The organism is Ruegeria sp. CE9 (genome assembly GCF_056537425.1).
Map to the genome: position 1 here is coordinate 57,672 of NZ_JBQFRO010000007.1, position 57,671 is coordinate 115,342.

At 55.9% G+C, this 57,671-nt stretch carries 47 protein-coding genes, 3 pseudogenes and 1 riboswitch (2 of these 51 cut by a window edge); of the genes and pseudogenes, 19 read left to right on the forward strand and 31 right to left on the reverse strand.

Annotated features, from left to right (window positions below; translation table 11 throughout):
* The 4 genes in view from ACR0B3_RS14425 to ACR0B3_RS14440 are tightly spaced (at most 54 nt apart) and all read right to left on the reverse strand, a layout consistent with a single transcriptional unit that may run on beyond the window.
* Positions 1-645, reverse strand: partial view of an amino acid ABC transporter permease gene (locus ACR0B3_RS14425; protein ID WP_480809694.1) — the 5' portion only. Its footprint begins 237 nt before the window's first position; 645 of the gene's 882 nt are visible here — the first part of the coding sequence; its start codon is at positions 643-645; its stop codon lies beyond the left edge, outside the window.
* A 54-nt stretch (positions 646-699) separates the two neighbouring features.
* Positions 700-1,533 (reverse strand): transporter substrate-binding domain-containing protein, encoded by an 834-nt coding sequence (locus ACR0B3_RS14430; RefSeq protein WP_170685465.1) that lies wholly within the window; start codon positions 1,531-1,533, stop codon positions 700-702.
* A 36-nt stretch (positions 1,534-1,569) separates the two neighbouring features.
* Positions 1,570-2,412 (reverse strand): amino acid ABC transporter permease, encoded by an 843-nt coding sequence (locus ACR0B3_RS14435; RefSeq protein ID WP_480809695.1) that lies wholly within the window; start codon positions 2,410-2,412, stop codon positions 1,570-1,572.
* A 1-nt stretch (position 2,413) separates the two neighbouring features.
* Positions 2,414-3,160, reverse strand: coding sequence for an amino acid ABC transporter ATP-binding protein (locus ACR0B3_RS14440; RefSeq protein ID WP_480684071.1), 747 nt, complete (start codon positions 3,158-3,160; stop codon positions 2,414-2,416).
* A 283-nt stretch (positions 3,161-3,443) separates the two neighbouring features.
* Here ACR0B3_RS14440 and ACR0B3_RS14445 point away from each other — a divergent pair, with 283 nt between their 5' ends.
* From ACR0B3_RS14445 to ACR0B3_RS14455, 3 genes are read left to right on the forward strand one after another with little or no spacing between them, the layout of a single operon-like run.
* Positions 3,444-4,022, forward strand: a complete 579-nt coding sequence (locus tag ACR0B3_RS14445; protein WP_480809696.1) for a carboxymuconolactone decarboxylase family protein — start codon at positions 3,444-3,446, stop codon at positions 4,020-4,022.
* Between the two features lie 11 nt (positions 4,023-4,033).
* Positions 4,034-4,621 carry a helix-turn-helix transcriptional regulator gene (locus ACR0B3_RS14450; RefSeq protein WP_170685462.1) on the forward strand — a complete coding sequence of 196 codons (588 nt, stop codon included), beginning with the start codon at positions 4,034-4,036 and terminating at the stop codon, positions 4,619-4,621.
* A gap of 12 nt (positions 4,622-4,633) precedes the next feature.
* On the forward strand, positions 4,634-6,022 hold the full coding sequence (locus tag ACR0B3_RS14455; protein WP_480809697.1) for an MATE family efflux transporter: 1,389 nt from the start codon (positions 4,634-4,636) through the stop codon (positions 6,020-6,022).
* Here ACR0B3_RS14455 and ACR0B3_RS14460 read toward each other — a convergent pair.
* From ACR0B3_RS14460 to ACR0B3_RS14475, 4 genes are read right to left on the reverse strand one after another with little or no spacing between them, the layout of a single operon-like run.
* Entirely contained in the window at positions 5,997-7,241 is a 1,245-nt protein-coding gene (locus ACR0B3_RS14460) for an NAD(P)/FAD-dependent oxidoreductase (RefSeq protein ID WP_480809698.1), read from the reverse strand. The two genes, ACR0B3_RS14455 and ACR0B3_RS14460, sit on opposite strands and share 26 nt — an antisense overlap.
* 11 nt (positions 7,242-7,252) lie before the next feature.
* Positions 7,253-8,266: an Ldh family oxidoreductase gene (locus ACR0B3_RS14465; protein ID WP_480809699.1), complete on the reverse strand. Its 1,014-nt coding sequence runs from the start codon at positions 8,264-8,266 to the stop codon at positions 7,253-7,255.
* Positions 8,267-8,326: 60 nt separating this feature from the next.
* Positions 8,327-9,847 carry a trimethylamine methyltransferase family protein gene (locus tag ACR0B3_RS14470; protein WP_480809700.1) on the reverse strand — a complete coding sequence of 507 codons (1,521 nt, stop codon included), beginning with the start codon at positions 9,845-9,847 and terminating at the stop codon, positions 8,327-8,329.
* 15 nt (positions 9,848-9,862) lie between these two features.
* On the reverse strand, positions 9,863-12,316 hold the full coding sequence (locus tag ACR0B3_RS14475; RefSeq protein WP_480809701.1) for a GcvT family protein: 2,454 nt from the start codon (positions 12,314-12,316) through the stop codon (positions 9,863-9,865).
* Positions 12,317-12,572: 256 nt separating this feature from the next.
* On the opposite strand from ACR0B3_RS14475, the gene ACR0B3_RS14480 reads away from it, so the two are divergent.
* On the forward strand, positions 12,573-13,466 hold the full coding sequence (locus tag ACR0B3_RS14480; protein ID WP_480809702.1) for a LysR substrate-binding domain-containing protein: 894 nt from the start codon (positions 12,573-12,575) through the stop codon (positions 13,464-13,466).
* Between the two features lie 39 nt (positions 13,467-13,505).
* On the opposite strand, the gene ACR0B3_RS14485 is transcribed toward ACR0B3_RS14480, so the two are convergent.
* The 4 genes from ACR0B3_RS14485 to ACR0B3_RS14500 are packed head-to-tail and all read right to left on the reverse strand — an operon-like array spanning position 13,506 to position 16,611.
* Positions 13,506-14,519, reverse strand: coding sequence for a FecCD family ABC transporter permease (locus ACR0B3_RS14485; protein WP_480809703.1), 1,014 nt, complete (start codon positions 14,517-14,519; stop codon positions 13,506-13,508).
* A gap of 1 nt (position 14,520) precedes the next feature.
* Positions 14,521-15,468, reverse strand: coding sequence for an ABC transporter substrate-binding protein (locus ACR0B3_RS14490; protein WP_480809704.1), 948 nt, complete (start codon positions 15,466-15,468; stop codon positions 14,521-14,523).
* Between the two features lie 16 nt (positions 15,469-15,484).
* Entirely contained in the window at positions 15,485-16,270 is a 786-nt protein-coding gene (locus ACR0B3_RS14495; protein ID WP_480809705.1) for an ABC transporter ATP-binding protein, read from the reverse strand.
* Positions 16,267-16,611, reverse strand: a complete 345-nt coding sequence (locus tag ACR0B3_RS14500) for a DUF1636 family protein (RefSeq protein WP_480809706.1) — start codon at positions 16,609-16,611, stop codon at positions 16,267-16,269. The genes ACR0B3_RS14495 and ACR0B3_RS14500 overlap by 4 nt, the downstream gene beginning before the upstream one ends.
* A 239-nt stretch (positions 16,612-16,850) precedes the next feature.
* Positions 16,851-17,058: riboswitch (cobalamin riboswitch) on the reverse strand.
* Positions 17,059-17,443: 385 nt separating this feature from the next.
* Between ACR0B3_RS14500 and ACR0B3_RS14505 the strand changes: the two genes are divergently transcribed.
* Together ACR0B3_RS14505 and ACR0B3_RS14510 are read left to right on the forward strand one after the other, a co-directional pair.
* Positions 17,444-18,511 (forward strand): catalase family protein, encoded by a 1,068-nt coding sequence (locus tag ACR0B3_RS14505; protein ID WP_480809707.1) that lies wholly within the window; start codon positions 17,444-17,446, stop codon positions 18,509-18,511.
* 18 nt (positions 18,512-18,529) lie between these two features.
* Positions 18,530-20,182, forward strand: coding sequence for a peroxidase family protein (locus ACR0B3_RS14510; RefSeq protein ID WP_480809708.1), 1,653 nt, complete (start codon positions 18,530-18,532; stop codon positions 20,180-20,182).
* Positions 20,183-20,190: 8 nt separating this feature from the next.
* Here ACR0B3_RS14510 and ACR0B3_RS14515 read toward each other — a convergent pair whose 3' ends face one another.
* The gene (locus ACR0B3_RS14515; RefSeq protein WP_480809709.1) at positions 20,191-23,190 is read right to left on the reverse strand and encodes an ATP-binding protein; all 3,000 of its coding nucleotides are present in this window, start codon (positions 23,188-23,190) and stop codon (positions 20,191-20,193) included.
* Positions 23,191-23,713: 523 nt separating this feature from the next.
* On the opposite strand from ACR0B3_RS14515, the gene ACR0B3_RS14520 reads away from it, so the two are divergent.
* On the forward strand, positions 23,714-25,045 hold the full coding sequence (locus tag ACR0B3_RS14520) for a UDP-glucose dehydrogenase family protein (RefSeq protein WP_480809710.1): 1,332 nt from the start codon (positions 23,714-23,716) through the stop codon (positions 25,043-25,045).
* A gap of 659 nt (positions 25,046-25,704) precedes the next feature.
* Here the strand turns inward: ACR0B3_RS14520 and ACR0B3_RS14525 are convergent.
* The 6 genes and pseudogenes from ACR0B3_RS14525 to ACR0B3_RS14550 all read right to left on the reverse strand — a co-directional run bounded on the left by ACR0B3_RS14525 (position 25,705) and on the right by ACR0B3_RS14550 (position 31,967).
* Positions 25,705-26,172, reverse strand: a complete 468-nt coding sequence (locus ACR0B3_RS14525) for an alpha/beta fold hydrolase (RefSeq protein ID WP_480809711.1) — start codon at positions 26,170-26,172, stop codon at positions 25,705-25,707.
* Positions 26,173-26,302: 130 nt separating this feature from the next.
* A pseudogene (locus tag ACR0B3_RS14530) lies at positions 26,303-26,659 on the reverse strand (DDE-type integrase/transposase/recombinase); the annotation flags it as partial.
* 219 nt (positions 26,660-26,878) lie between these two features.
* Positions 26,879-27,823, reverse strand: coding sequence for an ABC transporter substrate-binding protein (locus tag ACR0B3_RS14535; protein WP_170534597.1), 945 nt, complete (start codon positions 27,821-27,823; stop codon positions 26,879-26,881).
* Positions 27,824-27,862: 39 nt separating this feature from the next.
* Positions 27,863-28,870, reverse strand: a complete 1,008-nt coding sequence (locus ACR0B3_RS14540; protein ID WP_170423121.1) for an ABC transporter permease — start codon at positions 28,868-28,870, stop codon at positions 27,863-27,865.
* Positions 28,867-30,393, reverse strand: coding sequence for a sugar ABC transporter ATP-binding protein (locus tag ACR0B3_RS14545; RefSeq protein WP_480809712.1), 1,527 nt, complete (start codon positions 30,391-30,393; stop codon positions 28,867-28,869). The genes ACR0B3_RS14540 and ACR0B3_RS14545 overlap by 4 nt, the downstream gene beginning before the upstream one ends.
* Positions 30,394-30,434: 41 nt before the next feature.
* A complete protein-coding gene (locus ACR0B3_RS14550; RefSeq protein ID WP_480809713.1) occupies positions 30,435-31,967 on the reverse strand; it encodes a UxaA family hydrolase in 1,533 nt (510 codons plus the stop codon).
* A 105-nt stretch (positions 31,968-32,072) separates the two neighbouring features.
* Between ACR0B3_RS14550 and ACR0B3_RS14555 the strand changes: the two genes are divergently transcribed.
* The 9 genes and pseudogenes from ACR0B3_RS14555 to ACR0B3_RS14595 all read left to right on the forward strand — a co-directional run.
* Positions 32,073-32,810, forward strand: a complete 738-nt coding sequence (locus tag ACR0B3_RS14555; RefSeq protein WP_480809714.1) for a GntR family transcriptional regulator — start codon at positions 32,073-32,075, stop codon at positions 32,808-32,810.
* Positions 32,807-33,859, forward strand: a complete 1,053-nt coding sequence (locus tag ACR0B3_RS14560; protein WP_480809715.1) for an aldo/keto reductase — start codon at positions 32,807-32,809, stop codon at positions 33,857-33,859. Before ACR0B3_RS14555 ends, ACR0B3_RS14560 begins: the two co-directional genes overlap by 4 nt.
* Positions 33,849-34,277, forward strand: a complete 429-nt coding sequence (locus tag ACR0B3_RS14565; RefSeq protein ID WP_480809716.1) for an RbsD/FucU family protein — start codon at positions 33,849-33,851, stop codon at positions 34,275-34,277. The genes ACR0B3_RS14560 and ACR0B3_RS14565 overlap by 11 nt, the downstream gene beginning before the upstream one ends.
* The gene (locus ACR0B3_RS14570; protein WP_480809717.1) at positions 34,274-35,104 is read left to right on the forward strand and encodes an amidohydrolase family protein; all 831 of its coding nucleotides are present in this window, start codon (positions 34,274-34,276) and stop codon (positions 35,102-35,104) included. The genes ACR0B3_RS14565 and ACR0B3_RS14570 overlap by 4 nt, the downstream gene beginning before the upstream one ends.
* A 1-nt stretch (position 35,105) precedes the next feature.
* Complete coding sequence (locus ACR0B3_RS14575) at positions 35,106-36,218, forward strand: fumarylacetoacetate hydrolase family protein (RefSeq protein ID WP_480809718.1); 1,113 nt, start codon at positions 35,106-35,108, stop codon at positions 36,216-36,218.
* 12 nt (positions 36,219-36,230) lie between these two features.
* Complete coding sequence (locus ACR0B3_RS14580; RefSeq protein WP_480809719.1) at positions 36,231-37,733, forward strand: aldehyde dehydrogenase (NADP(+)); 1,503 nt, start codon at positions 36,231-36,233, stop codon at positions 37,731-37,733.
* A gap of 8 nt (positions 37,734-37,741) precedes the next feature.
* Positions 37,742-38,497, forward strand: coding sequence for an SDR family oxidoreductase (locus ACR0B3_RS14585; protein ID WP_480809720.1), 756 nt, complete (start codon positions 37,742-37,744; stop codon positions 38,495-38,497).
* 17 nt (positions 38,498-38,514) lie between these two features.
* Complete coding sequence (locus ACR0B3_RS14590) at positions 38,515-39,357, forward strand: fumarylacetoacetate hydrolase family protein (RefSeq protein WP_480809721.1); 843 nt, start codon at positions 38,515-38,517, stop codon at positions 39,355-39,357.
* 141 nt (positions 39,358-39,498) lie between these two features.
* Positions 39,499-39,777, forward strand: a pseudogene (locus tag ACR0B3_RS14595) (DDE-type integrase/transposase/recombinase); the annotation flags it as partial.
* A 159-nt stretch (positions 39,778-39,936) separates the two neighbouring features.
* Here ACR0B3_RS14595 and ACR0B3_RS14600 read toward each other — a convergent pair.
* Positions 39,937-41,607 carry a winged helix-turn-helix domain-containing tetratricopeptide repeat protein gene (locus tag ACR0B3_RS14600; protein ID WP_480809722.1) on the reverse strand — a complete coding sequence of 557 codons (1,671 nt, stop codon included), beginning with the start codon at positions 41,605-41,607 and terminating at the stop codon, positions 39,937-39,939.
* Positions 41,608-41,700: 93 nt separating this feature from the next.
* On the opposite strand from ACR0B3_RS14600, the gene ACR0B3_RS14605 reads away from it, so the two are divergent.
* Positions 41,701-42,174 (forward strand): SRPBCC family protein, encoded by a 474-nt coding sequence (locus tag ACR0B3_RS14605; protein ID WP_480809723.1) that lies wholly within the window; start codon positions 41,701-41,703, stop codon positions 42,172-42,174.
* A 342-nt stretch (positions 42,175-42,516) separates the two neighbouring features.
* Here ACR0B3_RS14605 and ACR0B3_RS14610 read toward each other — a convergent pair whose 3' ends face one another.
* On the reverse strand, positions 42,517-44,226 hold the full coding sequence (locus tag ACR0B3_RS14610) for an adenylate/guanylate cyclase domain-containing protein (protein ID WP_480809724.1): 1,710 nt from the start codon (positions 44,224-44,226) through the stop codon (positions 42,517-42,519).
* A gap of 225 nt (positions 44,227-44,451) precedes the next feature.
* Between ACR0B3_RS14610 and ACR0B3_RS14615 the strand changes: the two genes are divergently transcribed.
* Entirely contained in the window at positions 44,452-45,726 is a 1,275-nt protein-coding gene (locus ACR0B3_RS14615) for an adenylate/guanylate cyclase domain-containing protein (protein WP_480809725.1), read from the forward strand.
* A gap of 493 nt (positions 45,727-46,219) precedes the next feature.
* On the opposite strand, the gene ACR0B3_RS14620 is transcribed toward ACR0B3_RS14615, so the two are convergent.
* From ACR0B3_RS14620 to ACR0B3_RS14665, 10 genes and pseudogenes are all read right to left on the reverse strand, one after another.
* Positions 46,220-46,672: an SRPBCC family protein gene (locus ACR0B3_RS14620; protein WP_480579758.1), complete on the reverse strand. Its 453-nt coding sequence runs from the start codon at positions 46,670-46,672 to the stop codon at positions 46,220-46,222.
* A gap of 106 nt (positions 46,673-46,778) precedes the next feature.
* Complete coding sequence (locus ACR0B3_RS14625) at positions 46,779-47,591, reverse strand: XdhC family protein (protein ID WP_480809726.1); 813 nt, start codon at positions 47,589-47,591, stop codon at positions 46,779-46,781.
* A 12-nt stretch (positions 47,592-47,603) separates the two neighbouring features.
* Entirely contained in the window at positions 47,604-48,791 is a 1,188-nt protein-coding gene (locus tag ACR0B3_RS14630; RefSeq protein WP_480809727.1) for a vWA domain-containing protein, read from the reverse strand.
* On the reverse strand, positions 48,791-49,657 hold the full coding sequence (locus ACR0B3_RS14635) for an AAA family ATPase (protein ID WP_480809728.1): 867 nt from the start codon (positions 49,655-49,657) through the stop codon (positions 48,791-48,793). The genes ACR0B3_RS14630 and ACR0B3_RS14635 overlap by 1 nt, the downstream gene beginning before the upstream one ends.
* Before the next feature lie 53 nt (positions 49,658-49,710).
* Entirely contained in the window at positions 49,711-52,128 is a 2,418-nt protein-coding gene (locus ACR0B3_RS14640; protein WP_480809729.1) for an aerobic carbon-monoxide dehydrogenase large subunit, read from the reverse strand.
* Positions 52,125-52,619 carry a (2Fe-2S)-binding protein gene (locus ACR0B3_RS14645; protein ID WP_480809730.1) on the reverse strand — a complete coding sequence of 165 codons (495 nt, stop codon included), beginning with the start codon at positions 52,617-52,619 and terminating at the stop codon, positions 52,125-52,127. Before ACR0B3_RS14645 ends, ACR0B3_RS14640 begins: the two co-directional genes overlap by 4 nt.
* Before the next feature lie 14 nt (positions 52,620-52,633).
* Positions 52,634-53,467 carry an FAD binding domain-containing protein gene (locus tag ACR0B3_RS14650; RefSeq protein ID WP_480809731.1) on the reverse strand — a complete coding sequence of 278 codons (834 nt, stop codon included), beginning with the start codon at positions 53,465-53,467 and terminating at the stop codon, positions 52,634-52,636.
* Between the two features lie 139 nt (positions 53,468-53,606).
* On the reverse strand, positions 53,607-54,689 hold the full coding sequence (locus tag ACR0B3_RS14655; protein ID WP_480809732.1) for an MHYT domain-containing protein: 1,083 nt from the start codon (positions 54,687-54,689) through the stop codon (positions 53,607-53,609).
* Between the two features lie 325 nt (positions 54,690-55,014).
* A pseudogene (locus ACR0B3_RS14660) lies at positions 55,015-55,675 on the reverse strand (IS6 family transposase).
* A gap of 283 nt (positions 55,676-55,958) precedes the next feature.
* On the reverse strand, positions 55,959-56,405 hold the full coding sequence (locus ACR0B3_RS14665; RefSeq protein WP_170683586.1) for an Lrp/AsnC family transcriptional regulator: 447 nt from the start codon (positions 56,403-56,405) through the stop codon (positions 55,959-55,961).
* A gap of 517 nt (positions 56,406-56,922) precedes the next feature.
* Between ACR0B3_RS14665 and ACR0B3_RS14670 the strand changes: the two genes are divergently transcribed.
* Positions 56,923-57,671 carry the 5' portion of an aromatic ring-hydroxylating oxygenase subunit alpha gene (locus tag ACR0B3_RS14670; RefSeq protein WP_480809733.1) on the forward strand. Its footprint extends 343 nt past the window's final position, so only the first 749 of its 1,092 coding nucleotides appear in the window; the start codon lies at positions 56,923-56,925; its stop codon lies beyond the right edge, outside the window.

A 57,671-nucleotide genomic window follows, 5' to 3' on the forward strand; every position in this document is an offset into this window, starting at 1 on the left:
CGGGAGCACGACATAGCGCAATTCCTGTATGCGGCTCATCCCGATTGAGCGTGCAGCTTCGCGCTGACCTTTCGGGATCGACTGGATACCTGCACGGACAATTTCGCCGACAAACGCGCTCTCAAACAGCGCCAAAACGATGACACCGGAAACAAGCGATGGAAAGCGGCGCATCTCACCGAAGAAGAAGGTCCAGATTTGGTTGTCTTCCTGCCGCGCGATGCCGCGTGCCCAGCGTTCCAGGTTCAGCGCGTCGATCAGTTGTTGGGACAGGAAGAAGAAGAAAATAAAGACGACGACGACAGGGGGTACATTGCGCAGAAACTCAAGATAGGTGCGCGCTAGCATGCGTATCGTCAGATTGGCCGAACAGCGCGCAACTCCCAGAATTGTGCCTAGAATGAGGGCGAGAATACCGGAATAAATGCTGATACGAACGGTGGCCGCCAGGCCTTGCAGAAGCAGATTGGCAAAATATTCTTCGCGCCCGGAATGCCAGCCAACGATGTAGCTGGGGATCAGTTCCCAACGCCATTTATAGTTCAGCGTGCCTTCGATCGACAGCCAGATATACCCGAAAAAGGCAATCAGAACTGCAGCGATCAGATAATCAGGCCATCTGAGTTTTTTGAAAAAATCTTGCACCAAGGCGCTCCGCATCAGGACCGGGGGCGGGTCGGCCGCCCCCAGCGAGATTTGTTATTGGGCAACCTGATCGGCCCACTCTTCCGTGGCGAACCAATAGTTGTGACGCTCTTCCAGCCAGCCAGACCGCCATTGCTGGGCAATCCAGTTGTTGAAGAAGTTCATCGCGTCAGGATCACCCTTGCGCATCCCAAACGCTTCGCCACGCGGGTCGAACAGTTCTCCTTCCAGCACAACCAGCGTTTCAGGATTGCGCCCTGCCTCGCGGTTTGGGGTTGGTTGCGATGCCATGGTGGCATGGGCGTTGCCATTAAGCACTTCTTGGGTCGATGCTCCGTCCTCATCAAACAGCAGCAGGTTAGCTTCGGGGAATGCCTTGGCGATCACGGTTGCGGGTGTCGCACCCCTACGCGCCGTGAAGGTAACATCGGGTGAGTTCAGATCTTCACGCGACATACCTGCTGTCAGTTCTTTGTTCGCCAAAATAGCTAGGCCCGAAAACGCATAAGGATCGGTAAAGTTGATCGTCAGGTTCCGTTGCGCAGTCACTGACATACCCGAGATGATCACATCGAAATTGCCCGATACAAGCGCCGGGATAATGCCATCCCACGCGGTTGGTACAAATTCAACCTCAACACCCATGTCTTCAGCCAGTTTGCGCCCGACATCCAATTCAAAGCCGATCAGATCGCCGTTTTTGTCACGCATCGACCATGGCACGAACAGCGACAGGCCAATCCGGATCACCCCATCCTGCTTGATCGTTTCAATTACACTTTCGCTGGACAGTTCCTGGGTTGCGCTTTGCGCCCAGCTTGAGGTCGCCATACCTGTTGCCACGACCGCGCCCAGGGCAGCCCCGAGCATTCTGCGAGAAAGCTTCATCTTGGTTCTCCTTGTTGTCCGGTTAAAATCTTGTGGTTATTGGTCGACGGCATATTTCTTCTCCAGATAGCTCACGCCGATCGACAGGATCAGGGTCACCACCAGATAAACCAGTGCGATGGTGAACCAGATTTCAAAACTCATGTAAGTATCGGATATGATGTTGCGCCCAAAGGTGGTCAGCTCGGCCACGGCGATCACGCTGACGATGGCAGACGATTTGATCAGGTGAACGACCTCACCTGTCATCGGTGGCAACATAAATCGTATGGATTGCGGAAGGATGATGTACCGGTAAGTCTGATAGGGGGACATCCCGATGGATTTGGCGGCCTCCCATTGGCCTGTTGGGACCGCATTGATCCCGGCCCTCAGGATTTCGGATATCAGGGCCGAGTGAAACACCGCCAAAGTCAGGATACTGGCGGTATATCGATCAAATCCAAAGATTGGCCCAAGCACATAGTAGAAGAGATACAGCAAAACCAGCAGGGGTATGTTGCGGATCAACTCAAGAAACGCTACGGCGACGGCCGACCCGATCACCAAGCCAGACATGCGCAGCAAAGCCACGAGCAGCCCGATAGCCGTGGCCAGCAAGAACGAGATGACGGACAGTTTGATCGTGGCAACCAACCCGATGGGAATCTCGCCCCATTCGAATCCGATCTCGGTATTGCGGTACAGGAACTGCGGCACCCGGTACCATTGCCAGTTATATCCCATCCCCTGAGCGCCAACATATGATCCATAAGCAATCAGCCCGACGACGACGACATAGATCACGACTGAAACAAACACCGAGCCGAAGAACCGCTTGTAGAATGGCGGCTTCGGCAGGGGCTGTCCCTTTCCCCGTGTTATGCCCAGATCGGTCACGTCAATGCTCCAATATCTGGTTCAGGAACAGGCGGCAGCGTTCGCTGGACGGGTTGGTAAAGAATTGTTCAGGCGGTGAGATTTCGACGATCTGCCCCGCTTCCATAAAAACCATTGTGTCAGCGACCTTACGGGCAAATCCCATCTCATGGGTGACGACAACCATGGTCATGCCGGTATCGGCCAGCTCAACCATCACATCCAGCACTTCATTAATCATCTCGGGATCAAGTGCAGAGGTCGGCTCGTCAAACAGCATGATCCGGGTTTCCATGCATAAGGACCGCGCGATGGCGACGCGCTGTTGCTGTCCGCCAGACAGTTGCGCCGGATATTTATCGGCCTGCTCGGGTATGTGAACTCGATCAAGGTAATTGCGCGCTGTTTCCTCGGCCTGAGTTTTGGAAATCTTGCGCACCTTCATTGGCCCGATCATCAGGTTTTCAAGCACGGTCAAATGCGGAAATAGGTTGAACTGCTGAAAGACCATTCCGACTTCTTGCCGAAGTTCACGGATTTCTTTCGCATCTTTGTAGACTTCGATCCCATCAATCACGAGGCGCCCGGAATTGTGCCATTCCAACCCGTTGAAACAGCGGATCAGAGTGGATTTTCCCGACCCCGACGGGCCGCAGATCACAACTTTTTCACCCTGGTGAACGGTCAGATCGATGTTTTTGAGCGCATGGAATGTACCGTAGTACTTATCCAGATTGGTCACTTCGATCATGGGGGCGGGCTGCGTCATGCTAAACCTGTCGATTTTCGGATTAGACGCAAATTCTGTCCAAGCGTGCGGACACAATGCAATCGCGCTAAAGGCTGCGTATCAGCGCCATGCGCGATTGGGCCTACCCCGGTCGGCTGAGAATTAAGCAGAGTGGAGTGAACTGGCAAAGCTTCAGACTCCTCAAATCTGTTGCGCCTTGTTCAATATGGTTGCTTAATGTGCAATATTCGTCAATAAAAAACTCAACGGGCCGCTTCAGGCTGCTGAAAATTTGAACAAACCATTGTGGGAGGTGACCAGAATGTCCGCCTGGATTCGGATGATTTCTGACGAAGATGCTGACGAACACCTGAGTGCTACTCTGGATCTGGCGCGTACTCCGCATGGAACCGTAGACAATGTGATGCGCGTTCATTCTCTGCGTCCTAACACCATGAAAGGCCACGTTATTTTATATCGAGCCTGCCTGCATGATGACGCAAATTCAGTGCCCATGTGGTTTCAGGAAGTCATCAGCTCTTATGTTTCGACGCTAAATAACTGCCCTTATTCCTATGCAAATCATTGGGCCAATGCCCGCCATTTGATCGGAGACGAACCACGCGCCGATGCAATTGAGACGGCGCTGAAAGCGCATCGACCCCAGGACGCGTTTGAAGGGGCACAATTGGCTGCATTGATCTACGCGGACAAGCTAACCCGCTCGCCTGGCACGATGACAGAATCTGATGTTGCGGCTTTAAAAGAGTCTGGCTGGGAGGATGGCGAGATACTCGAGATCAATCAGATCGTGGGGTATTTCAACTACGCCAACCGATTGTTGAACGGTTTGGGTGTCACAACGGAAGGAGACGTCGTAGGTTATTACGCCGAAGATTAACGGAATGTATCATGCAGGATGACACACCGGGAAGACAGATTGACCGTGCCATCGGCGCCTCGCTGAGAGAATTGCGCCAAAGCCGAAAGCAATCCGCCCGTCGGCTGGCCGAGCAGTCGGGTATTTCAGCAGCCATGGTCAGCCGCATCGAGAATGGGTTGGTTTCGCCTTCGATTGATACACTTGCCGCTCTGGCTGAGGCGCTTGAAGTGCCGATCGTTTCCTTGTTTCGCGAAGCGCGAACGGATCACACCGACTATACGCTGGTGCGCCACGGGCAAGGGTTGAAGTCCACCCGTCTGGCGGGCGGTCATTCGCATGAATACGTCAACCTTGCATTGCACTCCCGCAAAGACCTGCGATTTCAGGCCCGCCGCGTTACGTTGTTGCGGGATGAAGGGCGGCCGCCCACCTATGTCGGGCACGGAGTTGTTTTCGTGCAAGTACTTGAAGGGCAGGCCATTTATCGCTATGGCGAGGCTCGTTTCACACTATCCGCCGGCGACAGCATCAGTGTTGATGCGGAACTAAATCATGGCTTCGAAGAAGTGTTAACCCCCGAGTTCGTCTTTCTGACCGTTCAAGCCGAGCGCCCTTAGTAATTAAGCAAAATGGCCGACCCTACCGATATTGATCTGACACGCGGTCCGATCTCAACCCATTTTCGAACCTTGGCGATCCCGGCAGCAATCGGGATGCTGTTCAACACGCTCTACAACGTCGTAGATATGTTCTTCGCCGGGCTGCTCTCAACCAGTGCTCAGGCCGGATTGGCATTGGGATTTCAAGCCTTCTTTATCGCGATCTCGGTTGGGGTCGGTCTAGGCTCAGCGATGAGCGCCCTCGTCGGCAACGCATTGGGCGCCGGGGATAACCGCGCGGCGCGAAGGTTTGCAGCGCAAGGGATAATCTATGGGCTGATTGCGGCACTTGTTCTGGCTATTGCGGGTCTCTGGTACGGGCCCGCGCTGATAAATCTGGTTTCGGAACCGGGGCCTTACCGCGATGCGGGCTTGCGCTATTTTCATTGGCTGTTGCTCGCCTTGCCCGGGTTCCTTTTGGCCTTTGGCTGCAATGGTATCCTGCAGGCACATGGGGATGCGGTTTCGATGCAACGCGCGCTTATCGTTGCGTTCTTCGCCAATATCGGTCTGAACCCCCTGTTGATCTATGGCATCCCCGGCCTGATTCCCGGAATTGGGTTCGACGGGCTCGCGGTGTCGACCGTCATCAGCCAGACCGGCGTGATGGCTTTCATGATACGTCAGGTACTCAGACGCCGCAGAATGAGGCGTATGCGGGCAAGAAACTTCATCCCGCGTCTGAAAACGTTCAAGGAAATCTCAGTCCAGGTTCTTCCTACAGCGACATCATTCATCGTGATGCTCCTGTCCGGTTTCGTCATGCAATTCGCATTAAAGATCTTCGGCGAACACGCAATCGCAGGCTTCGGAGTTGCAATTCGGCTTGAACAAATTCTGTTGCTGCCTGTGCTGGGCGTCACCGGTGCCCTGCTACCCATTGCATCCCAGAATTTCGGAGCCCGTGATTATGACAGGGTGCGCGAGGCTTTGTTTTATTGCTGGAAGGTCGGTTTCATTATGACCGCGATAGCGATCCCGATTTTGTGGATATGTGGTCGAGCGTTGCTTGGCTTCTTTACCGATGACCCCGAAGTTATCCGCGTAGGGTTAAGCTATTTGCGCGTCGACAGCCTAATCCTCCCATTTTATATGATGCTGTTTTCCATCAATTCGCTGCTGCAGGCGTTGAAACGACCCATCTGGACAGTTTGGATCAGCCTTTACCGTCAGGGGTTTGGCGTCGCATTCTTTGTGTGGGTCTTCGTTGGTCTAATCGGATTCAACGAAATCGGCGTATGGTTTGGAACCGCCTGTGCCGTGATCACCGGCTGGATGATCGGGCTGCTGGTGGCATCCTATGTCTCCCAAACAGAGTTGGGAGGGCTCTGGCTCAGGTCGAGAAACGGTCTGGGCTAAAGGCTTGAATATCGATATCCAGCGTTCTGCCCGCAATCACATCCGCAACCAGCCGTGCCGTTGTTGCACCTAAAGTCAAACCAAGCTGACCATGCCCCGTCGCGAATGTGACATTGGCCAGACGACTGCTGCGGCCAATGATCGGGCGCGTGTCGGGCGTAAAGGGGCGTCGACCCATGCGGCGCTCGGCTTTTTCAGTCTTCAACCCGGGTAGAACGCGGTGCGCACGTTTGACCAGAACGTCCGCGCGATTCCAGTTGGGCTTTGCATTCAGGTCCGCAAATTCTGCAGTCCCGGCCACCGCCAGCGCATCCTGATAGGGTGTGACCCCAAACCCGCCCTTTGCATAAAACACCGTATGACGCAGATCGACACCACTGTCCTGTAGTACAGTGGAATATCCGATAACCCCTTCCATATGCAGAGGAACATCTAGCTTCTTGGCCAGTGTTCGCGAATAAGAACCTGCCGCTATGACAAATTCATCCGCGCTGAGCACCTGCACATCACTGAGGCGCAGGCTTTGGACAGTACGGCCATCTCGCACAAAATCGACCGCTGCACCGGTGACAATCGTCCCACCCCGGCTGACAAAACTCTGCGTCAGAGTTTCAACCAAGTGCTTTGGGTCCGTCACAAAGCTCCAGTCCCGCAGCAAAGCGGCATGTTTGAAATCGGCTGCAATTGCAGGGTCAATTTCATGCGCGTCATGGCCAGACACTTGATCAATCGTGCACCCAAACTCACGTGCCAGATCAAAAGCTGCTCGCATGGTTTCAAAGTCATTATCGTCATCAAAGAGCTTGATCACCGGCCGCTCGACCAAAAGGTCAGGGTGACCAATATCAGCAATCTGTGATTTGAAATCGTCGGTGGCCGCAAAAGTGAGCCGCGCCAGATCAGCGGTGATCGCCCGCATCTTGGTAGATCGCGCATTCGCTGTGAACCGCGCAAACCATGGCAACAGCTTCAGGGCAGATGCTGGGCGCAAAGCCAATGGCGCTTCGGAATCCAGCAACCATCCGGGCACCTTCAAAAGCATACCGGGTTGCGACAATGGCACGATCTCGCCCACTGCAATACAGCCACAGGAAGCCCAGCTTGCGCCTTCGCCTATTGGCCCCGGCTCAACGACTGAGACATCATGCCCCTGAGACTGCAGTGACAGGGCACAGGATATTCCAACAATGCCGCCACCGATCACGGCCACTTGAGACATTCGCGCAGCCCCTACTGCAGTTCGCGCAATTGCGCCATCAAGTCAGTGGTGACGCGAACGCCATCTGCTTCGGCTACTGCGCGGTTTTTCAATCGGCCATCGCCGGGAACGCGTGCGTCACCGTTGCCTTCAATCTCGGCGCAGATACGTTGGACATAATCTCCGAACGCAGCATGGCCAAAACGTGCTGGATCGATCGCGATCAGTGTATTGCCGCCCTTGATGTTCAACGCTCCGTGCGCTTCGCGGTTTTCATTATCGACCGACAAGGTTCCACCGGCCAGCGCCGCCCCCAAAACTTCGATCAGGAAAGCAATCGCAGCGCCCTTATGTTCGCCGAACGGCAGTAAACTGCGGGTCTCCAAAATCGCGTTTGGATCGCGGGTCGGCTGACCCTTGGGGTCAAGGCCCGCAGGACGCGGCAGATCGTGCCCCTCAGCGGCAGCCATGCGAATATCCATCAACGCAACCATTGCCGAGGCCTGATCCCAGACAACCGGTTCACCCCCCGGGCGCGGGCAGGCGAAAGACATTGGGTTTGTACCGAAAACCGGGCGAATGCCGCCTTGTGGCACCACCATGGAAAGCGAGTTTACAACGCCCAGCGCGACCAGCCCTGCTTCGGCCAAGGGGCCGGTATCGAACCGCAGTGCCCCCAGATGATGGCAATTAGAGCAGGTGAACGCGGCGATCCCGTTCTCGCGGGCCATCGCGATCAGTTCGTCGCGCGCTTTAGCGGCAACGATCTGGTAATAGCCGTTATCGCCATCCCCTCGCAGAACGCCCGGTGCGATCCGTTCAACACTGGGAATGGCGGTAGGATTGGCATAGCCAGAGGAAAAACTTTGCGCATAGACAGGCAACATCCGCAGCCCATGACTGCGTGGCCCATCACGCTCGGACATGCGCACAATCTCGGCCAATATGGTGCTGCCATGGTCATCCATTCCAGCAGTTATAAGGACGGATTTGGCCAATTCCCTGACTTCGTCGAGTGAGAGAGTAGTCGTCGAGTTATCGGTCACGAGATTGATCCTGTCCTTGGGATGTAAAACGGGCACTTGAGCGCCCGCTTGCTGATATGTTCAGGCGCTGTATTCCACCCATTTCTTGGCAACGAATTCGTCCAGCGCGCGCCGTTTATCATCCGGCATTGGCGGCTGAACATAGGTGTTTAGCATGCGTATCGCCTCTTCCGTGCCGACGGTTTCTGCGGTTTTCGACCCTTCCGCCTCCCACTGTTCAAAACTGTCATTGTTTTGCAAGTGGTTCATGTGCATGGGGTTTTCACGCGTGTGATCCGTGCCCAGGAAATGACCTCCGGGACCGATCTGATCGATGTCACCCAACAAAGCATTCAGATTTTCATCTTGTAGGCCACTAAAGAACTTATGAAAATTCTCTAGCTGCATCGCGTCCTGCACCCATTTCGAGTAGCTGACCCCAAGCGCGCCCTCAAGGAAACCCGCCGAATGGACAATGTAGTTGGCCCCGCCAAGCAACACGGGCCACATGGAATTGGCTGTATCAAAAGCGGCCTGCATGTCGGGCGTTTTTGATCCCGTCCACATTGTACAGGTACGCCAGGGCACACCATAGAACCGCGCCATCTGACCAACCAGCAGGTTCATCAATCCGGGCTCTGGGGACCCCATCATCGGTGCACCTGTCTTCATCGACACACCCATGATTGCCACGCCCAGAACCATCGGGGCACCACGCCGAATGATTTGGCTGTAGGCCATTCCAGCCAGCGATTCTGCGATCAGCAACGCGACGCCCCCTTGTGGACTGGCAGGAGTGCTGGCCCCGGCCAGAACAAAGGGCGATAGCAAACACGGCTGGTTGGCCGCAGCGTAAACGCGAAGGCTCTGCAGCATGGTCTCATCCCAGACCAGAGGCGTGTTGCAGTTCAGCAGGGCGGCCATCACGACGTTTTCATCCACGAAATCCGCGCCAAACACGATGCGCGCCATCTCAACCGAGTCGCGTGCCGCCTGCTCGGACAGGACCGAGCCCTTGATCGGCTTATCCGTCAACGTCAGCGCGGCGTGAACCAGCTCCAGATGTCGTTGTGGAACCGGAACATCCTGAGGCTCGACAGGCAGAATGCCGGGCACCATCATCGACTGGCTCATCTGGCTGAGCTTGAAGAAGTTTTGAGCATCTTCAAGCATCGAAGGTCGGCGCACACCGTCCAGCCCATAGACAAACGGCGCGCCATAGGCATTTGCGAATACCGAATACTGATTGCCAACGCGCAATGAGCGATCAGGGTTGCGTGCGGCATAGCTCCATTCCACTGGAACCGCCGATATCAAATCCATTAGCATCTCGCGCCCGATACGGACCCGTTCACCCTGCACATCAGCGCCGTATTTCTTCCAATCCGCCAGCGCAACCGGATCGCGGAACTCAATACCCGTAGTCTCAAGTATCGTCATTGCCGCATTGTGGATTTTCTCAACCCCTTCTGGGCCAAGCAGATCAATCGGGCCGACCTTGCGATTCAGCGTCGACAGATAGACCGGGGGCGGATTGGTGCGGGCCTGAACCCGCGCTGCGCGTCCACCACCTCGGCCTGAGCGTGCTCTTACTTGTGCCATCTCATATCCTCCAGATCAGGCGCGCGCACGGGCGCTGGTTGGATCAACGGCGCAGGTATCGATCACTTCGGCGTCGCGCATTTCATTGTGGACCAGCACCTGCATCTTCGTACCGGGCGCTGTCATGTCTTGCGGCACCAGAGCCATCGCAATGTCGTGGTTGCAGTAATACGAGAAACCGCCCGAAGTGACGCGACCAATCAGTTTGCCGTCGGCATATACGCCCTCGTCAAACATCACCGATGTATCGCAGAACGGCAGTTTCAGGGTGACCAACTGGCTGTAAGTACCTTCTTCCTTCTGTTTCAGAAGCGCGGCTTTCCCGATGAACTCGCGCTCGGCAACCTGCCCGCCTGTTCTTTCCGTCAGAGCGACGAAACGGCCCAGATCGGCCTCGTAAGGGGTCAGATCTTTGCAGATCTCGCGGTTGATGGCGCGATAGGATTTTTCAAGGCGCATCGACTCCAACGCCTCAAGGCCAAACGGATTGACGCCCGCTTTCAGCAGCAAATCGACAAGGTGTCGGTTGTAGCCGACCGGGTGGTGAAGTTCCCATCCCAGTTCGCCCGTATAAGACACGCGCAACAGGTGAACGCCTTTAGCATAGCCAACCTCACCCATCTGCGCCGACAGCCACGGGAAAGCTTCGTTCGACAGGTCATTATCTGTGAGCGGTTGCAGAATCTCGCGCGCTTTTGGCCCGGCCAAAGCGATCACGCCCAATTGCTCCGAGATATCTACGAGAACAACCGAGCCATCCTTCGGCAGCACGCGCTGCAACTGATCCCAGTTATAGGCGCGCCAGTTCGGCGTCGAGATCAAATAGAAATCATCCTCGGCGTAGCGCACGATGGTGTATTCCGCATCCATGCCACCCTTTTCGTTCAGCATCAGCGACAGGGTCATACGACCGATCTTGGGCAGTTTGTTCGCCATCAGACCATCCAACCACGCAGCTGCGCCCGGACCACGCACGGTGAACTTGGTCATCGGAGACATTTCGATGAACCCAGCCTCTTCTCGGGTGGTCTTCACCTCTTCCTGCACCCGCTCCATATGATTGGTGCGGCGGAAGCTATGCTCGGGGATCGCTTCTTCGGGTGATTTGGCGAACCAGCGCGGGAATTCGTAGCCATTGAAGCTGGTCCAGACTGCTCCTTGTGCGGTCAGCAGATCATAGGATCCGACGGTCTTCATCGGACGTGCATCTGGGAAGTCCTCACCCGGCACATGCGCGTTCATATGGGTGCCCCAGGTCTCGCGCACCTTGTCCATCGTCCAGCGTTTGGACGCATAATCCGAGAACCGGCGCGGATCGAGTTCTGACATATCCATGCCTGGATCGCCGTCGACGATCCACTTGGCCAGGCGGTTACCTACGGTACCACCCCAGAGGATTCCACCGGGCATGCCCTCGGCAAGCCACAGATTGTCGTGCCCCGGTGCGGGACCAGCCAAGGGCAACTCATCCGGTGTCATTTGGAACGGGCCGCGCGTGTTGGCCTTGATGCCAACCTCACCCAAAGTTGGCACCCGCTCAATGGCACGCTCCCATTGGGTTTCGACGGCATCAAAGTCCTCGGGCAACAGATCGGCGCCAAACTCGGGCGGAACACGATCTTCGGCAAACAACTTCAGGTCTTTGGTGAATTCATACGGACCAAACTGGATGCCACCCACATCTTCGCGCAGATAGGCGCCGTAATCTTCGTCCCGCAGGATCGGGAATTCGGGCAGGCCCTGCGCCCGGCGCTCTTTCAACAGCGGTACCGTCTCGGTCGTCCAGTATTGGTGAACGATTGGAATACAGGGCAAATCCAGGCCCACACGACGCGCGTTTTCGCGGGCATAGTTGCCGGTGGCAAAGATCAAGTGCTCACACGTGATCTCACCCTGATTGGTTGTGACTTTCCAGTGGCCATTGTCCAGCTTTTCATAAGCCTGCGCTTCAGTGTTCTGGTAGACCGTGGCCCCAGCATCCCGCGCTAGCTTGGCCAGAGCCATGGTGATGTCGGCGGGGTTCACATAACCGTCTTCGGTGTGAAGAATGCCGCCCCGGATATCCGAGCTTTGGTTCAGGAGCGGATGAACCTCGGCAATCTCCTCCGGCGTCAGCAATTTGCACGGTACACCGGCCGCCTCCGCAATCGAGATATACGACTGGAACTCGTCCCAGCGTTTTTCAGTATTAGCCACACGCAGTTGGCCAACCTTGCGCAGCCCAACCGAACTGCCCATTTTTTCCTCGACCTCAGTGTAGATGCGAATGGTCTCCATCGTCATCTTTGACACATTGTGCGAGCGCACAAACGTGACCAGCAACCCGGCCGCATGCCAGGTGGAACCCGATGTCAGCGTCGTGCGCTCCAGCATAACGGCATCAGTACATCCGTGTTCGGTCAACCCGTACAGAATTGACGCCCCAACGCATCCACCTCCGACAACCACGACCTTTGCATGTGATTGCATGCTGTTACTCCTTCAATTAGTGCCACGGCCATCCCGGGATCGTACCGCGTGACGACTGAACTAGATGGTAATCAAGGCGTACGACGGCCTCTGGCTCGCATCTGAATCACACCCCGAACGGTTGGGGTGAATTTTCATTGTGGACCACTGTTGAGCAATTGCAAAAAGATTCATGATGCATAAGATGAACTAAGCCAAATTACCGCTGATCGCATGTGATTTATCAGTCTTTCAAATTACCACAGGTCAAATCATCTTGCCCAACCGCCCATATGATCTTCCGCCTCTCAGTTCACTGATCAGCTTTGAAACTGCTGCGCGGCATGTGAGTTTCAAAACGGCTGCTGAAGAGCTTAATGTCACTCCTGCCGCGATCAGCCATCAGGTCAAAGCGCTGGAAAACGATCTGCAATGCGCATTGTTCCTGCGCCATCATCGCGGCGTGGAACTGACTGAAAGCGGGGCCTATCTACTGGTTGCCCTTCAACGTGGCCTGGAAGGTATCAGCGAAGCGCTTGGCCAGTTGCGCCGCCAGTATGACCACAAAAGTGTGACGATACGTTCGTCCACGGCGGTCAGTTCGCTTTGGCTTACGCCTCGCCTTGCGCAATTCTGGAAGAAACATGGGCATGTATCGGTGACACAGGTTGTGACCGATCTTGGGGTCGATGGCACAAAATGTGATCTGAGCATCCACTTCGGTGATTCAAGTCGCGACACGGGTGTCATCAAGACCCTGTTTCACGACAATATCATGGCCTTGTGCAGCCCGCGGTTCGCGCAACAAAACCCCATCGAGCGTATCGAAGAGATCGCCCAAGTGCCTCTCATCCATCTCGATGCGCCGGATACAGGTTGGACCGATTGGCGTGCCTGGACCCAAAAACTGGGATACCAAGGCCCGCTGAATTCAGCGCACCGGGTCAACAACTATACGATTGCACTTCAGGCGGCTCAGGACGATATGGGCGTGGTTCTGGGGTGGGAGGGATTGACTTCTGATCTGGTCGCATCCGGCAAACTGGTGAAGTTTCTACCGCAGACGATCTCATCACAGCTGGACTTTTATGTGAAATTGCACAACACATCTTCCGACCGCGCCAAGCTTGTGTTCAAATGGCTTGGCGAGGCCGCTGACGGGAAGGTTTGAATATGACTTCGATCTGTTCCCAGAAGTAGTTCGTGGGCCTTATCGCTGGTTCCTTGCCGTTCTGAACAATAGCAGGAAAACAAACACCGATCCGATCGAGGTTGTAACAATTCCCACAGGCAATTCCTGCGGTGCGAGCAACAGTCGGCTGAGGATGTCCGAACCAGTTAACAAGGCTGCGCCGACGATTGCAGCGGTTGGCAACAGGTGCTTGTGCAGAGGCCCAGCAATCCCTCGGGCAATATGCGGCACCATCAGTCCGACAAAACCAATAACCCCAGCGACAGAGACAAACACAGCAGTTGCCAGAGCAGCAGTGAAGAACATGCTGAACCGAAGCCCTTGAACCGGCACACCCAGTGTCGCGGCGGTCAGATCCCCGGTCAGCAGCGCGTCCAACCAGCGGCTGCGATACAGTGAGTAGCTCAGGATAAGCAACAGGCCGACACAAACCAGTGGGAAAGTCTCCCATCTGGCAAGGCCCAGGCCGCCCAGCATCCAGAAGATGACTGAATGGGCGGCGCGGCTGTCACCAGCGAAAATCAGATAATTGGTGATGGCTGAGAACAAGAATGAGACGGCCAACCCGGCAAGGATCAGCTTTTCCGGCGCGCTGGTGCGCAGACCGTGGACCAGCGCTAGCACGATACCGGATGCCACAAGCCCGCCACAGAAGGCAGCTAACGGAAGGGTCCAGAAGCCCAGCACATCTCCGGTTACGGTAATTACAAAAACCGCCCCGGCCGCCGCGCCCGAAGACAGGCCAAACAGGAAGGGATCGGCAAGGTCATTTCGGGTGGTCGTTTGCAAAACCACACCAACAATGCCCAACCCGGCCCCGATCACAGCAGCAAACAACGCACGGGGCAAGCGCAGGTCGAAGACGATCCGATGCAGCGGCGACATCTCACCATCCTCCAGCCCGGTGCCGCGCAGAATTGCGGTCAGGGTGTCGGACAATGGAATCGAGGTCGTGCCGTAGATCGTGGAAATCAGTAAAAGGGCGGCCAGAACGACCGCCCCCAGCAACAACGTCAGGCCCAGTCGGCCCATGTCAACTCTGACCCGGATGCATCGCGTGTGCCATTTTCGAGATCGCCTCGATATTTGCCGGTCCCGGGGTCAGCTCTTCGTAGCGCAAACCGATCCAGCGCTCGTTCTTGACCGCGTCGGTCTGCGACATGACCGGATGTTCCTGCAGGAATTTGAACGTATCTTCGGCACCATTACCGGTCTGATAATCCAACAGCACCAAGAATTCCGGATTCGACGCGGCAACCGCCTCCCATGAGGTGCGGCCCCAGCTTGTGTCCATATCATGGGTGACGTTTTCGCCACCAGCAGCTGAGATCATCGCATCGGGAATCGCGAATTTGCCAGCTGTGAAAGGCGCATCCGCCGGGCCATCCAGCAAGAAAACGCGCGGCTTGGGCAGATCAGCGGTTTTGGCTTCGATCGCTGCCAGCTGCTCTTTCCAGTCCGCAACCAGCGCCTCGGCCTTGTCCTCGATATGCATGACCTTGCCCAAACGCAGAACATCGTTAAACAGCAGGTCCATGCTGGCTTGTGGCCGGTCCTTATCCAGATGCACGCAGCTTTCGGTCAGGATCATGGTCTTGATCCCGAACGGCGCCAGGGTGTCAGGCGTTACATCGCCTCCGGGCTTCATCCCATAGTACCAGCCGGCAAAGAACAGGTCAGGCTCAGCCGCCACAAGGTTTTCGACAGTCGGGTATTTCGGTGCAAGCTCGGGGATGTCGCCGCGCAGCGCATCGAAATCGGGGCTGGTCTTGTACCATCCGGTGATGCCGGTCAGGCCAACGATCTTGTCCTGCAAACCCAAAGCAAAGGCCATGTCGGTCATGTTCATGTCATGGACGACCAGTCGCTCGGGCTGGGTTTCAAAGACCAGAGGCTCACCGCAATTGTCGACAGTGACCTCGTGCGCAGCAGCGCCGCTTGCCATGGCAGTGGCCAATGCCACGGACCAGATTTGTTTCATGAGAATTCTCCTAAGTCTATGTGGATATAGTTGTTTTTCGGATATCAAGGGCCGGGATCACGCGGCCTTCGTGATGAAAGCAGAGGAAATCGACGCCAAAGGTTTCGCGCACCCGTTCTGGCGTCAGCACCTCTTCCACCGATCCGAATCCAATCATGCGGGTCGATTTCATCAGCGCCACGTGGGTGGCAAATTCGGGGATCATGACCAGATCATGCACGATCATCACCACGGTGATCCCAAGCTCAGCGACCAGAGATAGCATGCGCCCCTTCGCGTCGGGATCCAAATGATTGGTCGGTTCATCAAGAAACAGCAAGGATGGATTCTGCGCCAGAGCACGCGCGATATGCGCGCGCTGACGTTCACCCCCTGACAGCTGTGCCATTCGCTTACCCGACAAGCTGGCAAGACCGGTCAGATCAAGAATCCGATCCAATTCTTTGGCATGTGCTTCGGCTGAGCGATCAGCACGAATGGGTATCTGCCCCAACGCAACGTAGTCCCGCAATCCCAAACGCCCGTCAGGCAATTCCTGCTGGCCCACCACCGCGATCATGCGCGCACGCTCTTTGGCCGAAAGCTGTTTCAGACTCCGCCCCTTGATGCGAACATCGCCAAGGGCCAGCGGTTCGGCACCGCAAAGCAAATTCAGAAGGGTCGTCTTACCTGCGCCATTCGGTCCGGCGATGGCCAGGATCGATCCTTCGACCAATTCAAAGGAAACGCCCTGCAGCAGGATATCCCCGTTAAGCGCATAATACTCGAGGTTCTCGGCAACCAGAAAGCTTTGCTCCGTCATGGCGCAACCCTCGGTATGCGCGAGAGCGTCTTCTTGAACAATGCCCTCGGACGATCCGTGGCATTTGTCCATCCATCCGCGCACAGCTGGTACTGTTCTGCGAATTCCACAATCGCGTCCAGATCGTTGCCTGTTGCTATGTCGCCAAACAGATATTGAGCCTTGCCAAGTGCCTGAAATCCGATTGTCGCAGGTCGGTCACATCCAGCCATGCAATCGACAGTGCGAATTGCAAAGCCATCCGGCAGCCTGTCCGACAGCGTGTTAACTACGTGATCCGTGAAAATGGAATCCCGGCAGCCCGCGCATACAAGAACGAAATGATCGCAGTGTTTGGTCATCACGCGCCTCGCCTACTGTAACATCAAAATGAATGCAATGTTATTACATTGCATATCGTATGCCGTAATCTGCGCGCGATGCGCCGCGACCCTTCTTCTATTGCAATCGGGATTAATAATATCAGCAATCATTCGAATGCCCCACTCGACCTGTTTCCAGCCGCGTGCGGAAGCTGCCAACGATGTAAACACGTTTTAGACGTGCCATTAAGCCTCCTTCCAGGACACCCCGCCCCGGTTTGGTTGAACATTTGATGGCAGGTCTCCTGACTTGCGGGTCCTAGCTCAGCCAACCTTCCCGATCCTTTGGATCAGTGGCTGTTTGGCCTTGCTCGCCGCTTACAGTTGCGGGGGCAGTTACGGAATTGGCGCCTGTCGGCAAACCTCACCGTATTCCCTTTTCATCCCTTGGGCGCACCATTGGGAACCATCTCTTGATTGACTGCCTGAGATCATGAGACACGTCAATGATAAAGTCGAAAGTTGAGGCTTCAGGAAAATTACGGTCGCGTCATCTTTGTCCTTGAGGGCCAAACCAACATACTTGGATGCTGACCGAAAGTGGCATGTAGCGTCTCAGATCAATCCGTTTGGTACCACCGTCCGGAAAAACACCTCTTAATAGGCAAGACCAGCAGTATGCATTCCTAGCCGCTAAAGCGTGAATTTGCTCGATGCCAGATCAATGGGTAGTCGAATTTATCGTTTCCGCAGGCACACATGGTTGGAAAAATCTGAATCTGCGTTAAGCTGTTCGGATTTAGAGGAATGGTTTTGCCGGCACCTTACGCGTGATTGATCATTGCCTGGGCTTATCCAAGGAGAGGGTTCTTTGACACATGTTTCGCAAAATGGATTACCCCCAGATCTTGTTGAAGATGTTATCGACCACAATGCCGAGGCTGTCGCGCTATGGAAGGGTCGTCGCCTAAGGGCACAGCATGGGCGCAGCCACGGATGTGTCGCCGCAACGTTCACTGTAAGGAAGAACTTACCTGACCACCTGCGCCATGGGCTCTTTGAACAGCCTGCAAGCTATGTGGCCGCAGTTCGGTTTTCCAACGGCGCGCATCTTGATGACCGAAAATCAGATGCGCACGGGATGGCGATCAAACTCTTTGACGTGCCCGGACCCAAGCTGATCGACACCGAAGCCCTTGCACATTTGGGCATCTCGCAGCTCAGCGACGAGTTTGATTTTGTACTGGTCGATCAGGATGTATTTCCCAGCTATGTCCCCGAAGAATACGAGCGATTAGGCAAGCTTGTCGCCACATTACAAGCGGTGCAGCACGCATTCAAAGGGCGGCGAAAATGGAGTTTGAAACTGGTGGCCAAAGGCCTGGGCGCAGCCTTTCGTGCCCTCTTCACGCGCGAAGGTAAACGCCAATTCGGTGTTGCGAGTGAGTTTGCGTCAAAATACATGCACTCACCGTTCGAAGTTCATTTCTGGTCTACAACACCTTATCGTCTGGGGCCTGATCTGACGATCAGATATCTGGCACGCAGCGCACGGCCCAACATTCCCACAACACCTGTGGATGGCCCTGACGATATCGGCAAACACTTGCGGCAAGATGTGTCTGAGGGCGACAATCAATTTGAGCTTTGCGTAATTGAGCCGCCGCGCAGCGATGCAGATTTTAATGCGCTCGACAATCGCATTCGGTGGGCTTGTGATCCGCAACCCGATGCGCCGCTCGACCCATACCACCATTCCGTCACGCCGGTTGCGGATATCACCATTTCCCAGGGCGCAGCCTTTGACCCGCAAGATGGCGACGCGATGAGCTTTTCGCCTTGGCGCGTCACGGCAGAGCATGAGCCTCTGGGGCCGATCAATGCGATCCGGCTAAGGACCTATCTAAGCCTGGCGCGTGCCCGGTTCCCTAACAAATGACCAGACGGAGACGTTTTGATGCTGGATGTTGATGATCTGATCGACCTCGGGTTCAAGGTCGCCCCACGCTTTACAAGCTATGTCACGGCAATCAGGCTTGCGAACGCCGCCAAAGTGCACCGACCAAGACCATACATCTTAAACAAGGACTATACGACTTGGCCGGGGGTGTATTCACACCGTTGGATTGGCCGGCATACGCAGCCCGAAGACCCTTCGCCAATCTTGCCCTCCGAAAGCGAGGTCGCCGACCTGTTTCGGCGCAGAACGCAAATTGACGGTAGCCCGCTTACGCTGCTGTGCCCCCAAGGATCGACACTCTTTTTCATATCGGCTGCACAGTGGTTTACCGATAGTTTTCTGCGCACATTCGTAGCGCCGGATACGTTTGGTCAGACGGATTCGAACCACGAAGTCGACCTGTGTCAGATTTACGGGCTGAATGATTTTCAGACCGACATGTTGCGCGAACGCGACCCCGATACCAAAGAATTGACCCATCGCCTTGCCTTTCGACTGGATGCACAAGGTGAAATGTGGGCGCCAAAACTGTTTCAAAAGGACCAATCCGGGGGCGTGAAACTTGCGCCGCCCTTTGATGGCAGCCTTGCCACGGGGGACAATTGCGGAAAGCCATTACATGATCCCTGCAAACTGTGGAATGCCGTGAAGCGCGCGCATCCGGGGCTGCGCAAGCGTGAGATTGATCAGCTTCTGCTCGATTTTCACGCGACCGGGCTCGACAATGGCAATGGCACAATCGGCTATATCGTCATCAACACGCTGATGTTGCGCGCGCATAATACCTTTGCCGATCTGCTTTGGCGTGAGAAACGCGGAACTGCGGGTTGGGACAAAGAGCGCGTGTTTCAAACCACGCGATGCACCCTGATTGCCCTTCTGATCAAGCTGGTGCTTGAAGACTACATCGCCCATGTCGCCAATATGCCGTTCAAAATGCCCGTTGGTGCCAATCGGTGGCAGCCGTGGCATCACGCCAACCAAATCGCGATCGAGTTTAATCTGCTTTACCGATGGCACTCGATGATCCCCGAGCGCTTTATCATCGACGGCGCACAAGTTGGGCCAGAAGGGTTCCGATTCAATCCGCGGCTGGTCGAGCAGACAGGGCTTGCCGAAATGATCCGCTCATTGTCCCGCCAGCAAGCTGGGCGCATATCGCTTAGGAACACTCCAGATTTTCTGTTTCAGAGGCCTGCGTCGGGCGCCCTATCTCCAGTCGAAGCCACAATTGCCGTAAGCCGGAGGGCCCGTTTGCCGTCTCTGAATGTATATCGTGAACACTTTGGACGCAGAAAGCACGCCAGCTTTACCGAGATGGTTGGTGATCAGCCATTTGCGGATGAATTGATTGCGGATCTCAGTCGGCTGTACTGCGATGTCAATCGCGTCGAGATGTTTCCGGGCCTGTTTGCCGAGCAGCATAAGGGCACTGTGATCATGGGTGACCTGATGACATCAATGGTGGCCTATGACGCGATCACGCAGCTTTTGAACAACCCGATGGTGTCCAAGAACCTGTATTCAGAACAGACGTTTTCAGCAAAGGGACATCAGTTGCTGCAGAAGACGTCCTCGTTTGCCCAAGTCGCGAATTTCGTCGGGTTGGACCTGCCGCCTGAAGATTGCACCATGGGTCGACGATCCTGAACCCGGACTTATGACGCAACGCTTTCTTCAAGCTCAGTGATACGTTCAGAAATATCAGAGTCAGCAGGTCGAATACTGGCCAAATCACTCAGAGCGCGCAGCTCATAGATCGTCGCGCCCTGCTCACGGGCAACGGCGACAGATTTTCTGAGTGCCGCCTCGACCGCGTCGATCGGGCCTCCGTTTTCCAGCAAGAGAGCAGCTTTGATCCGGTAGATCTCGGCCTCATAATTTCGTTCATCGGTGCTTTCCGCGCAGGCCAGTCCGGCCTCGACCGCATTCAATCCTTGCTGGATTTCCCCGAGTGCAAGAAACCCCCTTGCGATCTCGGTGTTAACAAGCATACCCGCTGCCTCGGCCCCTGTTGCCTTCATTCTATCCCATGCTGCTTGCAGCAAGGTTACTCCCTTCAAAGCTTCTCCGGATCGGATCGCGACACCGGCGAGATGCGCAGTTGCAACGGCCTGATAGTAGGGCCCACCTTTGTCTCGCACAGCTTGACCCAGTGCCTCAGCCATCTGCGGATAATCGGGATGATCCGTTTGCATATGAATTTCGGTCAGCCAGTGCATCGCGTTGGCGATGATCAAGGGTTGTCCCGACGCCATCGCCGCGTCGACTGCTCTTTTGCCTTTTACCAGCCCTCTTTCCGGGTTTCCCCTAAAGCTGTCAATCAGGGCAGCCATGCTCTCGATCTGTATCACAGCGGCAATGTCAGGGCTGTTGCCAGCCTCAGCCCTATGCGCATCGGCGTGCAAAGTTGCCTTTTCCAACGCGGCTTCTGCCTCAGTGAACCGGCCCTGCGGGTATAGGGCGGCCCCGCAGATATAATTTCCGACCATGCGTGTGTGATGATCATCATAGGCATCGATGATCGCCTTACCCCAATGTTCAGCGCCGTTGTAATCGCCCTTAACCATTGCAGCAGTAAAAAGCCCTCTGCCCGCACGTACCAATGTGCGCCTGTCACCAAGCTTATCTGCCAACTCGAAACTGCGACCGAAGGCATCAATTGATGGCTTGGCCCCATATCCGACATGCACACGCTCAGCAGCGGCCAATAAGAACTGCAAATGCAACTCAGCTTCATCGCGTTTGTCTTCGGGCAATTCATCCAACAGCCGTAACCCGTTTCGGGCGTGCTGTGCCCCTTCGCGGTTGGCGTGACGCCTCAGGTTTAACCGCGCAGCCTCGGTCCAAGTGGCTACGGCCTTCGCGGTTTCACCAGCCAATTCCCAGTGCCGCGCAATCTGCTCAGGCTGGCGCGCGGCTTCGGGCTGGGCTGCCAGTGCCTCGGCAGTGCGGCGATGCAGATAGACACGCCGGTCGCGCACAAGGCTTTGATAGGCGGCTTCGCGCACCAACTCATGACGGAAGCGCCAAATCGGCTCAGCGTCATCATTGGTTCCGGGCAGGTGCTGCAAAATCCCGATTGCAGCCAGTCCGAATATCGCATCTTCGGATTCATCTTCGGTCAGATCACTGATCTGCGCAAGCAAAGGCGCACCAAAGGCGTTGCCAATCACTGCAGCCTCGATCGCGGCGCGCCGAAGCTCACCCACTTCGTCAACCTGTTGTGCCAACAGATCATGAAGCGTGGCGGGGATATTATCAACGATCCGTTCCGGCGAAGCTGCGATCGCAGCAGAGCATTCTTTGATGTACAGCGGGACACCATTCCCCCGGGCCAGAATTTGGGCCGTGGTCCGTTCATCAAGACGCGCACCCGAAGCGGCAGCGGCCAGTTCTACCGACGTTTCTTCATCAAGCGGAGGAAGCGACATTTGTTCAAGCGATGGGCTGCTATCTTTGATCACACCTGGCGCAGGCGTTCGCGAAACCATCAGCATAAGGATGGGCAGTGATGTGAGATGCTCGGCCACGTCTCGAAGAATAGAAAGGGTCGACGGGTCTACCCATTGCATATCCTCTACCACAACAAGCACAGGACCTTCGCGGCTGAGTGTTTCGTAAACGCGAATGAAAATGGCGCTCAGTTGATCGCGCAATTCCTCTTCGCTGGTGGTTCCGCTGTCTCCGGTGCCTGGAGCAAGTACAAAAAACAGCGTTCGCAATTGTGCTTCGTCCAGAATCTCAGACAAATGGCCCGTCAGTCTGTTGCGCCGCGTGGCGATATCATCCTGGCTGAGAATGCCGCACCACCGTTCGACCTGCGATATGAACGGGAAGAAAGGCGTGCTGACATGGAACGGGCTGCAGTGATAGGTAACCCATGACTGAGGCCCAACCGCAGACCGGAGGTCGCGGATCAAATGCGATTTCCCGATTCCAGCTTCGCCCAGAATGTGGATGACGCGCCCCCTGCCGGCTTCGACGTCTTTCCATGCGCGGCGCAGTTGCGCGCGCTCGGCCTTGCGACCAAGCAGTGGCATACGATTATGCCCGCGCATCTGATCCCTGCCTTCCCCCTTCAATCGGTAAACGGGAACCGGTCGATCAAACCCTGCGAGATTTTGGGCGCCTTGCGGCTCGAATTCCAAATTTTCGGCACCTAGCGCGCGTGTTGCGGCCGCGACCATTGTTTCACCCGGCGATGCCAGCGATTGCAACCGTGCAGCAAGATTAAGCGTCGATCCGAATATAGCATCTGGCTGAACATTGGCGCCCAGCGCAATATCCCCAACCAGAACCACACCCGACGCGATGCCGATCCGGCATCTCAGATCCAAGGGGCCGCTCATAGCTGGCAGATCGGTATGGATACGCAAGGCAGCGCGCAGCGCACGTTCCGCATTGTTCTCGGATGCAGAAGGCCACCCAAACGCGACAAGGATGCCATCGCCCACAATCTGCAGCACCCGACCGCCAAGCTCGTCCGCGATGTGCTCAACCAGCTGATGGTAGCGCAGCGTCGTCGAAAGCAGGTCTTCTGGTTCCAGCTTTTGTGCTAGAACGGTCGACTCGACAAGATCCACCATCATTACGGTTAGATGGCGGTGCTCCATAGCACCAAGATCGGTTTCCGGACTACTTGGGTGCAGAACCATCAGCCCTCTCCGAAAGCGGCGCTCTTGTGGTTTTGAGGTGTCAAAGCAACGCCTCTTTCAGAACCCAAAACCGAGAACATGCCTCTCATCGCGAAGCCTTACAAAAATAAAATGACTGCACTAACCGCCGCTCGACACAACGAAAGCTAACTTGGAGACTATATGAAGCTTTGCGATCTGGCTATGCCCAAGACCATGAATGCACCTTTGGAGACACGGGCGCATATTGAGTTGCTCAACCAAGCCATGCGGCAAGGTTGGTCGAAGCAGCGCCACCAGTAACCAATGATTTGCGTAAGATCAGTACACAGAGCTATCAGCACTTGAACATTGCTCTACAAAAAGCATATTCGGTCGCCAAGAAGCGGCCTGAAGAGTTTTGCCATATTTTCTGAGCAACTGAAGCGAGCAGGCAATTCATAGACGGTTGCGTTGACCTAGTCCTCGAATGGCTGTTCGCCCAGCTGTCAAACAGGGCCAAAAAATGCGCCTCCGGCGAAAACCAAAGGAAGGAATTCGATAAATGCGCATTGCGATGATTGGCACCGGGTATGTCGGCCTGGTATCCGGTGTATGCTTTTCGGATTTTGGTCACGATGTGATCTGCGTCGACAAATCTGAACACAAGATCGACATGCTGCAAAATGGCGAAGTGCCGATCTACGAACCTGGCCTCGATGTGCTCATGGCCAAAAACGTGGCTGCCGGTCGGCTAACCTTTACTACTGATCTGGCTGCGGCTGTCGATGGGGCAGATGCGGTATTTATCGCGGTTGGCACCCCAACTCGGCGCGGAGACGGACACGCCGATCTCACTTATGTGATGGCTGCAGCCGAAGAAATCGCCAACGCAATTACCGACTATACTGTGGTCGTCACCAAATCGACTGTTCCAGTAGGCACGAACCGCAAAGTACATGCGGTCGTTTCAGCGGCTAATCCGAAAGCCGAATTTGATGTCGCTTCGAACCCCGAGTTTCTGCGTGAAGGGGCTGCCATAGATGACTTCATGCGCCCCGACCGTGTCGTCGTTGGCGTTGAAAGCGAGCGCGCCGCCGAGGTCATGGCCGAAATCTACCGCCCACTTTATCTGCGTGACTTCCCGATCCTGACCACTGATCTGGAAAGCGCCGAGATGATCAAATACGCCGCCAATGCTTTCCTTGCGACCAAGATCACATTTATCAATGAAATCGCTGGCCTGTGTGAACGCGCAGGCGGCGACGTCAAAGAAGTCGCGCGTGGCATCGGACTGGACGGGCGGATCGGCAACAAATTCCTGCATGCGGGCCCCGGATATGGCGGTTCGTGCTTCCCGAAAGATACCGCAGCACTTGCACGGATCGGGCAGGATTTCGCACATCCGATGCAGATCACCGAGACCGTCATTCGCGTCAACGACGAGGTCAAGAAGCGGATGATCGAAAAGATCCGTGATGCCTGTGACGACAGCTTCAACGGTAAAACCGTGGCAGTGCTGGGTGTCACCTTCAAACCCAACACCGACGACATGCGCGACGCTCCGTCTTTGACAATCGTACCTGCATTAATCGGCGGTGGAGCCCGCGTGCGCGTAGTAGACCCCCAGGGCCGCGCCGAGGGCGAAGCGCTGCTTCCGGGTGTCGAATGGTTGGATGACCCTTATGCGGCAGCGGCTGACGCGGACGTGGTGGTCTTGCTGACCGAATGGAACGAGTTCCGCGCGCTGAACCTGAACGAATTGGCCGAAACGATGAGATCAGCACGGATGGTCGATCTGCGTAATATCTACTCATCGGCTATAGTTTTGGGTTCGGGTTTCGAGACCTATGTCGGCGTTGGCATGGGTGAGCAGGGCCAACTCTTACAGATGTAGTGGCCGGCCAGTTTGGCGCGCATTTGGGCTGTAGTTACAAACCTGATCTACCGAAGAAATCGTAGCCTCTCGTTGAAGTCACTTGGCCTGTGAACGGCTTCAACGACGATGCGGATTAGTCATATGCGTCGCGCGGCTAAGGATTTGTATTCGACCTATTTGGAAAATTTCTTAATGCCTTTTTTCGGGACTAAGCCGAAATCGACGCCCATAATAGATATTCGATGCTGGGACTCGGAGCTGCATCCGCAAACCGCTTTCCTGCCCTTCGATGCCGGCACGATTCCGTCCTTTGGTAAAACCTATCGGTTTGCAGAAATTGCAGCCTTCAACTTGCTAGGGCAGATTAGCGACTGCGCTGAGAAATTCGGTCCAGCGCTCACGATCTACAAACCCATAGGTCCTGCGCCTGACCACTCGTGCGCTGTGCAGTTGGGAAGTTCTGAGCATAAGTGTCGTGGCATTTCTGGTGAGATGATATCGTCGGTATTGCTATAAAATATCTCCTCCGGTTGCTTGATTTCCCTTGGTGAAAACCCTCAATCCCAAAGCGCCATCGTCATTTCGAAAACTCCTTCATCATATTGCAGGTAACCAAGGTGAAAGTTCTCTTCAAGCGGGCTTGCTGCCCTAGATTGCGGAGTATTGTTTTGGCCTCGTTAGGCATTTGGTCGACGACAGACTCCACATAGGATGGGATGTCTTTCAAAGCGCTTTTTTGCGCCCATACGCTCTGCCCAGCGGATCAGCAGGGTCAGATGGTGCAGTTTCGCGATGCTCTTCAGGTCCTTCAGCACCAGCATTTTGGTAACACCGGGTTTATCGAATGGAGCCATTGGAGAAGCGAGCGCAACCTTGCGCACACGTTCGGGCATGTGAAAGGCGACTGCCAAAGCGTGGAGGCCGCCCCCGGAATGACCCGCTACGTTGAAAGTATCCAAGCCAAGATGGTCAGCCAGATCCTCCATATCATCGCCCCACTCGACCATCTTCCGACCTTTCTTCGGACTGGACCCTCCGACACCGGGCTGGTCCACTGCAATCCATTGCACTCCAAGCGAGGCGGTCAGGTCGTCGTCGGGTTGTCGGATTATGTGAGAGGCAGAAAATCCGTGGCTAAAAATCACTGGTGTTCCGTTTGGATCGCCATATGTGCTGAAAGCGCGCGTTCAACTATCTCTGAGCGTTACGTGTTCGGTCAGGTGGTACTGTCGCAATCTTTTTGGATGGCAGAGCATCAGCGGAATGGGGAGCGGTTTACCCTGCCAGTTGGGCGAACTGCTGAAACGGACAGAGTCCGGGCGTGAATTGACCTTTGCGGATCATGTTGACCAGTTCTATGCCTGCTAGGATAGATGCGGCTGACGCGAAAGATTTGAACCCCAGCATGAGTCTGATTCTTCGTTTGATGAAGCGGTGATCCTGATCAATGATGTTATTGAGGTATTTCCGTCTGACCATATCGATCTGGATCGGGCAACCGAAGCTCTTGAGCATCTTATTAACTGCCTTGATGCCGGCCGTGTTAGCACCACTTTTGTCGATGACGATCTTGCGCGGTAAACCGTTTTCCTCAAGCGCGCGGGTAAAAAACCTCCATGGGACAATCTGTGATCGCTTCGTTGACGATTCCGCATTACGCTTCCGCCCTGATCGACAACCGGCGCGACTTTGTCATTGATGCACTAAAAACAACGGCGGCTCAGTTGCATGCCAGCGTAGCGACCCGAATGCCCCTGCCCCGCACGCCTTGGTATCAATTCAACTGACGATCTGCAGATGAAACCATCCGGCCCACCCAAAGGGCAGGCCGGACTGCGTGAGTGGTTGTACTTAGTCGTACAGAACGGCCGAGATTTTCGGGTCGTCAATGTTCGAGGCATCGTAGTAGTAGAAGCCTGTGTCGATCAGACCTGGAACCTCTTCTCCGTTCAATGCGGCAACTGCTGCCTTCACCGTCTCATAGCCGATGCCGACCGGATTTTGCGTGATCGCACCCGCCATCAGACCGCTCTTGATTGCGTCTTTCTGGGCCTTGCCACTGTCATAGCCAATGATGACCAGACCTTCGGTGCCCAGCTCCTGAACGCCATTCACAACGCCAATGGCCGAGCCCTCGTTGGTGCCGAAAATGCCGTTCAGATCGGGGTTTGCTGTCAGGATCGCCTTGGTGACCTCGGTCGACTTCAGGTGGTCGCCCTGGCCGTACTGAACCGTGACAACTTCGATATCCGGGTATTTCTCAGCCATGCGGTTCACGAAGCCGTCGCGACGATCGATACCGGTGCGACTGGTTTGGTCATGTGCGACAACCGCAACTTTACCCTTGCCACCAATTTTCTCTGCCATCTTGTCAGCGGCAAGCCCGGCTGCTGCCAGATTATCCGTAGTCGCAGTCGAAAGCGGAATGTCACTGTCAACGCCGCTGTCGAAAGCGATGATCGGAATGCCCTTTTCATTGGCCTGTTTCAAAAGCGGGATTGCCGCTTGGCTATCCAAGGCGGCAAAACCAATGGCTTTGGGGTTGTTGGCGAGAGCGGCAGCCAGCATGTCGATCTGACGGTCCACCATTGTCTCATTGTCCGGACCTTCGAATGTGATGGTGACATCAAATTCGTCAGCCGCCTGCTCAGCACCCGATTTCACGGCCTGCCAGAACTGATGCTGGAAGCCTTTGGATACCAGCGGGATATAAATTTCTTCGGCTGCCGCCATTGAGGCGGGTCCTGCCAGGGTGGCTGCACTCAGCGCACCCAGTATGAAACGACGTGAAAACATGTTTTTCTCCTCCACAGTTGGTCGTTTTTGTTGAGTTTCTCAGCCTGACTTTTTGCGCCGTGCCATATCGGCATAGACGGCCAGGATGATGATTGCTCCGGTCACAACGGTCTGCCATTCCTGCGCGACGGACAGCACGCGCAAACCGTTGGTCAACACGGCCATGATTAGGGCGCCAATCAGCGTGCCCAGAATGGTGCCCCGTCCGCCGGACAAGGACGTGCCGCCGATCACCACGGCTGCGATCGCTTCCAGCTCGTAGCCCAGTCCCAATGCCGGTTGTGCGGAATTCAGGCGCGAGGCGATGAGGATACCGGCGATGCCGCAAATCGCGCCTGCAAGCGCGTAAATGCGCATCTTCCACATGTCGGTGTTCACGCCGGACAGACGCACCGCTTCCTCATTTGAGCCAAGCGCGAATGTGTAGCGGCCCAGAACCGTGCGCCCCAGAATGTACGATGCGGCAATGGCAACCAGGAACAGGATCAGCACACCGTTGGGGATGGGCAGCGACGGGAAAACCTCTCCAATCAGCGACCCGCGCGAAATCAGGTCAAAGCCCGGCGTATCGTTGAAGTAGATTGGTCGCGTGCCCGAGATCACCAGCGACAGGCCTTTGAGGATCAACATCATGCCAAGCGTGGCGATGAAGGGCGGAATTTTCATTTTCGCGACGAAAGTGCCTGAGCAAAGCCCGCAAAATGCGCCGGCTGCAATGGCTGCGGCCACGCCCAACAGAAGCGGCATTCCAAGATATGTCAGGACCACCCCGGCGATCACTGCGCAGAAGGTCATCAGTGTTCCGACTGAAAGGTCGATCCCGCCCGTAATAATGACCAGCGTAGCCGCGACAGCCAGAACGCCGTTCACCGATGTCGCCTGCAGAATGGCGATCATATTCGATGTCTGCATGAAGTTCGGTGAAGCAATGGAAAAGCCGATCAGCAGAACGATCAAACTGGCAAAGGCCAACAGCTTTTGATAGGCGCCGCTGTCCGCAAGGCCCGAGAGTGGCTTTTTCTTTTCGATATCGGTTGCTGTGGTCATTGAGCTGTCCCTGTTACCTGCATCGCCGCCGCACGTTGCGTGGCCAGATGCATGATGTCTTCTTGAGTGGTGTCTTTTCCGCCAGGCAAAATGCCGGTCAGCCGCCCTTCGCACATCACGGCGATGCGATGGCTGAGGCGCATGATTTCGGGCAGTTCGGATGAGATCACGATGATCGTCTTGCCCTGCCCCGCCAGTTCTTCCAGCAACTTGTAAATCTCGGATTTCGCGCCGACGTCGATACCGCGGGTCGGTTCATCAAAGATCAGAATATCGCAGTCGCGCAGCAGCCATTTGGCGATGACAACCTTCTGTTGATTGCCGCCTGACAGCAGGCGAACCTCCTGCACATCCGATGGCGTCCGAATGCCCAATTGCTGGATGTAGCTTTTGGCGGTGTCGCTGATTTCACCATCATGCAAAACGCCGCCTGCGCCCGTGAACAGATCCATCGAGGCAAGCGCGATGTTGTCGCGTACATTCATACCAGTGGCGAGACCGAAATGCTTTCGGTCCTCGGACAGGTATCCAATCCCCGCTTTGACGGCGTCGGTGGGTGATTTGATCGACACCACCTGACCATGTACCCGGATTTCGCCGCAATCCTTGGGATCAGCCCCGAAGATAGCCCGTGCAACCTCTGTACGACCTGCGCCCATAAGACCGGCGAAGCCCAGAATTTCGCCCTTTTGGACCGAGAAGCTCACGTCCTGAATTTCGTTGCTCCGGCTCAGCCCGGTGACCTGCAGAGACATCTCAGCATCACCCAGATCGGGCACGTCCAGCGGTTCTTCCTTGACCTCGCGGCCGACCATCATGGCGATGATCTGGCTGATCGGGGTTTCGGCGGCCCCAACTGTTCCGACATATTCCCCATCGCGCATAACCGTCACGCGATCCGAGATCTGCTTGAGTTCGTCCATCTTATGGCTGATGTAAACGATGCCCACCCCCTCGGCCTTGAGACGGCGAATGATCACGAATAGCTCGGCAATCTCGGCGTCATTCAGGGCGGCTGTGGGCTCGTCCATGATCAGCACTTTGGACCAAAAGGACAGTGCCTTGGCGATCTCGACCATTTGCTGTTTCGCGATGGTCAAGCCGCCAACCAGCGCCTTCGGATCAAGGCTGAGGTTCATCGAAGCAAAGATTTCGGCGGTCTGCGCATTCAGCGCAGCTTCGTCCAAACGACCAAAGCTCTTACGCGGTTCGCGCCCGATGAAGATGTTCTGTGCGACAGTCAGGTCGTTCATCAGGCTCAGTTCCTGATGGATGATCCCGATGCCCAGATCCTGCGCCTCGCGCGGGGTTGTCGGGCTGACTTCACGCCCTTCGATCTTCAGGATCCCGCCATCGCGCTGATAGATACCCGACAGGATCTTCATCAGCGTGCTTTTTCCGGCCCCGTTCTCACCCATCAGTGCGTGAACTTCGCCCGGTTCAAGATCGAACTGTACGGATTTCAGCGCGTGCACGCCGGGGAAGAACTTATCAATCCCTGCCATTTCGACCAATTTATTCATTTTCCCTCCCATGCGCCCCTCTCCCTTGGGCCCGACGCGGGTTACATCACCGCGCCGATTTGCCAGGGGACGAATTCAACGCCCCCAAAGCCAAGTTCCTCACTTTTGGTCTTTTCTCCCGAGGCGACGCGGATGAGCATTTCAAACAGCTCTTCGCCTTTTGCCTCGATGCTGATCCCGTTGGTCACGATGTCACCGCAATTCAGGTCCATGTCGTCGGCCATGCGGGCATACATCTCGGAATTGGTGGCCAGCTTAATACAGGGCGTCGGCTTATACCCCGAAACCGAACCGCGCCCGGTGGTGAACACGATCAGGTTCGAACCCGAGGCGACCTGCCCGGTAACAGAACACGGATCAAACCCCGGGCTGTCCATGAAGACGAACCCGTGCTTGTCGACCATCTCACCGAATTTGTAGACGTCGCGCAGAGGAGCTGTGCCTCCTTTGGCAACGGCTCCCAACGATTTTTCAAGAATGGTTGTCAGGCCACCGCGCTTGTTGCCGGGGCTCGGGTTGTTGTCCATCTCACCGCCGTTGCGGGCGGTGTAATCCTCCCACCAGTGAATGCGTTCGATCAGCTTTTTACCAACTTCGACCGTTTCGGCCCGCCGCGTCAGCAAATGCTCCGCCCCGTAGATTTCCGAGGTTTCCGACAGGATCGTTGTTCCCCCGTGGCGCACCAGCAGATCCGAGGCAAACCCCAGCGCGGGGTTCGCAGTAATCCCTGAATATCCATCCGACCCGCCACATTGCATACCCACCGTGATGGCACTGATCGGAGCGGGGAAGCGTTTCGCCTGATTGGCCAACTCCGCGATGCCGCGCAGCTCGTCCAGCCCCCGTTCGATGGTGCGCAGGGTTCCGCCCTCGTTCTGAATAGTCATGTAGCGCAGGGCACCGTCAGCGCGGATTGGACGACCGCCGACAAGGTCTGCGACCTGCATGACCTCACACCCCAGACCAATCAACAGGATACCCCCGAAATTCGGATGCTGCGCATACCCGGACAAGGTTCGGAACAGGGTGGCATAACCCTCATCCTTGCCGGACATTCCGCAGCCGGTCCCATGCACAATAGGCACCACGCCATCCACATTTGGGAAGCTATCCAGCAGCCCGGATTTTTCCGCCGCCTCTGCGATGAAACGCGCCACGGACCCCGAACAATTCACGGTGGTCAGAATTCCGATGTAGTTTCGGGTGCCCACCTTACCGTCGGTGCGGTGGTATCCATCGAATGTCCGCTTTTCAGTCACGGTGGGCAGCGGCGTATTCGCGCTGGCATGTGCGTAGTCCTGCTGATGCGCCCCCATGCCAAGGTTGTGCACGTGGACATGTTCGCCCGGCGCAATATCGCATTTTGCCTGGCCGATGATCTGCCCGTAACGAACGACGTTTTCGCCAGCCTGGATTGATGACACCGCAATTTTGTGACCGCGGGAAACAGGTGCAGCCAAGGGCACCGGAACATGCGCCGGTTGTTCGCCCGCCTGCAGGTCGCGCAATGCAATGACGATATTGTCCTGTGGGTTTAGCTTCACGACATCGCGCGTTGCCGTTTCCATAGCCATTATGTCGTCATTTACTTGCATCTCTTCCCCGCTTGCTTGGGCACTGGTGCTAAATCCAAAATCGCTACTTGTCAACTAACATGTTAGAATGTTAAATTGCTGAGCATGAGCAAACACCAAGATATTAATGCCGCGCTGCTGCCTGAGATCACGGCTATCGAAGGGCCGCTGACTCAACGGGTTCACCACTCATTGAAGCAGGCGATTCTCTCGCTTGATTTCCCACCCGGAGCAAATCTAAGAAAGGCACCGGTATGCGAGCGACTGGGCGTATCGCGCGCTCCTGTCGCCGATGCGATTGCGCGGCTGGCATCAGAGGGGCTGGTGGATGTCGTGCCACAATCCGGCACCCGCGTATCCTATTTTTCGATGGATGAAATTCGCGAAGGCGTTTTCCTGCGCGAGGCGCTTGAGCTTGCAACCGTCGCCAAGGTCGCGCGCGATCTGACCGGCGATCAGCGCAAGCGGTTGAGCCGCAACATGCGCCTGCAGGAACTGTTGATCGAGGATGAGGACATCCCCGGCTTTTATCAGGCAGACGAAGAATTCCACAGTCTGCTGATGGAGTTCACCGGCTTCCGCCGCCTCGGAGATGTAGCCCAGACCGTCTCATTACAAGTCAGCCGCGCCCGAATGCTGTTGCTGCCCACCCCTGGCCGGATCGCCGAAACACTGGCGGAGCACAGGGCTATTTTCGAGGCAATCAGCGATCGTAACGAACAGGCTGCGCAGGACGCCATGCGTACCCACCTTGGGCAGTTGATGCCGCGCATCGAACTACTGGAAAAGCAAAATCCCGATTTGTTCAACCTCACCCCACAGCTGAATAGCGAGGCAGGATGACCGTTTCCCAGACAGAACTACTGAACAACCGGACCAAACGGCCCGTTCCCCTGACCCGCATGGGATTCGGTGGGGCGCCGCTGGGGAACCTGTATCGCAAAGTCTCGGACGAGGACGCTCAGGCTGCATTGCAAGCCGCCTATGACGCAGGCATCCGGTTTTTTGATACCGCGCCGCAATACGGGCTTGGTCGGTCAGAGCATCGGTTCGGACTGGCGATAGGCCGGTTTGGCCGCGAGAACATTCAGCTTTCGACCAAGATCGGTCGCCTGCTGCTGGATTGCGAACCGCATGAGGTGACACCTGAAGCCTTTGTCGATGTCCCGCAGAAAAGAATCGTCTTCGACTATACCTATGACGGGGTCATGCGGTCTTACGAGGCCAGCCGCGACAGGATCGGTGTAGCCAACTCAGACATTCTTCTGGTCCATGATGTCTGTGTCTTCAGTCAAGGCAGTCAGGAAGTGTCTGATGCCAAGGTGCGGGAACTCTTTGATGGCGGGGGGTACAAAGCGCTAACCGAACTGCGCGATGCCGGAGAAATCGCTGCAATTGGGGCGGGCGTAAACGAATGGCAGGTTTGCGAAAGGCTGCTTGGTCTGGGGGACTTTGATGGTTTCCTGCTGGCTGGGCGCTATACGCTGCTGGAGCAGGAAGCGCTCGACAGTTTCTTGCCACTTTGTGAGCAGCGCGATGTCGGGATCATTCTGGGCGGGCCGTACAATTCCGGCATCCTCGCCACCGGAGCCGTGCCCGGCGCCAAGTATAATTATGCAGACGCACCTGAAGATATTCTGGACCGGGTCCGCAAGATCGAAGCCGTTTGCGCTGCACACAACACTCCGCTGATCGCCGCCGCGCTGCAATTTGTTCTGGGTCATCCTTGCGTCAAAACGGTCATACCTGGCGCTGTCAACGCATCCGAAGTACAGTCCAATGTGGCACTGATGGAGCGCGACATTCCCCCTGGCCTGTGGTCGGACCTGCGATCCGAAGGCCTGATCCGACCCGACGCGCCTCTGCCAAGCGAGGCTGCAGATGCTGCGTAACATCGACCCGATCCTGTCGCCAGAGCTGCTGTATACCCTCAGGGCCATGGGCCACGGGGATGAAATCGTCATCGCAGACGCGAATTTCCCGGGTTCCAGCAGCGGGCCGGACTGCATCCGGGCGGACGGGTCTTCGGCCAGCGAAGTGTTGCGAGCTGTATTGTCGGTGATGCCGTTAGATACATTCGTTTCTGATCCGGCGTTGACCATGCAGGTTGTCGGCGACGCGGAGGCAGTTCCTGACGCAGCCGCGGACTTTCAGCGTATCATCGACACGACCGCCGACAACCCGGCCAAGGTTCAGGGCTTGGAACGGTTTGCATTCTACGCCCGTGCAGCCAACGCTTTTGCCATCGTTCAGACAGGCGAGCGCAGGCTCTACGGCAACATCATCCTCAAAAAGGGTGTGATCGAATGAGGATCGACGCGCATCAGCATTTCTGGGCCTTGACACGTGGTGACTATGGCTGGCTGACACCCGATCTGGACACAATCTACCGGGATTTCACTCCGAACGATCTAATGCCCCTGCTAAAAGCTGCCGAGATTGATGGCACAGTTCTTGTCCAGGCGGCACCCACAGTGGCTGAGACCGAATACATGCTCTCGCTGGCCGACCAGTATGCATTCATTAAAGGTGTTGTCGGCTGGGTTGATTTTGAAGCCGATGATGTTGGCGCGCAGATTGCCGCTTTGGCCGCCCATCAGGCACTGGTCGGTCTTCGCCCGATGATACAGGACATCGCTGACCCTCTGTGGATGCTCGGCGACACGCTGCCTCCAGCTTTCGAGGCTGTTCAACGGCATGACCTGACATTCGATGCACTGACCTTGCCCCAACACTTGGGTCCTCTCAGGCAACTTCTTCAGCGTTACCCCGATATGCGTGTGGTCATCGACCATGGATCGAAACCATTTATCAAAGACGCGATCTTGGACGGCTGGTCCGAAGACATGTCGACATTGGCCCGAGAGACCAGTGCGTGGTGCAAGCTGTCCGGTCTTGCGACTGAAGCAGCCGCAGACTGGACGATCGAAGACCTGTGCCCCTATGTGGATCACCTGCTGAACACTTTCGGCCCGTCGCGTTTGATCTGGGGCAGCGATTGGCCGGTTTGCACTTTGGCCAGCAGCTACGAACGCTGGTGTGAAACCACCGACACTCTGCTGAACCAGCTGAGTAACGCAGAACGCAAGGCAATTATGGGTGGTAACGCCGCCCGCGCCTATAACCTCAGGGATTGAAATGACTATACCTACATTGGAAGCAAACGGGCTGTGGCTCGGCCGTCTTGAGCGTGCTGAGGTCGGACCCAGCGTGGTCACACTTCGCAGTGGGCGGGTTGTCGATATTACATCAAAAACGGCACCAACCGTCCGGGATATTCTAGAGCGCGACGATGCCGCGGATTATGTGCGCAACGTTCAAGGTGAAGATATCGGGCCTTTGGACGCCGACCATCAGTGGCTCGCGCCATGTGATCTGCAAGCGGTTAAGGCCTGTGGCGTTACATTTGCAGGCTCCATGGTCGAGCGCGTGATCGAGGAACAGGCCGCAGGCGATCCAGCCAAAGCCGACGCGATCCGGGCGCGCATCGGAGACCGGATCGGAGACAGCCTCTCGAACATCGTGCCGGGATCGGACGCGGCCGCAGAGGTCAAAGAAGCCCTGATCGCTGAAGGTCTCTGGAGCCAGTATCTGGAGGTTGGGATCGGCCCCGATGCCGAGGTGTTTTCAAAGGCGCAGGTCCTTTCGTCAGTCGGCTTCGGCGCAGATATAGGGCTTCACCCCATTTCTACTTGGAACAACCCCGAGCCCGAAATTGTTCTGGCCGTCACTTCAAAGGGCGAGAACAAGGGCGCAACGCTGGGCAATGATGTGAACCTGCGCGATGTCGAGGGGCGTTCGGCTCTGTTACTGAGCAAAGCCAAGGACAACAACGCCTCCTGCGCGATCGGACCGATGATCCGGTTGTTCGATGATGGGTTCACACTGGACGATGTACGTCAGGCTGAATTGACGCTTACTGTCACCGGACCGGATGGATACGTCCTGAACGGCAGCTCATCCATGTCGCAGATCAGCCGCGATCCTGCCGACCTTGTGAAGCAGACAATCGGACGTCACCACCAATATCCTGACGGGCTGATGCTGTTTCTCGGCACGCTATTCGCCCCGACCCAGGACCGGGATACCCCCGGAGGCGGGTTCACGCACAAGCTTGGCGACGTCGTCACCATCGCCAATTCACAACTTGGGGCACTGACAAACACGGTGCGCCTGTCGACGGAATGCCCCGAATGGACCTTCGGGGCGTCACACCTGATGCGAAACCTCGCCCATCGCGGCCTGCTGTAAGAGAGAACGAATATGCTGACTGGAAAACACCTGATCGCTGGCGAATGGGTCGGCGCAGATGCGACGTTTGCGTCCGAACCCGCGCATGGGCCAAGCCACGACTATTCTGTGGGGACAGCGGCATTGGTCGATACCGCAGTCGAAGCGGCCGAGGCAGCCTTTGCCACTTTTGGATGGTCCTCGCGCGCCGCGCGCGCCGCACTTCTGCGCAAAATCGCGGAGGAGATTGACGCGCGCGGGGATGCCATTACCGAGATTGGCACTCAGGAAACCGGCTTGCCCGAGGCACGCCTGCAAGGGGAACGTGGCCGTACGGTCGGCCAGCTGCGTCATTTCGCGGATCACATCGAAGCGGTTGATTACCTGGACATGCGCCATGACCCGGCCATGCCAGATCGCGCACCCCTGCCCCGCCCCGACATCCGCATGATCCAGCGCCCGCTGGGTCCTGTTGCGGTGTTCGGCGCGTCGAACTTCCCATTGGCCTTCTCGGTTGCTGGGGGCGATACCGCCGCGGCGCTGGCCGCAGGATGCTCGGTTGTCGTCAAAGGCCATTCGGCCCATCCCGGCACTGGCGAGATCGTAGCGCAGGCCATCGACGCCGCCATCAAGGCGACCGGGGTTCATCCCGGAGTGTTTTCGCTGGTTCAGGGCGGCAAACGGGATGTCGGCACGCGGCTGGTGCAGCATCCGCGGATCCGGGCGGTGGGCTTTACCGGCAGCCTCGCAGGCGGGCGCGCCTTGTTTGACCTGTGCGCGCAACGGGACGAACCCATTCCGTTCTTTGGCGAGCTGGGCTCTGTCAATCCAATGTTTATCTTGCCGCAAGCCGCAGCCGCGCGCGGGGCTGAGATCGGCACCGGCTGGTCAGGATCGCTGACCATGGGTGCGGGCCAGTTCTGCACCAATCCCGGCATTGCCGTGATCATTGATGGGCCCGATGCAGATGCATTTCAGGCGGCTGCCGAAACCAGTCTATCCACCGTAGCCGAACAAACCATGCTGACCGATGGAATTGCAGCTGCGTATCGCGACGGTGTTTCCCGCGTCGCCGCGGGAACTGGTGTTTCCAAGATCATGGGCACCCGTTGCGAGACGCGCGATGCCGCGCCTTACCTGTTCGCAGTTTCCGGCGAGGACTGGCTGGCTGATCGCAAGCTTCAGGAAGAGGTTTTCGGACCGTTGGGCATTATCGTTCGCGTGAAAGACAACTCACAAATGCAACGGATCGCGCGCGCCATCGAAGGGCAACTAACCTGTACCCTGCATCTTGACGCAGGCGACAAACCAGAGGCTCAGGCGCTGCTTCCGCTGCTGGAACGCAAGGCGGGGCGCCTGCTGGCCAACAGCTTCCCGACCGGTGTCGAAGTGTGCGACAGCATGGTTCACGGCGGCCCCTACCCCGCCTCAACCAACTTTGGCGCAACATCCGTGGGCACTTTGTCGATCCGCCGTTTCCTGCGGCCGGTTTGTTATCAGGACATTCCGACGGATCTTCTGCCCGAGAAATTGTGAGGCCGCCAATGACGACATTCAAACCATCGAACCGGCTTGCAGGCAGAACCGCTCTGATCACAGCTGCCGGGCAAGGCATTGGCCGCGCCACGGCGGAATTGTTTGCGGCCGAAGGCGCACGCGTGATCGCCAGCGACATCAACGACGCAACGCTTGCGGAGTTGGGCGGTACCCCGGGGATCGAACCGCTCAAACTGGACGTAACAGACAATGAAGCTGTGAAAGCTGCTGCGGCCGGCCTGCCGAACCTGGACGTTTTGTTTAACTGTGCGGGTTTCGTCGCCGGGGGCTCAATCCTTGAATGCAGCGACACAGATTGGGATTTCAGCTTTGACCTCAACGTCAAAGCCATGTTCAGACTGATCCGCCTGACCCTTCCGGGAATGCTGGAAGCGGGCGGTGGGTCAATCATCAACATGTCGTCGGTCGCATCATCCATGAAGGGCGTGCCAAACCGATTTGCATATTGCGCATCAAAGGCAGCGGTCATAGGCCTGACCAAATCCGTGGCCGCCGATTTCGTAACTCAAGGCATCCGATGCAACGCGATTTGTCCCGGAACCGTCGACAGCCCCAGCCTGCATGACAGGCTGCGCGCCACTGGTGACTATGAACAAGCAATGACGGATTTCATTGCCCGTCAACCGATGGGTCGTATTGGTACAGCGGAAGAAATCGCAGAACTGGCTCTGTATTTGGCCAGTGATGCCAGTAAATACACGTCGGGTCAGCCTTTTGCCATAGATGGCGGCTGGACGATCTGAACAGAAAGGATTTTACAATGAAACTGCTACGTTATGGCCAGAAAGGCGCTGAGAAACCCGGTATTTTGGCATCGGACGGCTCGGTTCGTGACCTCTCCGGCGCTATCGATGACATCTCGGGTGACACGCTTGGCGACGCCGTTCTTGAGAAATTGCGGGCAACAGATGTGGACAGCCTGCCGGTGGTAGATGGAGATTCACGCATCGGCCCTTGCGTTGGCAATGTCGGCAAATTCATCTGCATTGGTCTGAACTATGCCGATCACGCTGCGGAAAGCGGTATGGAACTACCCGCTGAGCCAGTAATTTTCTTCAAAGCCACCTCTGCCATCATCGGTCCCAACGATACTGTCGAAATCCCGCGTGGTTCGGTCAAAACCGACTGGGAGGTAGAGCTCGGCGTTGTCATCGGCAAAGAGGCCAAATACGTATCCGAGGCCGAAGCCATGGACCACGTTGCTGGGTACTGCGTTGTGAACGACCTGTCAGAACGAGATTTTCAACTTCATCGCTCGGGCCAATGGGTCAAAGGAAAGTCTGCAGACACATTCGGCCCAATCGGCCCATGGCTGGTGACACGAGACGAGGTGCCAGACCCACAAAACCTGCCGATGTATCTTGAGGTAAACGGGCACCGCTATCAGGATGGGTCAACCAAAACGATGCATTTTGACGTTGCTACGGTGATCTCACACCTGTCGCAGTTCATGTCACTGCAACCCGGGGACGTGATTTCAACAGGAACACCCCCGGGTGTTGGTATGGGTCAAAACCCGCAGATCTATCTGAAACCCGGCGACAAGATGGAGCTTGGCATCAAAGGGCTGGGCGTGCAACGGCAGGATGTAATATCTGGTTAGTCGAGACTCAGGCATCTGCGTTTGCCTCATCTGGACTAAGTTAGGACGGCCCATACCGGCCATTCTCCCGATGATTGCAACGCTTCAGTGCGGCCCGTCGAACCAGCCATTCGCTGCAAACGCGAAGTTTGAATTCTGGCCAACTCACCCAACACGGTTGGCATCAAGGCCATAAACAAGATGTTGAAAGGCTTTGGTTGCCCGATCCCAATTGAAATGGCCAGGCGGAAATACTTGAACAACATTGTGGAGCAGGATCATCGTTTCATAAAGAGACGAACCCGCCCGATGCTGGGGTTTAAAGCCTTCGCATCAGCAGCAGCAACATTGGACGGAATCGAAGTGGCGCACATGATCTGCAAAGGCCAAATCACGCCCGGACTCTGTCCGTTTCGCCAGTTCGCGGAACTTGCCTCTTAAACCTGCTGCTACAGCGCGTTCACTTCAGCCAACCAAAACTTCGCAACAGAACCGCTCACAGCGATGAGACACGAATGCAGCCTGAGTATGCCAATCCAACCTCTTCGGGAGCCACTTTGAACGTCCACCTTCGTGGCCAGATTTCAGCCCCATCATACCTTATTCCGGCAAGCCCGCTTCGCGCAGGTCTTTCACCACGCGCTCCAAATCCGAAGCGACAACATACTTGCCTTCATAATTGTGAAGTACGTCCTGCAGAGAATATTCAGGATCGAACGCTATCAACTGCTCTACCGCTTTCCGCGCCTCTGCCTGATCGCCGCGGCACATCTGGATGATCGCCAGCACACGATAGGCCATCGGAGGAATCTCGGACATGCCGTTCATGGTCTCCAGCGCATCGTCACAGTTCCGCGTGTGCCATTGCACCCAGGCGAGGTTCCATTTGATCCAGTCCTGATGGAGCGGGTCAAGGCGGACAACGCGCAGCATAAGGTCCTCGGCCTCTTCCGCCTGCCCGCCATAGGTCAGAGCTTCGGCCAGTGCGGCCATCGCGCTCGTATCGTTGGGGTTGAGTTCCAGTGCTTTTCGGAACCGTGCCACCGATTTATCAAGCGCGCCTTCTTGAATATGCATGTACGCCATTGCCGAATGCGCATCATAGTAGTCGGGCCCAACTTGAACGGCTTTGCGGGCATAGTTGCGTGCGGCATCCAACTCGACACTCGGGTCTTCATCTGTCCATCCCCAACGGAAGCGGTTGATATGAACAAACGTCAGCCCGACATATCCATAAGGTTGCGTTGGATCGGCTTCGAGAGCGGCCATATTGGCGAGCCGGGCCTTTTCATTGCCTTCGGGGGTAAAGGAAAAGAGGTGCTGACGCGCTTTCCAGTTCAAGAGCAGTGCGGTCAGCTTCGCCTCGTCCGACTTAATCGCTTTCTGACCTTCCAGATTGATGACACGTTGCGCAACTGTCGCAACGGTTCTTTGTACGATTTCATCCTGCATCGCAAAGACATCAGCAAGGTCACTATTGTAGACATTTGACCACAGGCTCCGGCCCTCAACGGCATCAATCAATTGAACAGTCACGCGCAACTGATCACCGCTTTTTTGTTGGCTGCCCTCCAACAGGTACCGCACGCCAAGGGCGCTGGAGATTTGGCTGACGTCAGAGGTACGCTCTCGAAAACTGAAACTCGAGTTTCGTGCGATGACAAATAGCTCGGAGTACCGGGACAAATCCACAATGATGCCTTCGGCGATCGCATCGCTGAGATAGTCGGCATCGGCACCGACACTATGGTCTTCAAATGCCAGTACGGCGATGGATGGCTTTGACGGCAAAGCGAGGCTTTGCGGCGTAGCATCCTGATCAAGCCCCATTCGCCAGAACGCACCTAGGGCCAAGATGAGGATGGCGATTATGCCGAAAACAGCAAATCTGTTCCGACCGCCATGCGCGACCTGCGGCTTCCCGGCCGAAGAAGGCGGGGTCGGGACCAGTCTGTACCCTTTTTTAGGAAGCGTCTGGACAATGGTGTGATCGACATCGTTCAACGCCTTTCGGATGTCAGCAATGCACTGGGAAAGGCTGTCGTCTGTGACAACCGTCTTGGCCCATACGGTTTCAAACAAATCATCTTTAGAAACGGTCTCGCCAAAGCGATCCACGAGATATGTGAGGACTTCGGAACTCTGCCGGCGCAAATGCACCAGGTGCCCGGACCCATCCAGCAACTCCCCTGTATCCCTTGAAAATACAAAGTCTCCCACCGGAACTATGTCTGATGAATTCAGATCTTTTTCAGGGCTTTCTCCGGACATTTCAGCCGCCTCCATGCCCCACTCAGCCTGCGAAGACTCGCGCCGTGAGGCAAGAGAATTCTCCTGCTTCTTCATTTTAAAGAAGGAAACACCATGTCATCCCTTGTCAAATTCTCAGTCACTGCTGCCAGCCTGCTCTGCACCACTACAGCATGGGCTGCTGATTACCAGGTGAAACGGTCACTCGAACTTCCGCCCGCGACCCCACAGGTCTGGCATCTGATAGGCGACTTCTGCGACATTGATGATTGGCACCCCGATGTGTCAGCATGTTCGCTGAAAGTGATGGACGGGTCGCTGACACGTGTTCTGACGATGGATACAGGAGAGCAGGTGATCCAAAAGCGCATCGCTCAAGAGGAAGGGCTATCTTACACTTACAGGACGGTCAGTTCCGCATTGCCCATCGAGAAATTCACGGCAACATTGTCGGTTCAGCCCGGTGAAAACCTGCTCATCGAATGGATTGCTAACTTCTCCTCCGATGATCCCGCGATGGAAAGTGTCGTCGTCGCGGACATCGAAGCAGGATTGTCAGCGATCGAGAGCATATTCACACCGCGCTGACATCGGCTTCGCAGATTTATTAAAGTCAGGCGGAAGAAACCAGCTTTCCGACGCCTGACAACGCTATCTGATATGTTTCCATTAGGTGGCAACTGAGACTTGCTCCAGGCAAAAAATGCAGACATTTCGCAGAGTGAACGAGAGTTTTCTAGGAGCGGAAACTCATAGGGCATTCATCGCGAACCGCTTGCGGCCCAAAGCCGACCTTGATCAAGGTCAGACGTTGCTGCAGTCGCAGCCCAAATTCCGGATATTCGCCGCGTCTGCAAAATCTTAGGTGGATCGAACTGACACTAGGCAAACGAAGCCTCCGGATTGGATCACTAATTTGGTTCTGCAATCTCAGATTGGAAGGCCTGCCTTCAGCCAACCTTCCCGCCATTGCTCCGAGCATTCGGGAACGCTGAATATGGGCAGTCTCGTTTGCTCTTTAGTGTCGAGATCCGGACGAAGTTCCTTCAGTTCAGCGACCGCCGCCTTTGCTGAATCAAGGTCTCCGTTTTGAGCCAAGGACGCGATGAGCATGAGATGCGTAATCACGAATTTCGCCCTGATGGCCAACGCATTTCGGTTGGCCTGTACAGCTTCAGCATAGCGGCCAAGTTGGAAAAACGAGGAGGCTTGCCCGACATAGGCTGCGTGCCGCATCGGATCTTTCGGACTGAGGTTGATCGAGTGCGTCGCGTGTTCCAGCGCTTCGTCGGGTCTGTCGAGAAAATTCAGATTGATGCCAGCGAGCATGTGAACGATCGCAGCGTTCGGATTTTCAGCGAGTGCTTGTTTGAAAACTGCGCGAGCTCGCGGCAAGTCTTGTGCGAGCATAGAGATCGAATGTGCGGCGTAAGCCAACGCTATTCCATCCGCGCGATCACTTAACAATACACGTTCTGCCGCGGCTACGGCGGCCTTCGGCCCTTCGTCAATCGGTTTCAGTCCCTGCACCATCCTTTGGATATGCAACCACGCAAGCAATCCAGCTGCTGACGAATAATCAGGATCACGCTCCAACGCCAAACGTGTAAGGCGAATGGCCTCACGGTTGTCTTCGTCTGTCAGCAGGTGAAAGTGTGATTGAGCCTGGAGGTAAAGTTCATACGCATCGAGGTTTTCTGTCGGTTTCGCCCGAGCGCGGACTGTCTCGGCATGGCGAACGGACGGTTCGATCGCCGCAACAACTTCCTGTGTGACCTGATCTTGAAGGTCAAAAACATCGTCCAGCATTCCATCAAAACGATCGGCCCAAAGATGGCTGCCATTCTTCGCATCAATTAACTGTCCTGTTATCCGAAGACGCTGGCCTGCGCGCCTTACCGACCCCTCAAGCACATATCTCACGCCGAGCGCCTGCCCAACTTCGCGAATGTCGGTGCTCTTACCTTTATAAGTAAAAGATGAGTTTCGCGCCACGACCATCATCCAACGAAATCGAGACAACTCTGTTATGATGTCCTCGGTAATTCCATCGGCGAAAAACTCTTGTTCCGGGTCGCCCGACATGTTGTCAAACGGCAGCACAGCAATACCGGGTTTCTCAGATTTGACCGTTGCACTGGTAGCCGCCGAACCGACAGGCCACTGCCAGACGCCAACGGCTCGAGTAATGTTTTTCAACTCAGTCCGCTGGCCGCCCGAGAACGACGCGGCGGCATTCCTGTCCAAGCTGTTATGTGCAGTATCTGAAAGCAGTATCTGCCCCGGTTCTGCTAGTGTCTCCAGACGGGCGGCTATGTTGATACCGTCTCCGAATATGTCATCGCCTTCCGAAACGACTTCGCCGGTATGTATGCCGATGCGGATTTGGATTTCCTGTGGTCGGTCAGCCGTCTGAACAGCAATCGCGAATTCTGTCGCGGCTGATGCGGAGCGAAACTCGACAATCCAGCCGTCGCCCATGCTTTTGATCAGTCGTCCTTCATAAACTACCAAAGCGGGCATCAGATGATCTTCACGGAAAGTCTTCAGCGCTTTGAGCGTTCCGTCCCTGTCCTGATCCATCAACGCCGAGTATCCGGCGACATCCGCCGCCAACACCGCAGCAAGCCTCTTTTCCATGTCTCTTCCCCCGCTTGTTGGAGGCTAGCCTGCAGAGAGGGCACTGTCAGCCAGATATTTTGAGCAGGGAAGTTTTATCGGGAAGGCACAACCGCTTTGGGTTCGCTCGTGCCTTGGGTGCATTGCAGCATCCATACGCCAAGCTGATCCTTTCGCAATAACCCCGCCAATATTCCGAATGACATGAACAACTAGCTATAACACAATATGGTTGAGGAGAGTGCTATGTCAGATGTTTTTGACCGCATTTCAGACTGGTTGCAGAAGCTGGCCTTCTTCGATGGGGATATCGGAGGTTTGGTCCAGCATTTAAGTCATCGGTTGGTCGATGGTGGAGTTCCGGTCGCGCGCGTTTCACTGGGTCGTCTGATAATGCACCCCGTTATTGGGCTGCTTGATGCGACTTGGGATGCTTCAAGCGATCGAATAGATTGGACTGTTATGCCGCGGAGTTCGGTTACGGATGATCTTTTTGACAAAGCTCCATTTGGTGAAAACACAAAAGTAACAGAAAAACTCGCTAAGAAGTTCATGCATACCGAGATTTGGGACTTGGTCGACAGCATGGATGGCGAATTTGAAATGATGCCGTCAATTCGCGCTGATCTCACTGATCCATCGATCCGGGAAAACTACCCAATTTACCAAAAGCTTGCGGCATCTGGCATCACTGACTACCTCGTTTTTTCTGCTCCGTTCGGAACACGCACAATAAGTTTCGACAGCGGGTCAGAGTGGCTGCTTGGTATCTCGGTATCATTCGCCACAAAGAAACGGTCGGGTTTTTCCGACCGGGAGATCAATGGCCTGAGGCGTCTTTCAACACCTTTGTTTGGGACGGCTCGTGTTTTCTCTGAGCAGTTTTTAGCGGCTGAACTGATGGAAGCATATTTGGGCAGGATTTCAGGTCGCTCTGTCTTAAGTGGACAAATATCGCGTGGGGATGTTCGAGAGATCGACTGTGCGCTGCTATACAGTGACATGCATGGCTCGACGGCCCTAAGTCAACGTCTGTCTCCGAAAAAATACGTCGCGGCAGTTAACCGATACTTTGACTGTGTTGCTGGAGCGGTTCACGACCACGGGGGAGAAGTGTTAAAATTTGTTGGCGACGGCTTGCTTGCGATATTCCCGTTTGACGGACGTAGAAGGTTACCAGAGGACATGTGTGAAGCAGCATTGTCGGCCGCAAGAGAAGCGTTCCAAAGACGGGAGGAAATCTTGACTGAGGACCGAATGGATTTCGGTATTGGTCTGCACATGGGGGCTGCCGTTTACGGAAATGTCGGCACTGAAAGAAGGCTGGATTTCACGGTGACTGGCTCCTCGGTTGCTAAGGTTAGCAGATTGGAAGACCTGACGCGGTCCCTAAAAGCTCCACTACTTGCTACCGGTGAGTTTGTGAGACTCGTCTCCGAGAGTTCCGATTTTCTAGGGTCGCACAGCTTGCGTGGTTTCGACGACGAAATCGAGGTATTCTCCTTCCAGCCCTTCACTTAGCTTTAGATTGCTCTGGCGGTGATGTCAGTTGCCAGTATTACAATTGAGAAATCAAAACACGATCGTAAGTAGGGCAACCGGCCCAAAGCGGCCCTTGAATCGATAGTGGTGATGCTGCGTCTGCAACCTGTATTGCTGACATTCGCTGCAACTGCATTTTTTGTAAATGTGCACGTTCACGCACTGCAAACAATGCAGCCAGCACCTGATCAGCAAAAAATGTGTGGCCGAGGTGTAACTTCTCATCCCGGTCTTGGTTTGGCGCCCGCTGCCCCCTCTCGGGAGATTGCTGCCGTAATCCTCACCGGGCAGTGGATGTTGTGCGCGGATCAGGGTGCTCTCGATTATTTGCGAGTAGTGGGGAACGGCTCCGCTTTGGTTCAAGGTATCCATGTTCGACTCCCATAGAAGGCCCGACAACACCGCTTCGGCGGATCAATAATTTTGCGCCAAACCGTTTGACTGGGAAAGCCTCGTTACCGAAGTCCTGACCCTAGCCAACGTGTTGCTCGGCCACGATTTCCCCAAACCTGTCGAAAAACTTGGCTGAAAGTTTTTTTGCAGTACCTGCAATCAACCGGCTGCCCAATTGCGCTATTTTTCCGCCGATTGTGACCTTGGCAGTATAGGATAGAACCGTTTCCTCGCCCTCAGTGTTTAGACGGACATCCGCTCCCCCTTTGGCAAAGCCCGCAGCGCCTCCCTTTCCTTCACCAGTCAGAGAAAACTCGTCCGGGGCTTTGGAGTTGTCCAACGTTACCTCGCCGCTAAAGCGCGCCTTTACGGGGCCGATTTTGAGCACAACTTTGGCCTCCAAGTGTTCGGGAGAATGCTGGATCAATTCCTCACAACCGGGAATGCACTCACGCAACACATCCGGATCATTCAGCGCTCGGTACACGACGTCACGCGGAGCAGAGATACGGATTTCGTCATTTAGTTCCATTTGAGAGTCCTTTACTCAACAGCATCTTGGGAAAACGCGAAGTGCGGTCTCGGTCGCCTCTTCCGGGGTCTGTTCCGGCTTCACAGTCTGAAGGGATTGCAACCATTTACGCCATTTTTTCATCATGCGACGTCTCCTCGGAATTGTCTGAATTTCGCCAGAGAATGATCTCGGCGAGGATCGACAGAGCGATTTCGTGCGGGTCGATTGCGTTGATATCCAGACCGGCCGGTGACTTGAGCCGACTGGTCTGCTCAGTGGTCATTCCCTGCGCTTCCAACCTCTCGCACAACACCTTGGCCTTGCGGTGGCTCGCGACCATCGAAACGCGTCGTACTGGTGATTCAAGCGCAGATTTCAGCGCTGGGCCATCGCCCTTCCCCTGTGAGGCGACCACCGCGAAATCGAGTGGTTCAACCCCCAATGCGTTTAGGTCATTTGGATCAAAACCGATGAATTCCACCGAGCTTTCGGAACCTTCAGGCAAACAAACACGCAACCCGATCAGCGCCGCGTGCGCGGCAAGCGCGTGTGCAATAGGAGACTCTCCGAAAATGATCAGGCGCGGGGCGTGCTGATAGGGTTCGATCAGCAAATCGACCGTTCCGCCCGAAGGACAACCGCTTTTGAAGGTCTCAACACCATCCGGGTCTGTCATCGCCACTACCTTGTCTGAAGGTTTCACGCGGATCATTTTCGGAGTTCCACCCGAAAGTGCCTCCTGCGCCGATGCGCGTACAACGCGCTGCACACACGCTCCGCCCAGATGCCCCAAAATACACCCGTCCCGCGTGATCACGGCCTTGCCACCGGCCTTGGCCGAGGTTGCGTCGGCAGTGCGAAGGACCGTTGCCACGCAAAAGGCGTCGCCCTTTTGGCGCAACTCCTCAATCGTGTCGAAAATGTCGAAACCTGCCATCGACGTGTCCTTTCACAGTTTTCGGAATTCGGGTTCCAACGCCGCCAGCGCGTCGAGTGTGTTGGCCGGTAGGTGCGCATCCAGATAAGGTTCTGCGGCCTGCATAGCGGCAGCAATGGGCTGATAGTCTTTCCATCCTTTAAGAGGATTCAGCCAGACGATCCGCCGCACCTTGCGCCGAATCCGGGCCAGAACATCTCCCAAGGCCTCAGGCGACGCGCTGCAATAACCATCCGAGAGGATCAAGACGATCGTCCGCCCGTTCAATGCGCGAGCACCATATCCGTTCAGAAACCTCTCAAGGCTTCCCGAGATGTCGGTCCCACCGCCGAACCCTTCGGCCATGAGTGATAACCGGCCAGCTGCGCGCAGCGTGTCGTGATCGCGCAGCGCATCCGTGACGCGCATCAGGCGGGTATGGAAGAGATAGGCGTCCGCCTCTGTTCCACTGCCGATTAGACCCTTGAGGAAGGCCAGAAAGACCCGCGAATAGACCGTCATCGATCCACTAACATCGCACAAGGCCACAATCCGCATTGGGCGCGGCGGGCGGGCGCGACGGTACAGGTCCATTGGCTCTCCACCCCGCGCAAGGCTGGCCCGCTGTACGCGACGCATATCCAAAGCAGGTCCACGTAACGCTTGTTTCTGCCGACGCGAGCGACGGTCGCGGATCGCACGCGCGATGGCGGTTGCGGCCTGTTCCGCCTGCCTCAGCGCGTCTTCATCCATCAACTCACGCAAATCCCGGCGCGACAGGTTGACCGTTCGGGTCGCAATCAGTTTCCCGTCTCTCCCCACGGCCTCCCCGTCGCCGGGATCGGGTGCGGCGGCCTGATCCGTGCCGGTCTCGGATTCCTGGCTATCCTGGCTCTCTTGCTGCCAGATCATCGGCTTGGCGGATTGAACTCGCACATGCGCGGTTTGGGCGGTTCCCGTGCGCTGCTTGCCTGTGTTGAACCAATAGGCTTCGAACAGGTCATCAAACCTCCGCCAATCGTCGGCGTCACCGGCCAGCAAAACGCAAAGCGCCTGCTGGGCCTGTCTGACATCCATCGCCTCAACCGCCGCCAGCGCAGCCAATGCGTCCCCCGTTTCAGCCGGTCCGACGCGCAGTCCGTTCATGCGCAGATGCGCGATGAAGCCGGACATTCGTTCCGACAAACCAGATGCGCGAGTGGGGAACCGGGTGACCTGCATTACGCCACCTTTCCGATCAAACGATCCGTCACCTCGGGCGGAGCAGCGTCGTAGTCGGCAGCGGTTTTCAGAAGGCAAACAAGGGTCGCCTGAACTTCTTCGCGGGACTGCGCCATGTCGTTTACACCCAGCCCAGAAAGAGCCGCCGCCCAGTCTAGCATCTCTGCGATGCCGGGGGTCTTCTCCAAGTCTTCTTTGCGAAGCGCCTGCACTACGCCAACAATCTGGCGCGCCAACAGCCCTTCAACTTCGGGCATGCGGGCTTTCAGGATCGCCATTTCCGTTTCACGCGATGGGTAATCAAGGAAACTATACAGGCATCGACGCCGCAGCGCGTCCGAAAGGTCCCGCGTCCCATTCGCCGTCAGGATCACGATGGGCCGCGAACGCGCCTTGATGGTGCCAAGCTCGGGGATGGTGATCTGAAAGTCCGACAAAATCTCAAGCAGATAGGCCTCAAACTCCTCATCCGCACGGTCGATTTCATCGATCAGAAGAACAGGTGGTTCTTCTTCGCTGATCGCTTCTAGTAAAGGTCGCTTCAGCAGATAGTCATCAGTGAATAGCTGGGCCTCGCTGGTGCCACCCTGTGCCTCGCTTGCACGAATAGCCAGCAACTGGCGCTGGTAATTCCATTCATATATCGCGTGGCTGGCATCCAGCCCTTCGTAGCATTGCAACCGGATCAACCGCGCCGCGCGCTGTGCTGCCAACGCCTTTGCGACCTCGGTTTTCCCGACCCCTGCTGGCCCTTCCAACAGCAGCGGACGCCCAAGCAACTGCGCCAGATGAAGCGCCATCGCCAATCGGTCATCGGCAACGTAGCCCACCTCGGCCAAGCCTTGCTGAATGTGCTGCAAGCTCATGCAATTCTCCCGGATTGCCGCCGCGCCGTATTCCAGCGCGGCAGCTTTTCCTGTTAGCCGTGCATTCCCAGACCGTTGGCGATCTTCCAGATACGCCAGTGGTCATGCGGCATGTGGCTTTGGACTAGGCCAAACGGACGGAAGGCATCATGCACCGCGTTCGAGAACGCAGGAACGCCCCCGACATTCGGGCTTTCGCCAACGCCTTTTGCACCGATCGGGTGGTGCGGAGACGGCGTCACCGTGTGATCGGTGGTGTAGTTGGGCGTCTCCCACGCGGTGGGTAAGAAGAAGTCCATCAACGTACCGGTCTTGACGTTACCCATCTCATCATACGCGATTTCCTGACCCATAGCGATTGCCAGAGCCTCGGTCACGCCGCCATGGACCTGACCTTCGATGATCATGGGGTTGATCCGGGTCCCGCAATCGTCCAGCGCATAGAACTGCCTGACCTCCCATTCGCCGGTATCGACGTCAATCTCCATAACGCAGATATAAGCTCCGAACGGATAAGTCATGTTCGGCGGGTCATAGTAGCTGACCGCCTCTAGACCGGGCTCCAGCCCTGGGATCGCCTGATTGTAGGCGGCAAAGGCGATTTCCTTCATGGTCTTGAACCGCTCAGGCGCACCTTTGACTGAGAACCGATCCACGTCCCATTCGACGTCGTCGTCATGCACTTCCAGCAAGTAGGCTGCGATCATCTGCGCCTTGGCGCGGATTTTGCGGGCGGCCATCGCCGTTGCCGCACCGGCCACAGGTGTCGACCGAGACCCATAGGTCCCAAGCCCATAAGGCGCGGTGTCGGTGTCACCTTCCTCCAGCGTGATATCGTCGGCAGGCAAGCCGATCTCACTGGCGATGATCTGGGCAAAGGTCGTAGCATGGCCCTGACCCTGAGAGATCGTCCCCAGCCGCGCGATGGCGGAGCCGGTCGGGTGGATGCGGATTTCGCAGGAGTCGAACATACCCAGACCGAGGATATCGCAGTTCTTGACCGGTCCGGCCCCGACAATTTCGGTGAAATGCGTCAAGCCGATGCCCAGCAGTTTGCGGGTCTTTCCGGCTTTGAAGTCCTCGATCCGCTGCGCCTGTTCCGCCCGCAGACCTTCATAATCCACGGCCTTCAACGCCTTATCCCACGCAGTGTGATAATCACCCGAGTCATACTCCCAACCCAGCGCGGACTGGTACGGGAACTGATCGGCCTTGATGAAGTTGATACGGCGCAACTCGGCCGCGTCCATGTTCAGCTTGATGGCCAGTACCTCGATCATCCGTTCGATGAAATAGGCAGCTTCAGTCACCCTGAACGAGCAGCGATAGGCCACACCGCCCGGCGCCTTGTTCGTGTAGACTCCGTCCACAGCCAGATAGGCGGTTGGGATGTCATACGAACCGGTGCAGATATTCATGAAACCGGCTGGAAACTTGGTCGGGTCGGCACAAGCATCGAATCCACCATGATCGGCAGTAGTATGGCACCAGAGACCAGTGATCTTGCCGTCTTTTGTGGCGGCAATCTTGCCCTGCATCCAGTAATCGCGGGCAAAGGCGGTAGACATCAGGTTTTCCATCCGGTTCTCGACCCATTTCACCGGCTGGCCGGTGACGATCGAGGCGACAACCGAGCAGACGTAGCCTGCATAAGCACCAACCTTGTTGCCGAAGCCACCGCCGATATCAGGGCTGATCACTCGGATATTGTGCTCGGCCAACCCCGAGATCAGCGACACGACGGTCCGGATCGCGTGCGGGGCTTGGAATGTACCGTAGAGCGTCAACTTGCCGGTCACCTTGTCCATGGACGCAACACAGCCGCAGGTCTCCAACGGACAAGGGTGAGTCCGATGGTAATAGACCATCTCTTCGGCCACGACATCGGCCTCGCCTAGAACCGCTTCGGTGGCGTCTTTGTCGCCCTGCTCCCAGGTGAAGATGTGGTTGTGATGTTTGCGCGGCCCATGGGCGCCTTCGGTCTGGCCCGCGAGGTCTTCGCGAAGGACAACATCCGATTGTAGCGCCTCAAAAGGATCGGTCAGGACTGGCAGTTCTTCGTAGTCGACCTCGACCAGCTCTGCCGCGTCCGCTGCAATGTATCGGTTTTCAGCGACGACATAAGCGACTTCCTGGCCCTGGAACAGAACCTTGCCATCGGCCAGCACCATTTGCTTGTCACCGGCCAGTGTCGGCATCCAATGCAGGCCCAGCGGCGCAAGGTCTTCGGCGGTCAGCACGGCAACCACACCGGGCACAGCCAGCGCAGCGTCCTTGTTCACACTGACGACACGAGCATGTGCGTAAGGCGAGCGGACAAACGCGCCGAACAGCATCCCGTCCAGCTTGATGTCATCGACATAGTTGCCCTTGCCTTGGGTAAAGCGCACATCCTCGACGCGTTTGCGCGAGCTTCCCATCCCTTTGAGGTTGGCGGCGCGTTCTTCGGGGGTCATGGTTTGATCGTTCATTCCGCAGCCTCCTTCTGTGCGTTCAGCATGTCAGCCGAGGCTGAGATCGCCTTGACGATGTTCTGATACCCAGTGCAGCGGCAGAGGTTCCCAGACATGCCGAAGCGGATTTCTTCCTCGGTCGGGTTCGGGTTTTCCTGCAGCAGGCGATGCGCGCGGGTGATCATGCCCGGCGTGCAGAAGCCGCACTGTAGCCCGTGATGTTCGCGGAACATCTCTTGCAGAACACCAAGGCTGCCATCGTCATTGGTCAGCCCCTCGACGGTGGTGATATCAGCACCGTTCACTTGCGCTACGAAAGTTGTGCAGGATTTGACGGATTTACCGTCGATATCCACGGTGCAGGCGCCGCAATGGCTGGTCTCGCACCCAATATGAGGACCGGTGATTTTCAGATCTTCCCGCAGGAAGTGGATCAACAGAGTGCGCGGCTCAGCCAGACCTTCGACCTGCTTGCCGTTCACGGTAAGTTTGATGTGCATTTTCGACATGAGTGTTTCTCCCCTCAGACCGCACGGCTTTGCGCACGGTCGATGGCGCGGCACAGCATTACGGCGGCAACGTGTTTCTTGAATTCGACGGGGCCGCGGTTGTCAGCCACCGGATCAATCGCGTCGAGCATTGCCGAAACGCAGCCTTCGACGTCACCACCCGCCAAAGCGCTGCTCGCATTTACGGACCAGACGGGAGTGTCGGCCAGATTGGTCATCGCAACTGACGCCGTACCATTTCCAACCATCACTGCGGCGGCAGCGGTAGCGTAGTCGCCTATCTTGCGTTTTTGCTTTTCGTAGGCTTGCCCCACGCCGGATTCGGGGACCGGAATCGAGATGCGTGTCAGGATTTCCTCATCTTCACGGGCGGTGAAATAAGCAGCCTCGTAGAAGTCACGTGCCGCAACGCTGCGGTTACCATCGGGACCGGACAACTCAAACGTGGCGTTCAGGCACTGCATCAATCCCGGCATGTCATTCCCTGGATCCCCATTGGCGACGTTGCCACCAACCGTGCCCATATAACGCACTTGCGGATCAGCGATCTGCAATGCGGCTTCGCGGATCAACGGAATGGCCGTGGCCAGACCGTCATGGGTGATCAGTTCGTGCTGAGTCACCATCGCGCCCAATGTCACGGTGTCGGACCTGACCTCGATCCCTTTGAGCTCCTCAATCGCCTGCAGGTCGACCAGATGGCCCATCTCAGCCATGCGCAGTTTCATCATAGGGATCAGGCTGTGCCCGCCTGCGATCACGCGCGCCTCGTCTCCGTGTTCCTGTAGAATGCCGATGGCCGAGGCGATGTCGCCTGGCCGGTGATACTCAAAACCGGCTGGTATCATGTTTTTCCTCCCTGGGTCCGAGCGGTGTGCCTTGGGGGACCTGCGGATAGGAAAGAGCGGCGCGCCCAGGCGTTCCAGACAGTAGGAACCGAGCGCGCAGGTTGTTTCACGAAATGCGAATAGACTGCACGAGTTGCGATCAGAGGCCCAAAGCCTCGCGAATGTCTGTCAGACGCGATCGGCTGACTGGAACCTTGTTCAACGCGTCGATATCGTCGAAATAACAGGTACCGTTGTCCTTGTGACGTTCAAATCTTGAGACATGTTTGGGGTTCAACAGGTAACTTCGATGGGCGCGCAAAAACCCATCTGCTTTCAGACGGGTTTCGGCCTCGGTGATCGACCAGGGGCAGAACAGTTTTTCAGCACCCAAGTAAAGGACAGTATAGTGCCCTTCGGCCCTGATTGCGGCGATACTGGCAGGTTCGGTGAAATAGGTCTGGCCTTCGCGTTCGAAAGGCACACCTGCACGTAGAGAGGTAGGTTCCAGCGTGCGTTCGGGCACCAACTTTTCTTTCGGTTCGATGAACGAGATCCCGGTCAGCAGAAAAGCTCCGCAGATCAGGAAAACAGACAGCGTGACGCCCATTGCCAGAACCTGATTGTCCAGCGCGGGTCCCGCACCGCCGGCGGTGTCAATTGCTACAAAGTCGGTCAGACCGGTAGCCACAAAGTGCATAGTAAAAACGGCCAACCCAAAGCAAATTGTGCCCAGCAGAATATTGCGTTGCGTGCGGTTTCCATAAGCAACCCAAATAGCCGCGACCGACAGCATCACCGACGCCAACGTCGCCAGAGCTACGTCCAAAACATTGTACACGGGGCGGCATAACTGCATTCCGGCCATGCCGATATAGTGCATCACCACGATGCCCAGCCCCACGATCACCCCCGATCCGATCATTGTCTGAGGCGTACGCGGACGGAAATGCAGCAACAACAACGCCAGCCCAACCATCAAGATCGCTACAAGCGCAGAGATCAGAGTGATCAGAGCGTCGTAGTAAAACAGTATCGGCAGCTGCAGGCCCAGCATGGCAACGAAATGCATCGACCAGATACCGCCGCCCAGAATGACCGCAGCCAGAGCAACGACAAGCTTGCGACGTTGGCTATCCAGCCGGGACGCGCCATGCGTCAGATAAAGGCCGGTAAATCCGGCCATCAGCGCCACGGCCAAAGAGGCCGCCACAAGCCAGGCGTTGTGCGAATAGTCCAGCATATAGGTGTACCCGCCCTCCCCAGCGCGTGTCTGACGTTAGCAAACTGAAATTCCCGGCACAATCTACTCTGACTGGACTGCAGCAGCACGTGCAGAGGAATTCGAACGGTCTCAGTGAGGCTAGCAAAGCTGTCCTGTGTTCTGCATCAAGTTCTCGCCATTCGGCAGCAGCGGCGGAACGGGTCTGCACGAAAGTGTCCTAGCTAGAGGGGGATCGCTCATAGTTAATAAGATGGTTGCGGATCTAGCCATGAAAGATGGCGGTCATCTGCGGTTCTGTTGCGAAGTTTTGGTTGGCTGAAGTGAACGCGCTGTAGCAGCAGGTTTAAGAGGCAAGTTCCGCGAACTGGCGAAACGGACAGAGTCCGGGCGTGAGTTGATCTTTGCGGATCATGTGCGCCACTTCGATTCCGTCCAATGTTGCTGCTGCTGATGCGAAGGCTTTGAAACCCAGCATCGGGCGGGTTCGTCTTTTTGATGAGACGGTGGTCTTATTCCACAATGTTGTTCAAGAATTTCCGCCTGACCATTTCAATTGGGACTGGGCAACCAAAACCTTTCAACATCTTGTTTATGGCCTTGATGCCAGCCGTGTTGGCACTGCTGTTGTCGATGACAATCTTTCTCGGAAGGCCGTTGACTTCCAACGTCTGGGCAAAGAATTTGGTGGCGGCGGGTTTGTTTCGTTGCTGCGAAAGCATGAAACCAAGCGACTTAACGTGCTTGTTGACAGCTCGATTGAGGTAAACCCACGCGCCATTAACATTGATGTAGGTTTCGTCCATTCTCCAAGAGCGGTCGCAAGATTTCTTGCGGCGACGAGCGGTCTCTGCAATTGCGCTAGAGTATCTTTTCACCCAGTGGTTAAGTGTCGTGTGATCCACCGCGACGCCTCGCTCGAGCATGATTTCTTCCAGATCGCGATTGGACACGCCGAAACGGACATAGAAGAAGACCGCGAACGGGCCAAGATGCTGCGGTAGCAGCCCACATTCCTGCCATTCGCAGCAGTCGCGAAATCACGTGTTATCCGAACAGGAACTCTGCTGGACAAACTCGCCGTCTTTTAGTCTTGGCACAATTAACGCTGGTCACCCAAAGCGGTAACTCACAGTAGGAGCCAACATTCAGAGAAAATAGTCCGACAATGTCGGTTTGCTCAGAAGAGTGCGCGATGTCGGCGTGGTGTTGAGATCGGTGTAACGATATCCCCAATAATCCCCATTAAAATCCATTCGCCCAAAATTTCAGTTACCGAATTTTTCTCGGTCACCCGTTTACACCCTGCTTTAGCAGAAATTGGTTCTTAAAATTCTTCAGCCCCGGCATAACGTCAGCGTTGGCGATATCTTCGCTTGCGTGGATTTCTTGTTCAAGAAATTCTTGTAATGCATCGCTATCGTCGCTGACGAGTTCAATGATTAAATCGTAGCGCCCTGCGACCCATAGAATGAAGACCACTCGAGGGTGCTTTTCAAGACGCTCGGCGACCTGGCGCGGGGTCACACCCGTGGCCACATTCAACCCAATCATCGCGTCGGTGGTGTATTCCGTGGCTACGGGATCAGACATCGCAACGATCCGCAACATGTTGTTGTCCCGCAACCCGCTTACCCTGTTGCGAATGGTTCCTTCAGATACATCCAACTGCTGCGCAATTTCAGAGAAGGCCATTCGACCGTCTTGCTGTAAAAGCCGGATGATTTGTTGGTTCAAGTCATCTCTTGGGGATCGAATGTTCTGGGTGATGCGCATATTGGATTTCTTCCTGACTGACATATGCTTTAGGCTCGGTTGCTGTATTCGCAGCTCAGATTAGGTTAGGGTGTCGAATTCCGCAATTGCTACCTGGAAATCTCTGGGCGGAAGTGCGAAAAACGACATCTTTTGACCTCTGCGCTTCAGTTTTCAAGTACCATACTGCGTGACTATTAACGATTTTTTAGCATTATTCTGGCGAGTTGGTGAACCACGCTACGAATTCGATTGAATTATTCGAAATTCGTATCTAAATGCCGTTTTTTGACCAGAACACTTCTGATTCTTGCTGAAATATCTACATAGTCAGCGGATATCGAAATCCGGGAGGGCTGACATACGATATTCGCAATGAACATCAAACCAGCGCGGAGGGACAAGTCTGCGAGCAGACTATCCGCGAGAAACGGTAAAAAAAACCTTGCGCTAAGCTCTCCACCGGTGGGCGCAAGTGGCAGCGTCGAAGGGAGGAGTAATGACAATTGCCGAGAAAAGCGCACAGGCAGTTGCCGGGCCTCAGCATGGGCTGATCGCTGAGGCGTATCGCAGCGAAGAGTTCTGGCAGCGGGAGTGCCAGACCGTCCTGGCCAAGAATTGGGTATTCATCGGGTTTGCCCATCAGATGGCTGATCCCGGCGACGCACATCCTGTTACCTGCGCCGACTTGCCGTTGTTGGCGGTGCGCAACCGTGATGGTGCAATACAAGTATTTCATAATGTTTGCCTGCACCGCTGCATGACACTGGTCGACAAGCCCAAGAATGTCGGCAAGCTGATCCGCTGCCCCTATCACGCCTGGGCCTATGATCTGGATGGTCGCCTGAGGGCTGCACCGCATTTTGCAGGAACCGGAAAGCAGGAGTTCGACGGGTTCGACATCAAAAACCATCGACTGAAACCGGTCCGCACCCATGTCTGGCACGACTGGATCTTCGTCAATCTGGATGGAAATGCACCAGATTTCGAAGATTATGCAGCACCCTTGATCAGCCGGCTCGAAGGGATGGACTTTGATAGGTTGGAACCAATTGGATTGCTCGATTTTGGTGAGATCGACACCAACTGGAAGCTGATTATGGAGAATTTTATCGAGCCCTACCACGTCCAGTTCGTACATGCCTCGACCACCGATCAGCCCTTGGAAAACCACTATACCATCATCGATGGCACCTGTATTGGCAGCGCGGTGGACCTGAATGAAGAGCTGGGCACATCCGGCAGTTT

Excerpts from the sequence above, each read along its gene's own strand:
- ACR0B3_RS14635 (WP_480809728.1), bottom strand. The coding sequence starts at position 49,657 with ATGAGCTTGCAGCACATTCAGCAAGGCTTGGCCGAGGTGGGCTACGTT.
- ACR0B3_RS14570 (WP_480809717.1), top strand. The coding sequence starts at position 34,274 with ATGAGGATCGACGCGCATCAGCATTTCTGGGCCTTGACACGTGGTGAC.
- ACR0B3_RS14535 (WP_170534597.1), bottom strand. The coding sequence starts at position 27,823 with ATGTTTTCACGTCGTTTCATACTGGGTGCGCTGAGTGCAGCCACCCTG.
- ACR0B3_RS14460 (WP_480809698.1), bottom strand. The coding sequence starts at position 7,241 with ATGTCTCAAGTGGCCGTGATCGGTGGCGGCATTGTTGGAATATCCTGT.
- ACR0B3_RS14485 (WP_480809703.1), bottom strand. The coding sequence starts at position 14,519 with ATGGGCCGACTGGGCCTGACGTTGTTGCTGGGGGCGGTCGTTCTGGCC.
- ACR0B3_RS14445 (WP_480809696.1), top strand. The coding sequence starts at position 3,444 with ATGTCCGCCTGGATTCGGATGATTTCTGACGAAGATGCTGACGAACAC.
- ACR0B3_RS14450 (WP_170685462.1), top strand. The coding sequence starts at position 4,034 with ATGCAGGATGACACACCGGGAAGACAGATTGACCGTGCCATCGGCGCC.
- ACR0B3_RS14625 (WP_480809726.1), bottom strand. The coding sequence starts at position 47,591 with ATGGCAGGTTTCGACATTTTCGACACGATTGAGGAGTTGCGCCAAAAG.
- ACR0B3_RS14495 (WP_480809705.1), bottom strand. The coding sequence starts at position 16,270 with ATGACGGAGCAAAGCTTTCTGGTTGCCGAGAACCTCGAGTATTATGCG.
- ACR0B3_RS14430 (WP_170685465.1), bottom strand. The coding sequence starts at position 1,533 with ATGAAGCTTTCTCGCAGAATGCTCGGGGCTGCCCTGGGCGCGGTCGTG.
- ACR0B3_RS14580 (WP_480809719.1), top strand. The coding sequence starts at position 36,231 with ATGCTGACTGGAAAACACCTGATCGCTGGCGAATGGGTCGGCGCAGAT.
- ACR0B3_RS14545 (WP_480809712.1), bottom strand. The coding sequence starts at position 30,393 with ATGAATAAATTGGTCGAAATGGCAGGGATTGATAAGTTCTTCCCCGGC.
- ACR0B3_RS14475 (WP_480809701.1), bottom strand. The coding sequence starts at position 12,316 with ATGCAATCACATGCAAAGGTCGTGGTTGTCGGAGGTGGATGCGTTGGG.
- ACR0B3_RS14540 (WP_170423121.1), bottom strand. The coding sequence starts at position 28,870 with ATGACCACAGCAACCGATATCGAAAAGAAAAAGCCACTCTCGGGCCTT.
- ACR0B3_RS14615 (WP_480809725.1), top strand. The coding sequence starts at position 44,452 with ATGTCAGATGTTTTTGACCGCATTTCAGACTGGTTGCAGAAGCTGGCC.
- ACR0B3_RS14610 (WP_480809724.1), bottom strand. The coding sequence starts at position 44,226 with ATGGAAAAGAGGCTTGCTGCGGTGTTGGCGGCGGATGTCGCCGGATAC.
- ACR0B3_RS14440 (WP_480684071.1), bottom strand. The coding sequence starts at position 3,160 with ATGACGCAGCCCGCCCCCATGATCGAAGTGACCAATCTGGATAAGTAC.
- ACR0B3_RS14630 (WP_480809727.1), bottom strand. The coding sequence starts at position 48,791 with ATGCAGGTCACCCGGTTCCCCACTCGCGCATCTGGTTTGTCGGAACGA.
- ACR0B3_RS14605 (WP_480809723.1), top strand. The coding sequence starts at position 41,701 with ATGTCATCCCTTGTCAAATTCTCAGTCACTGCTGCCAGCCTGCTCTGC.
- ACR0B3_RS14565 (WP_480809716.1), top strand. The coding sequence starts at position 33,849 with ATGCTGCGTAACATCGACCCGATCCTGTCGCCAGAGCTGCTGTATACC.
- ACR0B3_RS14510 (WP_480809708.1), top strand. The coding sequence starts at position 18,530 with ATGCTGGATGTTGATGATCTGATCGACCTCGGGTTCAAGGTCGCCCCA.
- ACR0B3_RS14550 (WP_480809713.1), bottom strand. The coding sequence starts at position 31,967 with ATGGCTATGGAAACGGCAACGCGCGATGTCGTGAAGCTAAACCCACAG.
- ACR0B3_RS14590 (WP_480809721.1), top strand. The coding sequence starts at position 38,515 with ATGAAACTGCTACGTTATGGCCAGAAAGGCGCTGAGAAACCCGGTATT.
- ACR0B3_RS14640 (WP_480809729.1), bottom strand. The coding sequence starts at position 52,128 with ATGAACGATCAAACCATGACCCCCGAAGAACGCGCCGCCAACCTCAAA.
- ACR0B3_RS14520 (WP_480809710.1), top strand. The coding sequence starts at position 23,714 with ATGCGCATTGCGATGATTGGCACCGGGTATGTCGGCCTGGTATCCGGT.
- ACR0B3_RS14490 (WP_480809704.1), bottom strand. The coding sequence starts at position 15,468 with ATGAAACAAATCTGGTCCGTGGCATTGGCCACTGCCATGGCAAGCGGC.
- ACR0B3_RS14515 (WP_480809709.1), bottom strand. The coding sequence starts at position 23,190 with ATGGTTCTGCACCCAAGTAGTCCGGAAACCGATCTTGGTGCTATGGAG.
- ACR0B3_RS14470 (WP_480809700.1), bottom strand. The coding sequence starts at position 9,847 with ATGGCACAAGTAAGAGCACGCTCAGGCCGAGGTGGTGGACGCGCAGCG.
- ACR0B3_RS14620 (WP_480579758.1), bottom strand. The coding sequence starts at position 46,672 with ATGGAACTAAATGACGAAATCCGTATCTCTGCTCCGCGTGACGTCGTG.
- ACR0B3_RS14500 (WP_480809706.1), bottom strand. The coding sequence starts at position 16,611 with ATGACCAAACACTGCGATCATTTCGTTCTTGTATGCGCGGGCTGCCGG.
- ACR0B3_RS14600 (WP_480809722.1), bottom strand. The coding sequence starts at position 41,607 with ATGTCCGGAGAAAGCCCTGAAAAAGATCTGAATTCATCAGACATAGTT.
- ACR0B3_RS14585 (WP_480809720.1), top strand. The coding sequence starts at position 37,742 with ATGACGACATTCAAACCATCGAACCGGCTTGCAGGCAGAACCGCTCTG.
- ACR0B3_RS14560 (WP_480809715.1), top strand. The coding sequence starts at position 32,807 with ATGACCGTTTCCCAGACAGAACTACTGAACAACCGGACCAAACGGCCC.
- ACR0B3_RS14645 (WP_480809730.1), bottom strand. The coding sequence starts at position 52,619 with ATGTCGAAAATGCACATCAAACTTACCGTGAACGGCAAGCAGGTCGAA.
- ACR0B3_RS14650 (WP_480809731.1), bottom strand. The coding sequence starts at position 53,467 with ATGATACCAGCCGGTTTTGAGTATCACCGGCCAGGCGACATCGCCTCG.
- ACR0B3_RS14575 (WP_480809718.1), top strand. The coding sequence starts at position 35,106 with ATGACTATACCTACATTGGAAGCAAACGGGCTGTGGCTCGGCCGTCTT.
- ACR0B3_RS14455 (WP_480809697.1), top strand. The coding sequence starts at position 4,634 with ATGGCCGACCCTACCGATATTGATCTGACACGCGGTCCGATCTCAACC.
- ACR0B3_RS14655 (WP_480809732.1), bottom strand. The coding sequence starts at position 54,689 with ATGCTGGACTATTCGCACAACGCCTGGCTTGTGGCGGCCTCTTTGGCC.
- ACR0B3_RS14555 (WP_480809714.1), top strand. The coding sequence starts at position 32,073 with ATGAGCAAACACCAAGATATTAATGCCGCGCTGCTGCCTGAGATCACG.